This is a genomic window from Candidatus Ozemobacteraceae bacterium, assembly GCA_035373905.1.
Lineage (GTDB): Bacteria > Muiribacteriota > Ozemobacteria > Ozemobacterales > Ozemobacteraceae > MWAR01.
In genome coordinates, this window is the sequence record DAOSOK010000014.1 from 57,672 (window position 1) to 115,342 (window position 57,671).

Annotated in this window: 50 protein-coding genes (1 of these 50 only partly in view); 39 read left to right on the plus strand and 11 right to left on the minus strand. The window is 62.6% G+C overall.

What is annotated here, in order from left to right; translation table 11 throughout:
* Positions 1-574 precede the first annotated feature (574 nt).
* The 8 genes from PLU72_08615 to PLU72_08650 are packed head-to-tail and all read left to right on the plus strand — an operon-like array spanning position 575 to position 8,324.
* Positions 575-1,417 (plus strand): NHL repeat-containing protein, encoded by an 843-nt coding sequence (locus tag PLU72_08615; protein HOT28241.1) that lies wholly within the window; start codon positions 575-577, stop codon positions 1,415-1,417.
* Positions 1,418-1,473: 56 nt separating this feature from the next.
* Positions 1,474-2,457, plus strand: a complete 984-nt coding sequence (locus PLU72_08620) for a tetratricopeptide repeat protein (protein ID HOT28242.1) — start codon at positions 1,474-1,476, stop codon at positions 2,455-2,457.
* On the plus strand, positions 2,454-2,738 hold the full coding sequence (locus PLU72_08625; GenBank protein ID HOT28243.1) for a hypothetical protein: 285 nt from the start codon (positions 2,454-2,456) through the stop codon (positions 2,736-2,738). Before PLU72_08620 ends, PLU72_08625 begins: the two co-directional genes overlap by 4 nt.
* Positions 2,735-4,441, plus strand: a complete 1,707-nt coding sequence (locus PLU72_08630) for a radical SAM protein (protein HOT28244.1) — start codon at positions 2,735-2,737, stop codon at positions 4,439-4,441. Before PLU72_08625 ends, PLU72_08630 begins: the two co-directional genes overlap by 4 nt.
* Entirely contained in the window at positions 4,438-5,103 is a 666-nt protein-coding gene (locus PLU72_08635) for a TIGR03936 family radical SAM-associated protein (GenBank protein HOT28245.1), read from the plus strand. Before PLU72_08630 ends, PLU72_08635 begins: the two co-directional genes overlap by 4 nt.
* A 42-nt stretch (positions 5,104-5,145) precedes the next feature.
* Complete coding sequence (locus PLU72_08640; GenBank protein HOT28246.1) at positions 5,146-6,801, plus strand: Rne/Rng family ribonuclease; 1,656 nt, start codon at positions 5,146-5,148, stop codon at positions 6,799-6,801.
* A 21-nt stretch (positions 6,802-6,822) separates the two neighbouring features.
* The gene (locus PLU72_08645) at positions 6,823-7,518 is read left to right on the plus strand and encodes a hypothetical protein (GenBank protein ID HOT28247.1); all 696 of its coding nucleotides are present in this window, start codon (positions 6,823-6,825) and stop codon (positions 7,516-7,518) included.
* Positions 7,461-8,324, plus strand: a complete 864-nt coding sequence (locus PLU72_08650; protein HOT28248.1) for a hypothetical protein — start codon at positions 7,461-7,463, stop codon at positions 8,322-8,324. The genes PLU72_08645 and PLU72_08650 overlap by 58 nt, the downstream gene beginning before the upstream one ends.
* Before the next feature lie 57 nt (positions 8,325-8,381).
* Here the strand turns inward: PLU72_08650 and PLU72_08655 are convergent, their stop codons facing one another.
* The 4 genes from PLU72_08655 to PLU72_08670 form a co-directional block, all read right to left on the minus strand.
* Positions 8,382-9,416 (minus strand): sigma-70 family RNA polymerase sigma factor, encoded by a 1,035-nt coding sequence (locus tag PLU72_08655; protein HOT28249.1) that lies wholly within the window; start codon positions 9,414-9,416, stop codon positions 8,382-8,384.
* Positions 9,409-10,386, minus strand: coding sequence for an acetyl-CoA carboxylase carboxyltransferase subunit alpha (locus PLU72_08660; protein HOT28250.1), 978 nt, complete (start codon positions 10,384-10,386; stop codon positions 9,409-9,411). The genes PLU72_08655 and PLU72_08660 overlap by 8 nt, the downstream gene beginning before the upstream one ends.
* Positions 10,376-11,227: an acetyl-CoA carboxylase, carboxyltransferase subunit beta gene (gene accD, locus PLU72_08665; GenBank protein ID HOT28251.1), complete on the minus strand. Its 852-nt coding sequence runs from the start codon at positions 11,225-11,227 to the stop codon at positions 10,376-10,378. The genes PLU72_08660 and accD overlap by 11 nt, the downstream gene beginning before the upstream one ends.
* A 145-nt stretch (positions 11,228-11,372) precedes the next feature.
* Entirely contained in the window at positions 11,373-12,401 is a 1,029-nt protein-coding gene (locus PLU72_08670; protein HOT28252.1) for a fibronectin type III domain-containing protein, read from the minus strand.
* A 411-nt stretch (positions 12,402-12,812) separates the two neighbouring features.
* Here PLU72_08670 and lspA point away from each other — a divergent pair, with 411 nt between their 5' ends.
* The 12 genes from lspA to PLU72_08730 all read left to right on the plus strand — a co-directional run bounded on the left by lspA (position 12,813) and on the right by PLU72_08730 (position 30,688).
* Positions 12,813-13,424 (plus strand): signal peptidase II, encoded by a 612-nt coding sequence (gene lspA / locus PLU72_08675; protein HOT28253.1) that lies wholly within the window; start codon positions 12,813-12,815, stop codon positions 13,422-13,424.
* 5 nt (positions 13,425-13,429) lie between these two features.
* On the plus strand, positions 13,430-14,275 hold the full coding sequence (locus PLU72_08680) for a prolipoprotein diacylglyceryl transferase (protein HOT28254.1): 846 nt from the start codon (positions 13,430-13,432) through the stop codon (positions 14,273-14,275).
* A gap of 10 nt (positions 14,276-14,285) precedes the next feature.
* The gene (gene lgt, locus PLU72_08685) at positions 14,286-15,077 is read left to right on the plus strand and encodes a prolipoprotein diacylglyceryl transferase (protein HOT28255.1); all 792 of its coding nucleotides are present in this window, start codon (positions 14,286-14,288) and stop codon (positions 15,075-15,077) included.
* Positions 15,074-16,000 carry an RluA family pseudouridine synthase gene (locus PLU72_08690; GenBank protein HOT28256.1) on the plus strand — a complete coding sequence of 309 codons (927 nt, stop codon included), beginning with the start codon at positions 15,074-15,076 and terminating at the stop codon, positions 15,998-16,000. Before lgt ends, PLU72_08690 begins: the two co-directional genes overlap by 4 nt.
* 77 nt (positions 16,001-16,077) lie before the next feature.
* On the plus strand, positions 16,078-16,476 hold the full coding sequence (locus PLU72_08695) for a hypothetical protein (GenBank protein ID HOT28257.1): 399 nt from the start codon (positions 16,078-16,080) through the stop codon (positions 16,474-16,476).
* Between the two features lie 30 nt (positions 16,477-16,506).
* Entirely contained in the window at positions 16,507-17,148 is a 642-nt protein-coding gene (locus PLU72_08700) for a HAMP domain-containing protein (GenBank protein HOT28258.1), read from the plus strand.
* A gap of 67 nt (positions 17,149-17,215) precedes the next feature.
* Positions 17,216-18,229, plus strand: coding sequence for a hypothetical protein (locus PLU72_08705; GenBank protein ID HOT28259.1), 1,014 nt, complete (start codon positions 17,216-17,218; stop codon positions 18,227-18,229).
* Positions 18,230-18,325: 96 nt separating this feature from the next.
* Entirely contained in the window at positions 18,326-19,336 is a 1,011-nt protein-coding gene (locus tag PLU72_08710) for an NAD-binding protein (GenBank protein HOT28260.1), read from the plus strand.
* Positions 19,337-19,563: 227 nt separating this feature from the next.
* A complete protein-coding gene (locus PLU72_08715) occupies positions 19,564-24,996 on the plus strand; it encodes a hypothetical protein (GenBank protein HOT28261.1) in 5,433 nt (1,810 codons plus the stop codon).
* Positions 24,993-25,706, plus strand: coding sequence for a M50 family metallopeptidase (locus PLU72_08720; protein HOT28262.1), 714 nt, complete (start codon positions 24,993-24,995; stop codon positions 25,704-25,706). The genes PLU72_08715 and PLU72_08720 overlap by 4 nt, the downstream gene beginning before the upstream one ends.
* Positions 25,707-25,767: 61 nt before the next feature.
* Positions 25,768-27,291, plus strand: coding sequence for a FecR domain-containing protein (locus PLU72_08725; protein ID HOT28263.1), 1,524 nt, complete (start codon positions 25,768-25,770; stop codon positions 27,289-27,291).
* A gap of 10 nt (positions 27,292-27,301) precedes the next feature.
* Positions 27,302-30,688 (plus strand): adenylate/guanylate cyclase domain-containing protein, encoded by a 3,387-nt coding sequence (locus PLU72_08730; GenBank protein ID HOT28264.1) that lies wholly within the window; start codon positions 27,302-27,304, stop codon positions 30,686-30,688.
* A 10-nt stretch (positions 30,689-30,698) separates the two neighbouring features.
* On the opposite strand, the gene PLU72_08735 is transcribed toward PLU72_08730, so the two are convergent.
* Complete coding sequence (locus PLU72_08735) at positions 30,699-31,793, minus strand: type II secretion system F family protein (GenBank protein HOT28265.1); 1,095 nt, start codon at positions 31,791-31,793, stop codon at positions 30,699-30,701.
* 302 nt (positions 31,794-32,095) lie between these two features.
* Here PLU72_08735 and PLU72_08740 point away from each other — a divergent pair, with 302 nt between their 5' ends.
* A complete protein-coding gene (locus PLU72_08740) occupies positions 32,096-33,736 on the plus strand; it encodes an adenylate/guanylate cyclase domain-containing protein (protein ID HOT28266.1) in 1,641 nt (546 codons plus the stop codon).
* 19 nt (positions 33,737-33,755) lie between these two features.
* Complete coding sequence (locus PLU72_08745; GenBank protein ID HOT28267.1) at positions 33,756-34,058, plus strand: GIY-YIG nuclease family protein; 303 nt, start codon at positions 33,756-33,758, stop codon at positions 34,056-34,058.
* On the opposite strand, the gene PLU72_08750 is transcribed toward PLU72_08745, so the two are convergent.
* The 6 genes from PLU72_08750 to PLU72_08775 form a co-directional block, all read right to left on the minus strand.
* Positions 34,027-35,781: a SpoIIE family protein phosphatase gene (locus tag PLU72_08750; protein ID HOT28268.1), complete on the minus strand. Its 1,755-nt coding sequence runs from the start codon at positions 35,779-35,781 to the stop codon at positions 34,027-34,029. The two genes, PLU72_08745 and PLU72_08750, sit on opposite strands and share 32 nt — an antisense overlap.
* Positions 35,782-36,059: 278 nt before the next feature.
* Positions 36,060-36,824: a sugar phosphate isomerase/epimerase gene (locus PLU72_08755; GenBank protein ID HOT28269.1), complete on the minus strand. Its 765-nt coding sequence runs from the start codon at positions 36,822-36,824 to the stop codon at positions 36,060-36,062.
* Between the two features lies 1 nt (position 36,825).
* Positions 36,826-37,545, minus strand: coding sequence for an NAD-dependent protein deacylase (cobB, locus tag PLU72_08760; GenBank protein ID HOT28270.1), 720 nt, complete (start codon positions 37,543-37,545; stop codon positions 36,826-36,828).
* Positions 37,546-37,554: 9 nt separating this feature from the next.
* The gene (locus PLU72_08765) at positions 37,555-40,155 is read right to left on the minus strand and encodes an acyl-CoA reductase (GenBank protein ID HOT28271.1); all 2,601 of its coding nucleotides are present in this window, start codon (positions 40,153-40,155) and stop codon (positions 37,555-37,557) included.
* 10 nt (positions 40,156-40,165) lie between these two features.
* The gene (locus PLU72_08770; protein ID HOT28272.1) at positions 40,166-41,293 is read right to left on the minus strand and encodes an acyl-protein synthetase; all 1,128 of its coding nucleotides are present in this window, start codon (positions 41,291-41,293) and stop codon (positions 40,166-40,168) included.
* Positions 41,286-42,476: a hypothetical protein gene (locus PLU72_08775; GenBank protein ID HOT28273.1), complete on the minus strand. Its 1,191-nt coding sequence runs from the start codon at positions 42,474-42,476 to the stop codon at positions 41,286-41,288. The genes PLU72_08770 and PLU72_08775 overlap by 8 nt, the downstream gene beginning before the upstream one ends.
* A gap of 187 nt (positions 42,477-42,663) precedes the next feature.
* Between PLU72_08775 and PLU72_08780 the strand changes: the two genes are divergently transcribed.
* The 17 genes from PLU72_08780 to PLU72_08860 form a co-directional block, all read left to right on the plus strand.
* Positions 42,664-43,680, plus strand: coding sequence for a tyrosine recombinase (locus tag PLU72_08780; GenBank protein ID HOT28274.1), 1,017 nt, complete (start codon positions 42,664-42,666; stop codon positions 43,678-43,680).
* Positions 43,677-44,225, plus strand: coding sequence for an ATP-dependent protease subunit HslV (gene hslV / locus PLU72_08785; GenBank protein ID HOT28275.1), 549 nt, complete (start codon positions 43,677-43,679; stop codon positions 44,223-44,225). Before PLU72_08780 ends, hslV begins: the two co-directional genes overlap by 4 nt.
* Positions 44,222-45,643, plus strand: a complete 1,422-nt coding sequence (gene hslU / locus PLU72_08790) for an ATP-dependent protease ATPase subunit HslU (protein ID HOT28276.1) — start codon at positions 44,222-44,224, stop codon at positions 45,641-45,643. The genes hslV and hslU overlap by 4 nt, the downstream gene beginning before the upstream one ends.
* Positions 45,644-45,658: 15 nt before the next feature.
* A complete protein-coding gene (flgB, locus tag PLU72_08795; GenBank protein HOT28277.1) occupies positions 45,659-46,081 on the plus strand; it encodes a flagellar basal body rod protein FlgB in 423 nt (140 codons plus the stop codon).
* Complete coding sequence (flgC, locus tag PLU72_08800; protein HOT28278.1) at positions 46,081-46,527, plus strand: flagellar basal body rod protein FlgC; 447 nt, start codon at positions 46,081-46,083, stop codon at positions 46,525-46,527. The genes flgB and flgC overlap by 1 nt, the downstream gene beginning before the upstream one ends.
* A gap of 14 nt (positions 46,528-46,541) precedes the next feature.
* Positions 46,542-46,838, plus strand: coding sequence for a flagellar hook-basal body complex protein FliE (fliE, locus tag PLU72_08805; GenBank protein HOT28279.1), 297 nt, complete (start codon positions 46,542-46,544; stop codon positions 46,836-46,838).
* A gap of 142 nt (positions 46,839-46,980) precedes the next feature.
* Positions 46,981-48,885, plus strand: coding sequence for a flagellar basal-body MS-ring/collar protein FliF (fliF, locus tag PLU72_08810; protein HOT28280.1), 1,905 nt, complete (start codon positions 46,981-46,983; stop codon positions 48,883-48,885).
* Between the two features lie 6 nt (positions 48,886-48,891).
* Entirely contained in the window at positions 48,892-49,953 is a 1,062-nt protein-coding gene (gene fliG, locus PLU72_08815) for a flagellar motor switch protein FliG (protein ID HOT28281.1), read from the plus strand.
* On the plus strand, positions 49,946-50,410 hold the full coding sequence (locus PLU72_08820; GenBank protein ID HOT28282.1) for a FliG C-terminal domain-containing protein: 465 nt from the start codon (positions 49,946-49,948) through the stop codon (positions 50,408-50,410). Before fliG ends, PLU72_08820 begins: the two co-directional genes overlap by 8 nt.
* Positions 50,410-51,516 carry a FliH/SctL family protein gene (locus PLU72_08825; protein HOT28283.1) on the plus strand — a complete coding sequence of 369 codons (1,107 nt, stop codon included), beginning with the start codon at positions 50,410-50,412 and terminating at the stop codon, positions 51,514-51,516. The genes PLU72_08820 and PLU72_08825 overlap by 1 nt, the downstream gene beginning before the upstream one ends.
* A 6-nt stretch (positions 51,517-51,522) precedes the next feature.
* A complete protein-coding gene (locus PLU72_08830; protein ID HOT28284.1) occupies positions 51,523-52,827 on the plus strand; it encodes a FliI/YscN family ATPase in 1,305 nt (434 codons plus the stop codon).
* Positions 52,828-52,851: 24 nt separating this feature from the next.
* Complete coding sequence (locus PLU72_08835) at positions 52,852-53,340, plus strand: flagellar FliJ family protein (GenBank protein HOT28285.1); 489 nt, start codon at positions 52,852-52,854, stop codon at positions 53,338-53,340.
* Between the two features lies 1 nt (position 53,341).
* A complete protein-coding gene (locus PLU72_08840; GenBank protein HOT28286.1) occupies positions 53,342-53,980 on the plus strand; it encodes a lytic transglycosylase domain-containing protein in 639 nt (212 codons plus the stop codon).
* A gap of 7 nt (positions 53,981-53,987) precedes the next feature.
* Positions 53,988-54,947, plus strand: a complete 960-nt coding sequence (locus tag PLU72_08845; GenBank protein HOT28287.1) for a hypothetical protein — start codon at positions 53,988-53,990, stop codon at positions 54,945-54,947.
* 139 nt (positions 54,948-55,086) lie between these two features.
* Positions 55,087-55,740, plus strand: coding sequence for a Uma2 family endonuclease (locus PLU72_08850; GenBank protein HOT28288.1), 654 nt, complete (start codon positions 55,087-55,089; stop codon positions 55,738-55,740).
* A 32-nt stretch (positions 55,741-55,772) separates the two neighbouring features.
* Positions 55,773-56,402: a Uma2 family endonuclease gene (locus PLU72_08855; GenBank protein HOT28289.1), complete on the plus strand. Its 630-nt coding sequence runs from the start codon at positions 55,773-55,775 to the stop codon at positions 56,400-56,402.
* A 5-nt stretch (positions 56,403-56,407) separates the two neighbouring features.
* On the plus strand, positions 56,408-57,671 hold part of the coding region annotated (locus PLU72_08860) for an NAD(+) synthase (GenBank protein HOT28290.1) (this coding region is incomplete at its 3' end). 80 nt of the annotated region lie beyond the right edge of the window; 1,264 of 1,344 annotated nt are visible.

The window sequence follows — 57,671 nt, forward strand, 5'->3', positions numbered from 1 at the left end:
CGATAAACTCCTACTCGATTCTGGTTGCTTCTTGCTGCAGAATCAAGGAGTTACCCGTTTTCCGAGGAGAGATACGAACAAGGGACGCAATATGAACATAGCCACGAAAGGCCGGGCAAAGGCGGCTACAATTTTCCGATCATGCATTCTGTGGGCAGGCGTCCTTTTCATGCTCGGCGCCGCCCCGCCCCCTGTTTTTTGTATAGAGACGTCTGCAAAGACCGCAACAAATGCGGCGGCGACGGGAACGGCGGCCACGTCCGGCGCGAAGCAACCGGAAACAGCTTCTCGACAAGAAGCATCGCTAACCATCGATGTTGCGACAACCACGACCAGATTCATCTTTCACGTTCCCCGAGCCGGTTGCGTATCGATTCAAAGCCGATCGAAGACGAAAAGGCAAAACGACCGACTTTGGGGGCCGTTCTGGTGCGAGCCGGGGCGATACGTTGCAACTCTTCCCACGGATCTCGTATCGGGGCGGAAGGGAATCCTCGAAGTCTTTTCGGTTTCCCTCGCGCCGACCTTGGTCATCGGACGCTCGGGGAAAGGGGAACGTCAATTCATCAGGCCGATGGGTCTGGGGTGGGATGCGACGTCCAGAGAACTCTACATTGCGGACACAGGAAATGACCGCATCGTTCGGCTCAGCTCCGACGGGAGGTTCGTTTCCCAGTATGGCGGGTTCGGCGTTGCGTTCGGCGACTCTTCGGAAGAGCGGGAAGACAGTCTTGACGAGCCTTGGGACGTCGCCCCGGGCGGGTTTTCGAATTTTTACGTCAGCGACCAGAACAACAATCGGATCTGTGAGTTCGACGCCTACAAAAACTACCGGGGGACGACCTACCCTCGCGAAGGGGATCGTGCCTCCCGGTTAAATAAACCGCGAGGCATCATGGTCGACGGCGAGAACAACATCTGGCTGGTCGACAGCAGAGAAGACCGCGTGTTGAAGCTCACCCCCTCAGGCAACAAACTGTTCGAACTGGGCGGCTTCGGCTGGAGTTCCCAGAAATTCAAGGAACCGACCCAAGTCGCCGTCGACGACACCGGCCGCATCTTCGTCTGTGACCGGGGAAACGCCCGCATCGGCGTGTTCGACCGCCTCGGTTCTTACCTGAACGACATCAGGACCGGCCTGAAAAGTCCGACGGGAGTCGCCGTCGATCCCGACGGCCTCGTCCACGTCTGCGACGAGCGAACGAACGAAGTGCGCGTGTTTCTTCCCGGCGGGAAACTGTTGAGCAGTCTTCCGGGCGTATCGGAAACCGATCGTTTCCGGTATCCGGCGGATCTGGTCGCGATCTCGGACGTCGTCTACGTTCTCGACTCCGGGAACAATCGAATCGTCGTCCTAGAGCGGCGTAAAGACCGGCAGGAAACGCCTTGGCAGGTCGGCATCCCCATGATACAATGAGTCTTCCGACCGACACGGCCGGAGGGTTCCTACACTCAGAGTTCAGGGGGCACACGTTGATTCGTTCGATATTCCGGCTCGGGCTGAGCGCCGCTCTGGCCGTCGGTCTCACCTTTTCCCTCGGCGGCTGCAAAAAAGGCAACCGGCAGGAGAAGCAGCGCTTCAAACTGCACATGACCGACGAAGTCAAAAACACTCCCTTGTCGCAGCTTCTTCCGAAGACCAATGTCAAGACCGGCAAACGCATCGCGGAAGTCGATGATAAGGTCAAAAACGATTACATGTACGGCACTCTCGCCGGGCAGTATGGAAAGTATCCGACGGCGGTCACGTATCTCAAGGCCGCCCTGGCCCGCGAGCCGAAACTCGTCGACGCGCATCACAACCTGGGACTCGCCTATTACAAGATGGGCCGGGTCGACGATGCGATAAGGGAATGGGCCCAAACCCTGCGCCTCGACCCTACGTATGACGAGACGTATTACAACATCGCGATTTTCCTGCTCGACAACGGACGCAAGGCCGATGCCCAAACGGCCCTCACCAGGTGCATTCAGGCGAACCAGTTTCACCTGAAAGCCCGTTTCGCTCTCGGCAAGCTCGCCCAGCAGGAGGGCAAAAACCAGGAAGCGATCAGGCATTTCCGCGCCTACCAGATGCGCGACCGCGGCGATCTCAAGGTTCACCTGGCCCTCGGCGAACTGTATCTGCTCGAAAACCAGGTCGATGCCTCGCTCAAGGAGTTCGAATCCGCCGCACGTATCGACGACAAGAACCCCACCGTCCACTACCAGCTCGGCGTCGCCTACCATCGGCGCGGCCAGCTCGATCAGGCCATCTTCCAGTACAAGCGCACGACCGAACTCGCTCCCGACCACGTTCATGCCTACATCAACCTGGGCGACGTCTACAGTTACCGCAAGGAGTATGCTTCGGCTCTGGCCGCCTACAACGCGGCGCTCGGCATCGATTCGACCAACGTCTACGCGCAGAAGAAGGCGGCCCAGGTGGAAAAGAAGCTCCTGGAAAAGGACCAGTGATCCACGCCAAAGCCCGGACAGGCATGATCGGGCCGCGCCCCCCCGGTGGTGAGCCCGACGCCGTCGATGCCGTGAAGCGGGAGATTCTCAAGGATCGTCTTGCGTTGTCGGACGTCGAGGCGATCGACCTGTTGAACCGTCTCAAGGCCGACGCCGCGAAACAGCTGGGCGTCCCTCCTTCCACCATCGAGATCGATTTCGAGTTTTACGGACGCGAACTCGATTTCACCATCACCGCCAACATGCAGAATCTTCCACCGACCAGGAGCACCAGATCATGACCACCGGCATTCCCGGCATCACCCATTGGGACCTCCTGAGCGTCGAGAAGCCGTCGCGCTACATCGGCGGCGAGATGAACCAGGCGCCCGGCAAGCCCGGCGCGGCGCTGCGGGCATGCCTCGCGTTTCCGGACGTCTACGAACTCGGCATGTCGAATATCGCGATCAAAATATTATATGAAATATTGAATGAGATCCCCGACATAGCCTGCGAGCGCGTTTTTTCGCCCTGGGTCGATTTCGAAGACCTCCTGCGGCGGAAAGGACTTCCGCTGTATTCCCTCGAGACGAAACGGCCGCTTTCCGAGTTCGACGTGCTGGGAATCACCCTGCCGTATGAGATGACGTTTACGAACGTCGTCAACCTTCTCGAGCTCGGGGGCATACCGGTCGACCGACGCGACCGCACCGACGGAACGTTCGTCATCGCGGGCGGTCCCTCGGCCTCGAACCCCCTGCCGGTCGCCGATTTCTTCGATGCGATCCTGATCGGCGACGGCGAGGAGGCGCTCCCGGAACTCTGCGAGCTGATCAAGCAGTCGAAGAACCAGCACGTGGTCCGGCCGAAGGTGCTCGCAGCAATCTCCGAACTCGAGGGCTTCTGGGTCCCGGCGTTTCCGAAACCGGTGAAGCGCCGAGTCTTCAAGGGATTCGGCGCGTCGCGACCGCCGCTGACGCCGGTGGTTCCGCACATCGAGGCGATTCACAGCCGGGCGCCCCTCGAGATCTTCCGGGGCTGCATCCAGGGCTGCCGGTTCTGCAACGCCGGCTTCTTCTACCGGCCGAAGCGGGAACGGCCGGCTTCCGCCCTGATCGATTGCGGGCGGAGTCTTCTGGCCAACACCGGCAACGAGTCGCTGGGCCTCGTGTCGCTTTCGACGTCCGATTACACGGCACTGTCCGAGCTGATCACGGGGCTGGATAAGCAGCGCATGTTTCCCGACCAGACACTCTCGGTGCCGTCCCTTCGCATGAACGACAAGACGCTCGCCCTGCTCGAGACCGTTCCCGAACTGAAGAAGGGCGGCCTCACCTTCGCGCCCGAGGCAGGAAGCCAGCGCCTGCGCGACATCATCAGCAAAAACATCACGGAAGAGGACATTCTCAAGGTCGTGGCCGCCACCCGAGAGTCCTGCTACCGGGTGATGAAGCTGTATTTCATGATGGGCCTCCCGTTCGAAACCGACGACGACCTCACCGCGATCGCGGAGCTGGTCGAAAAAATCGAAAACACGGCACGACGCGAGAAAATCAAAAAGGACATCAACATCAGCCTTTCCGGCTTCGTCCCGAAGCCGTTCACGCCGTTTCAGTGGGCGGGCCAGAACGACACGGAGACGCTGGATGCGAAGCGCCGGCATATCTGCAATGCGATGAAGAAGAGCCGTGCGCGCCTCTCGTGGCGGGACTCGTATCTCTGCCAGCTCGAAGGCGTTCTCGCGCGCGGGGACGAGCGGATCGGCGCGCTTCTGAAAGCCGCCCGGAAGCGCGGCTGCCGGTTTGACGGCTGGAGCGAGCATTTCCGCGCCGACGCATGGCGCGAGGCGTTCGCCGAGACCGGCATCGATCCCTCATCGTATACCCGCGAGCGACCGCTCTCCGAAATGCTGCCGTGGGAGTTCGTCGATTTCCGCACCCCGCGCGAGTATTTCGTGCGCGAGTACCGCGAGGCGGCCGGCCTCGCCGGAGTGCAACTGCCATGACCCAGAACAACCCGCTTCCGGAATACCGGTACCGTATCCATTACCGTCGCCACGGAAACTCGATCTACCTCGCCCATCTCGACGTCATGGAATCACTGCTGCGCGCACTGCGCAGGTCCGGGCTGCCGTATGCCCTTTCACAGGGCTGTCATGCGCGGCCCAAGAGCAGTTTCGGCCCTCCCCTCCCCCTCGGCCACGCCAGCAGGTGCGAGTTTTTCGACATGTATCTGCGCGAGGCGGTCGATCCCAGGGCGGTTGCGGCAGCCTTCGCAGGCCTGCTGCCGGACGGCATGGCGGTCACCCGTGCCGAGCCGGTCGCAATGAACGCCCCGATGCTGTCGGGGGATCACAAGGTCCGCTACCGTTTTCCGTTCGCCGCCGACGGAGCCGACATCATGGCGCGCGTCCGCGGATTTCTCTCCGATCCCGCCACGCCGATCGTCATCAGGCGCGGCAGGGAAGAACAGCGCTACGTCATCGGCACGGCGCTCCTGGCCATTCGCGAGGAGTCGGAAGACGGCGTTCCCGCTCTCGTCGCGGAATTTTCTCAGGGCGGCAAGGGGCAGCCGTCCGTTTCGAAGATCGTCACCGCGCTCGTCGAGCATCTCGGCGATGCGCGGGAAGCGCTGCTCGGCGTGGAGCGCATCTGCTTCATCGAATGACCGGGCGGCCGCAACCACTTTTTCTATTTCAAGGAGTATTGATTGTCCAAGCGAATTCTCATAAACAGCGGACCGTATGAAACGAGAGCCGCGCTGCTCGAAGACGGTCACGTCGTCGAGGTGTTCCACGAGATCCCCGATTCCGAAAAGATCGTAGGGTGCATTTTCAAGGGACGGGTTTCAAACATCCTTCCCGGCACCCAGTCGGCGTTCGTCGACATCGGCATCCAGAAGGATGCGTATCTCGCCCTCTCGGGCGTCGACACGGGCGGCGACGACGACGATCTGCAGGATGTGTTCCGCGCCCCGATCCAGCAACTCCTCAAGGTGGGGCAGGAGGTCATCCTGCAGATCCTGAAGGAGCCCACCGGGGCGAAAGGGCCCCGTTCGACGATGAACCTCTCGTTCCCCGGGCGGTATCTGGTGCTGACCCCGACCGTCGACCACATCGGCATTTCGCGACGCATCGGCCCGGACAGCGAGCGGGAGCGCATTCGGGCGATCGCGAAGAAGATCTGTCCCAAAGGAATGGGCATCATTTTCCGCACGGCGGCCGAAGGCCTCGAAGAGCGGGAACTCGCCGCCGATCTGAAGCTCCTGCTCCGTCTCTGGGAGCAGGTCGAACGGAAGATCAAGTCGTCTCCCCCGAAGACACTGCTCCATCGCGACATTCCCCTGCCGCTCAAGATCGTGCGCGAGTATTTCAACGACGACGTCGACCGATGCATCATCGACTCGGAGGACGCCTACCGCAACATCCTCGACATGTGCGACTTCCTCTCTCCGCTCCAGCGGGCGGGACTCGAAATGTACAAAGGCACCGCACCGATCTTCGAGGCTTACGGCATCGACCGCGAGATCGAGAACGCGCTCCAGCCGAAAATCGTGATGGAATCGGGCGCATCGCTAATCATCGAGCGCACCGAGGCGCTTTCCACGATCGACGTCAACTCGGGGCGTTTCGCCGGGGGCATCGACCTCGAGGAGACGGCGTTCAAGGTCAATCTCGAGGCGGCAAAGGAGATCGCGCGTCAGATCCGCCTCCGCAACCTGGCCGGGATGATCGTGATCGATTTCATCGACATGAGCGATGCCAAGCACCGCGCGAAGGTTCTCAAGGCGTTCCGCGAGGCCATGCGCAACGACCGGAACCGGCCGCACATCCTCGACTTCTCCGAACTGGGCCTCGTGCAGATGACCCGCCGGCGCACCTCACACACGCTCGAGGAGATCCTGAAAAGCCCCTGCCCCTGTTGCGGCGGGCGGCGGATGACCCTTTCGCTGACGACGCTGGTGAACCGCATCCGCACGAAGGTGCTGGAGGAGGCGGCTCGGTTCGAAACCCCGACGATCACCGTCAGGGCGCATCAGCAGGTGATCGACGCCCTGCGCGGCCCGGGCGAGTCCCGGCTGAAGGAGCTCGAGCAGCGGTGCGGCCGCAAGCTCGTGCTTCAGGCAACCTACGGTCTCGATCTCGAGACCTTCACCGTCGATACCGGTGCCGGCCGTGGCGGCGGGGAAGAGAAGCGAGACAGGCCGGCCGCGAAGGAGGCCGATGCCCGAGGCTCTGAACCGGGACCGTCGCGCCCGCGGCTGGACCAGAAGCCATCCGACGTCGGCAATGAGACCGCCAGGCGGGGCAGACGCCAGCGAGGGAGCCGCAGCGGAAGGCGAAAAGCCACTCCGGCGCAAGGATGAGGAAGCGAGGTTGACGTCGTGATGAAGAGGATCTGTGTCGTCCTAGGGCTTCTCTGCGTTTTCGCCGGGCCGGCGCCGGCCGTTCCGATCGAATACAAGCTGAAAGCGGGGTCGACCTACACCTACGAGGTCGTCCAACGCTCCACCGGCGAAGCAAGGTCGAACGATATCCGGACGTCACATCCCGCGGAGCGGACGTCGAAGCTGGAAATCACCGTCCTGGCATTCCGCGACGGCGTCTACGTGCTGGAAATCTCCTGCGGCGATCGCCGGCTGCGCCGTTATATGCGACCGAACGGGGCGATCATCGCCTCGCCGGGGGAAGCCGGTCCGATGCTGCCGCTGTTCGCGACGTTCGCCGACGGCGACTGGCAGACGGGCAAACCCCAGACCACGACGGCAACGGTCACGGTCGGCAGGGAAAGCGTCCCGGCCCGCTGGACCACGACCCTGGGCGGTCTCGACGGGTCGAAAAAGAAGGCGACGATCGCCATCGCCGGCGACGTGACGCTCCCAACCGACCGGGTGACGAGGCGGGCGCTGTCGGTCAAAGGCTCGATGGTCATGAATCTCGAAACCGGATGTCCGGAGAAGGCGGACTGGACCGTCTCCTACGAACTGGCATTCGCCAACAAGGAGATCGCGGTAACGCGGGAGCTGTGGACGATCCGCGAATCAACCTCGACATCCTGCAGGCTGACGGGGGTGAAACCATGAAAGGGGCGGCTCTCGGCTCATTTCTATTTCTCGCAGTATTCTTAGGCAGCTGTATCGCCGCTCCCGCGCTGGCGCAGCAGGCGCCGGCCTCTCCCGAGGCGCCGTTCACCGCATGGCTGATGAACAACGAGGCCCGCACCATGGCGATCCTCGCCGGCGACCGTCTGGTGGCGGAACGGTTGTCGCACCCCCTGGGCTTTCTCGGCGCCCCCTCCCTGCCCCCGTTCCGGGCGGAACTCGACCTCTGGAACATCCATCTGCAGTTTTACCGGTTCCTTCCCGAGGCGGTCGAGGTCGCGCGGCTCGCGCGGCGGTTCGGAAGCGGCGAATTCGCGAAAGTGTTCGAGCGGGCGTTTCCCGGGAACTGGGTCACCATGCCGATGATCGGTGTTCCCACCTTCAACGTGCGCGAACTGTCGCTTCCTCTCAATACGAGCTTCCGGGAAAGCGTGCTTGCCTGCATGGGCATCGACAAGAACCGCGACGCCGACCTCACCGAACGACTCAAGCGAAGCCAGGGCGGCATCAGCCCGGACGACCGGCGGTTGCTCGGCCAGTATCTCGAGACGTTTCTCGCCCTGTATCCGAACAACCGTTCCGTCCGGGCCATCGACGGGTTCCTCAAACACGGCATGAAGAAGAGCACCGCCCAGAGCGTCGCTTCCGCCCTTGGCCTCAACAACGCATCTGCGGCGGCCGAGGTCCTCGACTTCGAGGAAGCGGCCGGGAACGTTCCCGACACGGGCACGGCTTCGGCCGCGGAAGCGGGGACGCTGCCCGACGACGCCTTCGACATTCTGAAATGACGGCGCGAGCCGTCCGATCAGCCGCCGTCGGCGGCAACGGCGCCGGCAGGTTTTATATCAGCGGTTATAATAGTCCTTGAGATGGGCGCCGGCGGTCCTGAGTTTTTTCAGGGCCTTCTCCTCGATCTGGCGGACGCGCTCGCGCGTGATGTCCATGATGCGGCCGATCTCTTCCAGGGAGCGCGGAACGCCCGTATCGATGCCGAACCGCAGCTGGATGACCCGACGCTCCCGGTCGGAGAGGGAGCTGAGAACGTTTTCGATCTGTTCCTTGAGGAGAGTGTCGACGACGGCTTCTTCGGGACTCGCGGCGTCCGTGTCGGGAATGAAGTTTTCGAGAGTGCTGTCTTCCTTGTTGCTGACCGTCAACCCGAGCGAAACGGGCTCCTGGGTCTGCCTGATGACTTCCTCGATTTTCTCGATCGGCAGGCCGCTGCACTTCGAGATTTCCTCGATGGTCGGCTCCCGGCCGTGTTCCTGGGAAAACGTGCGGGTGGTCTTGCGGACCTTGTTCACGATCTCCATGATATAGACGGGAATTCTGATGACGCGCGACTGTTCGGCGAGTGCGCGGGTGATGGCCTGTCGGATCCACCAGGTGGAGTAGGTCGAGAATTTGTAGCCGAGCTCGTAGTTGAATTTTTCGACGGACCGCAGCAGACCGAGATTGCCTTCCTGGATCAGATCGAGGAACAGCAGGCCGCGATTCGTGTATTTTTTGGCGATGCTGACGACGAGCCGCAGGTTGGCTTCGACGAGCGCCTGTTTCGCCTCGGGATCGCCCGCCTTCGCGCGGGCGGCGAAATCGAGTTCCTCCTCCCGGGTTGCGAGCGAGAGTTTGCTGAGACGCTGGAGATAGAGTTTGACCGAGTCGTCAAAAATGGACTGCCGCTCTTCCTCTTCGTCGACATCGGGCTCGTTGACGTCTTCGGGCGGCGGAGGCAGTTCCTCGGCGTCCTCCTCTTCGGGTTTTGAAGGAACGGGAAGCTCGACCGGCGTTTCCTGAGCGACGCCGCGCCGGCCGCGTTTCTTCGGTTCGGCGTCGGTCTTGCCGGGGATCTCGGCGGGCTGTCGTTTTTTCTTCTCAGGCATCGATGGCGTCCTGTGCGACACGGAATTGTCCCATGGCCCTGAACTTGGCGTACCGCTTCTCGATCAGCTCGGCGGGCGACATCTTCAAGAGCCGCGGAAGATGCTCGTCGATGGCGCGGCGGATGGCCTCAGCCGTGACCTGCGGTTCGCGGTGCGCTCCTCCCAGGGGTTCGGGGAGTATGCCGTCTATTATACCCAATTCGAGAAGATTTTCAGACCGAATTTTCAGGGCGGCGGCGGCATCCTTCGCCTTCGCCGCGTCCTTCCAGAGAATCGCGGCGCACCCTTCGGCCGAAATGACCGAGTAGATAGCGTATTCGAGCATGAACACGCGGTCGCCGACCCCGAGCGCGAGCGCCCCGCCGCTTCCGCCCTCGCCGATGACGAAGCAGAGGATGGGCACCGAAATCTGGGACATTTCGGCGAGATTCCGGGCGATCGCCTCGCTCTGGCCGCGTTCTTCGGCGCCGATGCCGGGGAACGCGCCGGGCGTGTCGATGAGGACGACGACCGGCAGGTTGAACCGCTGGGCGAACTTCATCAGCCGCAATGCCTTGCGATATCCCTCGGGATGCGGCATGCCGAAGTTGCGATGCAGGTTCTCGTCGGTGTCATGGCCTTTCTGGTGGCCGATCAGCACGACGCGATGGCCGCCGATGAGGGCCGGACCTCCGACGATCGCCGGATCGTCGCCGAACAGGCGGTCGCCGTGCATCTCGACGAATTCGTCGCCGCAGAGCAGTTTCGCGTAATCGAGCGTCGAAGGCCTGTCGATGTGGCGGGCGACCTGCGTCACCTGCCACGGTTCGAGGCCCTTGAAAATTTCGGCCCGAACGGAACGGATCTTGTCGGCAATCGCATTGATTTCCTTCGAAAGGTCGATATGCCCGCCAACGGAGGTTTCCTGCAGTTCGATGAGCTGTTTTTCGAGTTCGAGGATCGGCCGTTCGAATTCCAGGTCACGCGCCATGCTGCACCTCCGCGGGGCCGAGAACGATGTTGAGGAAACGGGAAATCGTCTGTTTCAAGGTCCGCCTGTGGACGACCATATCCACCATCCCATGAGCGAGGAGAAATTCCGCACGCTGGAATCCATCGGGCAGCTTCTGGCGGATCGTCTGTTCGATGACGCGCGGGCCGGCAAAGCCGATCAGGGCGCCCGGCTCGGCGATGTTGATGTCGCCGAGGCTCGCGAAGCTCGCGGAAACGCCGCCCGTCGTCGGGTCGGTGAGGATGGAAATGTAGGGAACGTTCGCCGCGTTCATGCGTGCGACGGCCGCGGAGGTTTTCGCCATCTGCATCAGCGAGAAGATCCCTTCCTGCATGCGGGCCCCGCCCGAGGCCGAGACGACGATCGCGGGAATCCGCGTCTGCGCGGCCCTTTCGAGAAGTCTGGTAATCTTCTCGCCGACCACCGATCCCATGCTTCCGCCCATGAATTCGAAATCCATGACGCCGAGGAGGACGGGACGGCCGTCGAGACGGCCTTCGCCGATCGTGACGGCGTCGAATGAGTCGGTTTTCTTGAAGGCCTTTTTCAGGCGCTCCGGATAGGGGGCGGTATCGACGAACGACAGGGGGTCGACGGATTCGACCTCGCGATCGGTCTCGACGAACGAGGAACCGTCCGTCAGGAGGGCGATGCGGTCCCAGATCGGCATGCGCAGGTGTTGATCGCACTTCGAACAGATGTACAGGGCGCGCGCGAGATCTTTGGTGATGAGAACCGCGCCGCATGAAGGGCATTTTTCCCACAGTTCGGAGGGAACCTCCGACTTTCGCGGGCCAATCAGCCTCTCGAGGAAATTCATCCTCTGCTCTTTCGTTCTGACGTGCGTTCAGGCGTCATGAGCAGAGGTTATAACAGATTTTCCCGGCCATTTCAACCTGCGGGCGGGAGGAATGCGGAACGGCCGGCAGAACCACCTCTGCCGGCCGTCGCGGTTTCCCTGCAGGTCAGGGTTTCTTGAGGGTGAATGTCACTTCCTTCGATGTGTATTCGACATTTTCCGCATCCTTCGCGATCACGTAGACGGTGTAATCCATTTTCGTATACGAGAAGTTTGGTTCGACCGAGAAGGTCGTGGCGGGCGTCGAGAACTTGATCGGGGTTTCCTGGGAGGTGATATTGCCCATGGTATATTTTCGATAGAGGGTGCAGGTGGAAGCCGTTTTGGTCGTCCAGCTGATCTTGGCGGTGAATTCCTTGATGTCTTCGACCTTGATCTCGCCGAAAAACTCCTGGGAGGGCGAGCCGGTCGTCGTGCCCGTCGTGGTGGTCGTGGTCGTCGTCGCCGCGAGCGTCGTAAAGTTCAGCGTTGCCATGGATGCCGTGCTGGTCACGTTCCGGTTCTTGTCGGTCGCGATGATCTCGTACGAGTAGGTCGTATTGGCGAGAAGCCCGTTCACCGTATACTTATGCGAGGTCACGTATTCCGTGCTGACGGGAAACTCGAGGCGGTCTCCCTCCTTGGTCCGGACGATCAGGCGGCTGATGCAGGGTTCGTCGGTGGTCCAGCGGATGGTGACGGAGTACGGGGTGGTGTTCGCGACGATCCCCTTCACGATGGGCGGCGTCTTGTCGTCGAAGCCGGGAAGCCCGTTCGTGCCGTGGCACAGATAACAGAGGCTGGTGTCGGCATAACTGTGGTCGGGAATGCGGCTCTGGTCGGTGTGGCAACCGAAGCAGTCCCCCTGCTGCCATCCGGGGTGGTAATTGTTCAGGAGGGGGGCGTTGGTATGGTCCGTGTTTTCCCCGTCGCCCGGAACGCTGACGATCGGCGAGTCGATCACGCCCACGCCGGTGGTCTGGCCGTTGGTCGGCAGGGAGGTCGAGGTGCCCGACTGCTGGTAGGCGCCGAGAGGGTTGCCGGTGGAACCGCTCTCGTTCGTACTGTCGGAACACCCCAGGGACGTTATTGCAGCCGCCAGGACGAAAACGAAGAACGTGACGGAGCGTATAGGCAGCGTCTTGAATAGCTTCATGCGGGGCAGGACCTCCCATGCAGAGATCTTGAAATAGTTTGTCCTTCGGTGTATCGGCACGTCATGGCGAGTTCCTGAGACGAGAATTTCGCCTTTCCGCGGCAGCCGTTTCCGATGCCATTCTCTTGAAAGAGGCCTGTTTCTCGTTCCCGGTTCGTGTCGAAGGTTTGAAATACGAGCGGCTCTCGCCCCTTGGGCAGGCTCTGGATACGTTTCGCGAGGCCGGGGAAACGGCTGGCCGTCACCTTGCGGGACCCACCGGCAGACGTTTACGGGCCATTTTCACCATCACAGCGATCCGGCCCGGATCGTCCGGAAATATTTTTCTCGAAAAACTCATTCGGGATTCGACGCCGCGTGCCGAAAGCAGAAATGGCATCATACTACCTTCACGCCGGGGATGACCGAGCCATGAAGAAAATCACCGATTTCGCCCTGTGGAGCATTGCAACGGCGGGCACCGCCCTGCTGGTTGCCCTCGTGTATCCGCTGTTCCTCCTGAAGAATATCACGTATTATCTCCGGGCCCCGTCCGTTCTTCTGTACGCCGCCATTTTTTTTGTGCTCGACCGCGTCACCAAACTCGCCATCCTCGCCAATACCGGCGAACTGCCGATCCCGGTGATCAAGCAGTTCTTCACGCTCACGTTCGTGAAGAATCCCGGCGTCGCGTTCGGCTGGTTCCCCGACTGGAAGCTGCCGCCGATTCTGATGGCCCTCGTGATGGTCATCATCATCACCTATTACAGCTTCCAGCTGCCTGCAAAGGAGCGTCTCACGCGCTGGTCGCTCGCCCTGCTGGTCGGCGGGGCGCTGGGCAATCTTTACGACAGGGTGATCTACGGCTACGTCGTGGACTTTTTCCTGTTTCATCTCTGGAAATTTGATTTCCCGGTCTTCAACGTAGCCGACATCGCGATCGACCTAGGGGTCTTCCTCCTGTTCGTGGATATTTTCATGCTGAGTCAGGACGAACAGCAGAGCGAGGTGGAAGAGGCGGATCCGGCACCGCTCATGGCCTGAGCGACATGAAACCGATCCTCCTCGCCACGCCCTGGTTCAATGTCTACAGCTACGGGCTGTTTCTCGCGATCGGCTATACGATCGCCACCTTCTGGATCATCCGCGAAGCCGTCAGGAACGGCATGCCCGGTGAAACCATCTTCGACATGCTCCTGCTCCAGCTCGTCGTCGGCGTCTTCGGTGCGCGCCTGCTCTACGTATCCGAATACGGCGTCGGAACCGGCCCCGGAGCCGGATTTTTCGCGTTCGAGCGGGGAGGGTTGACCTTTTACGGAGCGGTCATCAGCAGTTTCGCGTTCGACATCCTGTATCTGAAATGGCTCCGCCTGCCGTTCTGGCGGGTGATGGACGCGGTCGGGTTCGGTCTGCCGCTCGGCATCGCGATCGCCCGCCTCGGCTGTTTCTTCAACGGGTGCTGTCACGGGATCGAGACCGGCCAGCCCTGGGGGGTCGTCTTCCCCCGGGTCGGCTACACCCCCGTACATCCCACCCAGATCTACGAATCCATCGCCTGTCTCGGGCTGTTCGTCACCCTTCAGCTGCTGCGGCGAAGGCGGCGGGCATACGGGGAAGTCATTCTCGCCACTCTCGGCGGATACGGCATCCTCCGGTTCTTCATCGAGTTCTGGCGGGGCGACAACCCGATCTTCGCCTTCCACATGACGCTGTCGCAGGTGCTCGGCATCGTCATCGCCCTTTGCGCCGCGGCCGGGATCGCCCTTTTGCGGCAGAGAACGGACATGCTCATCATCCCGTCGGGCGCGGCCGTCGAGATCACCTCGAAGTCCTCCCCCACCGGCGAGATCGAGCCGAAACAGTCGGACTCCTCCGGGAACGCTCCCCGAGAGTGAATGCGTGAGCATGTTCGGCTTCCAGATCCATCCCTACGGCATTCTCCTCGCGCTGGCGTTCGCCGGAGGCATCGGGCTGGCGCTTTTCCACGGCAGACGACTCGGCATCACCCCGGAACGTATCATTGACCTCGCGATCGTGTTCATGTTCTCCGCGATGTTCGGCTCGAGAGTGCTGTATATCATCCTCTATCCGCAACAGTTCGAGAGCGTCTGGGCCTGGTTCGCGCTCACCCGCGGGGGACTCGTCTTCTACGGGGGGTTTCTCGCGACCGCGCCGGCGGTGATCCTGTTCGGCCTCCATCACCGCATCAGCCTGAGAATCCTCGGCGACCTCATCGCCCCGTGCCTGGCCATCGGCCACACCGTTGGCCGGATCGGCTGTTTCGTCAACGGGTGCTGCTACGGCGCGCCGACCGAGCTGCCCTGGGGCTGCAGGTTCGCAACCGCCGGCGACACGCTGGCGAGGCATCCGACGCAGCTGTACGAGGCTGCGTTTCTTTGTACGGCGCTGGTCACGACGCATCTTCTGCTGACGAAGCGGGCGACAACGGGAAAGCCGGCCGCTGGTTTCATCTGGGGAGGATACATGACGTCGTACGGCCTGTTCCGATTCATGATAGAATTTCTTCGCGACGATGATCGGGGCGGCTTCTTCACCCCGCTGCATCTGTCGATATCCCAGCTGGTCGGTCTCGGCGCCGTGGCGGCAGGTCTCATCTGGCTCTTCATCTGCTCGCGTCGGGCACCGCCGGCCTCGCCGGCCGGTTTTTCCGGCACGAATGGAGCGATCACGACATGACCCCGATTCTCGAATTCACCCTCGCCCCCGAAGCGAAAGGCGAACGGCTCGACGCGGCGCTGGCCGGCAGGACGGGCAACCTTTCCCGCACGGCCCTCCAGGAGTTGATCAAAAGCGGGGCCGTCACGGTCGACGGCAGAGCGGCGAAGCCCAGCCAGAAAATGAAAGGCGGCGAGTCCATCCGCGTGGAACTGCCGGAAGAGTCGGCGCCCGAGACGATCGCGGCCACGCCGCTTCGATTTCCGATCGTGTTCGAGGATGAGCATCTCGTCGTCGTCGACAAACCAGCCGGCCTCGTCGTTCACCCCGGCGCGGGCCACGAGTCGGAAAGCGTCGTTTCCGGCCTTCTGAGCCGCATGTCGCTGAGCCCCGTCGGCGCTCCGTTGCGCCCCGGCGTGGTTCATCGCCTCGACAAGGCCACGAGCGGGCTGATGGTGCTCGCGAAAAACGAAAAGACGCACCGCAAGCTCACGAAGGCGTTCGCCGGCAGAACCGTGACCAAGGAATATCTGGCGCTGGTCCAAGGTCGCATCAAGGACGAGCGGGGCCGGATCGAGGTCGCCATCGAGCGCGACAGGCTCCACCGCAAGCGCATGAAGGCCACCTACGGCGAGCGCGGCCGGATGGCGGTCAGCTCGTTCGAGGTCGTCGAACGGATGCGCGGGGCAACCCTCGTGCGCGTCCGGATCGAAACGGGGCGAACCCATCAGATCCGCGTTCATATGGCGTTTCTCGGGCATCCCCTTCTCGGTGACGTGTTATATGGCGGCCGCCGGTTCGAGGGGAAAGCCATCCATTACCTTCACAGTGCGAAACTTTCGATGTCACACCCGGTCACGGGAAAGCACCTGACCTGGGAGCAGCCGGTTCCCCCGGCGTTCGCGGCGATCATCACCCATCTTCGCGGCGCACCGGGAACCTGAAGACGGCGTTGACAGGGGCCGGCAGCCGTGGTACGTTTGCACGTTCCCGCACTATCGGGATGAGGAGGACTCCAGCATTGCACCAGACGACAGGCGGCATCCCCCTGCCGGATCCGCGCCGGGGAAGCCTCGGGCTGTATGCCATGGCCATGGCGCTCGTCACGCTGTTTCTCGTGCTCGCCTTTTTTTTCCCCCAGTTTTTCCGCATGAAATCCGGGATCTACCGCATTTCATGCAAGGAGATCCGCCGCAAAATCGAAGTGGCGGTCACCAACTACGATTCCAACAACACCCGGAGCATCGTCCAGGCGGGCAAGGCGATCGACATCGATCATTTGAAGGCGACCGGCTTTCTGAGCGAGGTCCAGACCTGCCCCGAAAAGGGGAAGTTCTTTTTCGGACCCCAGGGCGAAGTGCTCTGCACGATTCACCGGCCGACCGCGAAACAACCGGCCGACATCGACACGGGCTCCTGACCGGACCCGGCCGCACACGACGGAGGATCAATGAGCAAGCATCGAAGGCGCACGTATCTGATCAAGTCCGGCCTGCAGCTCCGCTACATGGGAATCATCGTTTCGACGATGCTGCTGGTGGCATTCGGCGTCGGCTGGATCATCTATTACACCTCGTGGAACCGCATCATCACGACGCCCGACCTGACGATCGACAGGCTGGCCGAGATTTTCGACGGGGTCAACCGGGCCCTGCTTCAGTGGGTGGCCGTGTTCGCCGTCGCCATCGCGACGCTCTCGGTGTTCGTCTCGCACAAGATCGCCGGACCGGTCTACCGGCTCGAACGCTCGGCCAAGGCCATCGCCTCTGGCGACCTGACGCAGAGTGTCAAGCTGCGGCACGGCGACGAACTGGCCGACCTGCAGGACGCATTCAACACGATGAGCGAGTCGTTGCGAAAGATGGTCGCGAAAGACCGCGAAGTGATCTCGCGGCTCGTGACGGCAGGCAACCGGCTCAACGAGCAACTGCAGAAGAAAAAGCACGACACCGAGTCGATCGAAGCCGTCGCCCGCGATCTGTACGGCGTTATTGAGGAACTCCGCCAGGTGACCGCCGGCTTCAAGATCGACCGCGACCTCCCGATCGAGGGCGGCTCGAACGACGCCGCCGCGCCGAACGGCACGGCCTGACCCGGGCCAAGGCTCCGCGTCTCAGGATTTCGGCGATTCCTGCCGATATTTCGGCTGGAAGGAGCCTATGACGTCACATCGCATTTCATCACTCACGCGGTATTTCATCGCCGTCTGCTCCATCTGCGTCGCTCTTATGCTGATGGGTGCGACCACGAAGGCGACGTCGCCGTCCCCGAAAAAGAAGGCGAAGACGTCATCGTCGCACGTCGCAAAGAAAAAGAAAACCCGGGTCGGCGACGAGCATGCTCCCGCGAAAGATCCGCCCCGAAGGCATCAGAACACGATCTTTCCCGGCCGGCCCTGGTATGAGAGCATGTTCGGGGACAACATCCTGAGGATCGCCGTCTTCTGGGGATGGGACCACCCCCGGGAAGCGGTCGAAGCGACGTTTCCGGCGTTCGAGACGCTCAACGGCAAACATGTGTATTACCGCGGTCGCAAGGCCCGCATCGAGATCGGCGTCATCACCCAAGTGTCGCCGAACCCGAAGGCCCTCTTCAAGTCCGCGCTCGAAGACCCGAGCGTCGACGTGATCATCTACAGCGGCCACGCGCGGTACGGCGGCGGGATGGCCTTTTCCGACCGGGACGACATCTTCCGGAGCGGCAACGGGGAGATGATCGAGGACAGGCATACCAAGCCGTATAAATACTTCAAGGCCTCGAGCGAGGATCTGGACGACACCCTGTTTCCGAACTCGTATCGGATCATCATGCTCAACTGCTGCGACTCCGAGGCGCATTTCCGTGAAAGCTGGACGCGCAGAATCCGCGAGACGGGCGGGGTCGCCGACCTGGTCCTCGTCGAATACCCGGTCTTCAACCTGTACGACAATCGGCGCGTTCTCAACCTGATCCAGGATCTGCTGTCGTTCGCCGACTGGAAGACGATCAAGCAACATTACGATTCCGAGATTCACAAGCGGCGCAACTCTCTCGTCGTGGAGCCGGTCTTCGTGCCTGAGGAAGAGGTCCGCCAGGAACCCCAGGAAGAGGACGAGGCGGAATGGTCGGGCGAGGAAGCGACATGCGATCTTCCTGGCGTGAAGCCCGTTTCCGAGGTTGCCGCCCGGCCCTGATCGTTCTTCCGCATTACCTTCGCGATCCTGCGGCCTCGCCCCGCACACATCCCTGTTGCACGCATGCGGGTTCGGCGGTACACTTGGTTCCGCCATATGGAGCACAAACGGTTTTTCACCACGCTCGTGCTGTTCGTTCTTCTGCTGGGGTGCGGCACGCTCGGGTACAGGGTCATCGAAGGGCCGCAATGGACGGCCCTCGACGGTCTGTTCATGACGGTCATCACCCTCGCGACGGTCGGCTACGGCGAAGTTCATCCGCTGAGCCCGGCGGGGCGGCTCTTCACGATCCTGCTTCTCATCACGGGCGCCGGCCTGATGGCGTACACCGTCACGGCGCTCGGTCAGTTCGTCGTGGAAGGCAAGTTACGGGAAATCTGGGGGAAACGGCGCATGAAAGATCGCATCAACGGTCTCAAGCATCATTTTATCGTCTGCGGAGCCGGCAACACCGGTCTCGCCGTCGTTCACAACCTGCTGGGGAAGCAGACGCCGATCGTCGTGATCGACTCGAACCCCAAGGTGGTCGAGGAGCTCATCGAGGAGCAGATTCCCGCCATCGAAGGGGATGCGACGGCCGACGAGACGCTGATCGAAGGCGGACTGAAGCGCGCGGCCGGTCTCGTGACGGCTCTGCCGCACGACGCCGACAACGTCTTCGTGACGCTGACGGCGAAGGGAATCAACCCCGACGTTTTCGTCGTCTCCACCGCCGGCCAGCTCGAATCCGCGCCGAAACTGAAGCGCGCCGGCGCGAACTACGTCGTGACTCCTGCCATCATCGCCGGAGCGCGCATGGCCGCCGTGCTGATGCGGCCATCCGTCGTCGATTTCGTCGATGCCACCATGGCCGGCGACGACCAGGGGCTCCAGATGGAGGAGTTCAGGATCAAGGACGGCTCGTTTCTTGCGCAGAAGGCCCTCAAGGATTCGGATATCCGGAAACGTTCCGGCGCCATCATCGTTTCCGTGCGGCGAGGCGAGAAAACGATCATCAACCCTGAGCCCGGATACGTGTTCGATGCCGGCGACATCCTCGTCGCGCTCGGAACGTCGGAACAGGTCATGCGTATCGGCGAACTGGCGACGATTCCCGAGAAAGTCTGACGCCGGCGATCGTCGACCGCCCGGGAGCCGGCTGATCAGGCCGGAAAAACGACGGTGAACGGCGCTCCCGTTCCCGGATGAGATGTTGCATGCGCATCGGTTCGGGGGTACACTCGAGGGGTATCGCCGACGCATGAAAAGACGGGCTCTGCGGCGCCCGGCCGTGTCGGAAGGACGTGAAAAATCAGCGAACGGGGGCGACCCCGCCGTTCGTCACAGGAGGGTGGATGATGAGGATTCCGGTACCCGGCGCCCGTCGTTTGTACACCAGGCATTGTATATCGTATATTTTATTCATTGCGGTCCTCGTCGCGGTTTTCCTGCCGGCCGTTCAGGCTCAGACCGCCGGAACCCCGCAGGAGACGGTCCGCACCGTGCGGACCCTGATGCCATACAAGGATCTCGGGGAAATGCTCGAGAACCGGGCCGCGAAGTATCTGATCGTGCCGGTGACGGAGTATGAGAAGATGCGCTCCGCCAAGGAAGCCTGGCTCGCGTCGGCGACCGCGCCCATCACGGAAGTCCCTCCCCGGCTGCTGAAGTTCGCCTCGGCGCGGATCGAGGGGAGACTCGAAGGCTCGTTCGCCGATCTGAACGTCGAGTTCGTGCTGGAGAGTTTTTCCGACGAGTGGCATGACGTGCAGCTCCTGCGCGGGCCGCTGGCCATCGCCTCAGCGACGATCGACGGGCAGCCGGTCAGCCTGACCCCGAAATGGGAAACGGCGGACGAGCGGATCCTGCGGTTCGGCAGGAACACGAAGGGGCTGGTCGACGTCGGCTTCAGGCACTCGCCGCTCGCCGGCGAGGTGCTGAAACAGGAGCACTGGACCACGACGACGTATTCGCTTCCCATCAAGGGGGTCGGCCGGCACAGATGTGCGCTGCAGGTGCGGGTTCCGATCGAAAAGGTCGACGACCTGTCGCGCCTCGAATTCTCGATGCCGCGGATTCCGCTGACCTTCGTCCGGGTCGCTGTCCCCGACACGATCGTCGCGGTCGAAGAGTCGAGCATGCGCGATTACGCCGTCGAAGCCGACCTGTCGCGCCCCGAGCGCGGCTGTTACGTCACGGGCTGGCTCGGCGCGGAAGCCGACGTCAGGCTCCAGTGGCGCAGCAGGCTGGCACGGCAGGCCGACGAGACGGTTCCCGACGTCATCCCCGTCCAGGAACCGACGCCGGAGCCTGCATCGGCGACGGTCGCCGTCGAGCCGAAAAAGCCGGCGAAGCAGCCCGCACGGCCTCTCATCTACGCGCGCACCGAAACGCTGATCACCCTCGGCGAAACGGCCCTGCAGGGGCGGATCGACGTCGAATACTCGATCACCAAGGCCCCCGCCTCCAGCTTCACGCTGATCCTGCCCGAAACCGTCAACGTGCTGGGCGTGACGGCCGATCGTCCGCAGAACTACCAGATCCTCCGCGATGGCGGCCAGAAGCGCCTCGTCATCGACTTCATGACGGGCCGCGAAGACTCGTGCACGCTGAGCGTCGCGTTCGAGTCGCGGATCGACGAGACCACCGGCGAGATCGAGATTCCCGAAGTATATCCCGCCGGCGTCGAGCGCGAGATGGGCTCGCTCGCCGTCCAGGCGCTCACCTCGGTCGAAGTCCAGCCGGCCGGGGTCACCGGGAGCCAGGTCTACCCCCTGGCCCCGCAGCAGCTTCCCGAGAGCCTTCGCCTGAAGACGAGCCGGCCGATCCTCCTCGCCTACCGGCTCGCCGCGAGGCCCGCCGGGCTCACCATGTCGGTCAAGCGCTTCGCCGACACGCCCCAGCAGACCGTCGTCGCCGACACGATGGACGTGAAGACGACGTTCACGACGAACAAGAGCAGCCAGACGCTGCTGACGCTGCGCATTCGGAATAATAACAAGCAGTATATGACCCTCCAGCTCGCCAGCGGGGCGAAAGTGCTGAGCACCTTCCGGAACTCCGAGGCGATCGAGATCGTCGAGGGGCGCAGCACCAGCAAGGTGCAGGTGCCCCTGGTGATGAGCCGGACGCTCGGACGGCCCGAGCAGATCGACCTGCGTCTGCTGATCCAGGACTCGGTGCCCGCGATGTCGACGATGGGCCGGCTCTCCTTCGAACCGCCGCTCGTCGACATCCCCGTATCGCATTTTTCCTGGACGCTTCACGCGCCGGTCCAGTATGCCCTGTACGATTTCAAGGGCACGGTCCAGCCGCCCGTCAGCCTGCGCGAACCGTTCCTGTTCCGCGGGTTCCTGCGGATCTTCGATCTGGGCTGGATGGTCCTCACCGATCCGGCCGCCGCCTTCCTCGGCGGCTTCGCCCTGCTCATCCTGTTGGCGTTCATCTCGCGGGAACTTCTGTTCCGGCTCGCCGGCGGCCTCTGGCAGGTCGTCTGTTCCATCTTCGGCTGGATCTTCGGGGGTTCCGGCTTCAGGCTCGTCGAGCTGATGATCGTCATCATGATCATCGGCATCCTGGCGGCCCTGGCCATTCCGAACTTCCGCAAGGCCCGCGAGCAGGCGCGCGACAAGGCATGCTACGCCAACCAGCGCGTTCTCCTGGGAGCGGTCGAGATGTATAACATGGACAATAAAACGCTCATGACCTCGCTCGACATCCCGCTGCTCACGAAGGGCAGCTATCTCAAGGGCGGGATCGGCAAGCCAGATTCCCGCTGTTCGTATGACAGCGCCGGCAATCTGACGAGTGGCGGCAAGATCTACTGCCGGTTCCACGGGCCCGTCGAAGGCGACCTGAGCGATATCGAAGGCCAAGGCAGGGAACAAGAGTACGCGCGCGGCGTATCGTTTTCGCATGGCGCGAACGAAAAGAAATCCCGGTTGGCCGCCTCGGAAATCGCCCGGGATGAGTATGAAAGCATGAAGGCCGCGGGCCCCGGCGTGAGTGCGCCGTTCGCCGGAGCGAAGGGCACCGCGAATCTGCCGATCGACACGAAGTTCGTCATCACGCCGAACTTCTACCTGCTCGAGCGCGATCTCGTCCTCGCCGAGGCATCCGGTCCGGCGCTCGTGGCCGATGCGACCTGCCCGCGCGTCTCGACCTCCTACATGCGCTGGGAAATCCTGCTCGCGATGAAGATCGCCGGCTTCGTCCTCGGCCTGTTCGCGGGCCTGTATTTCATCGCGGGCGCCTGGAACGCCTCGTGGCACAAACTGGCTGCCGCGGCGGCGCTGCTCGCCCTGGTCTCCGCCTGGGACGCCATGTTCCAGGTCGTCGGCGACTGGGCGAATCTCGGCCTGTGGCTGACCCTCGCCGGCGGCGTTTTCTGGAAGCTCGGCATGGCGGCGAGCCGCAGACTGAACGCCCCCGAAGAGCCTCCGGCCGGCGGCCTGAGCGCGTCGGGCATGACGCTCACCGTCCTGGCGCTCACAATCGGCCTTTCCGGCGTTTTTACGCCCGCCACCGTGCAGGCGGCACAGATCACCCAGCCCTGGACGCATGAAGTGCGCGTCCTGGTCCCCTTCACCGACCTGTCGAAAGTCGTCGAGACGTCGGACCAGGTAGTCATCCTTCCCGAAAGCGATTACCGGTATCTTCTCGACCTCGGCATGCCGACGGCGACGGCCCCCGTGCGGGCGCCGTTCGACCATCTTCTGCGGTCGGCGCTGTATCGCGGAAGAATCGAGGAAAAGGGCGTCCGGTTCACCGGCGTCTTCGATCTGGAAATCTTCAACCCCGGCTGGAAGACGATTCCCCTGGTGTCGAAGCAGGTCGTTCCCTCCAGAGCCGTGATCGACGGGGAACCCACGGCCCTGGATCTGCTGGAATCGACGGCGGACGGGAATGCCGGCTACGGCATCACGACGAATGCGACCGGACCCCACCGGGTCGAGATCGACTTTTTCGTGACCGTCAAATCGAGCGAGTTCGGCGCGCGGGCGTTCGAGCTTCCGATGATGCCCAGCGCGATCACGAGTCTCGAGGTCCAGACGCCCGACACCGACGCCGAAGCCTGGATAGACCCGGGCGTCCTGCTTCCCGCGGCATCCGGGACGAGCGGCACCCTGTTCCGGGCCCAGGTGCCACCGGCACGCCAGGTGAAGTTCGAGATCTACCGGCGGCTCGGCACGCCTGCCAGGGAAGAGAAACTCCCGATTCCCCAGCCGGAGACCGAACTGACGGCGTCGGCGCCTGTCGCCGAGCCGGCCACGGCACCGCAGGCGATCGTCGAGGAAACGCGCATCACGGTCCGCGAACACGACCTGCTGTTTTTCGAAGAGGGCTTCGTCAAAGGCCGCAACGTCTATACGCTCGACGTGACCGGCCAGAACGGCATCGCCACCTTCACATTCCTCGTTCCGCCCCAGGTCAGGATCCTGAAGGTCGAGGACCGGAGCGTCGATGACTGGAAGGTCGAGGAGGCGTCAGGGGACACGACGATGAACCGGCTGAACATCGCCTTCACCTCGCAGATGCGGGGCCGGTTCAGCTTTGCCGTCGAGTTCGAGGAAGTCGCGCAGAACCTCCAGGAAAAACCGTACAAGGTGCCAGAGCTGGTTCCGATGGGCATCGACAGGCTGTTCGGCCTTCTCGGCATCGCCTGCCTGCCCACTCTGGCGCTGTCGGTCGAAGAGACGCCGAAGGGCTACGGCACCATCGACGTCTCTGCGTTCATGGCCGAGCACTCGGGGCAGGCTCCCGAGAAAATGCCGTTCGCGTTCAACTTCACCAGCCACGTGCAGAACTCGCTGACGCTGACGGTGAGCCGGCCCCGAAGCATCGAGCAGCGGTCGGCCACGATCGACACCGCCGAGGCGATGTCGGTGCTGAACGAGGAGGGCTGGCTGCTCACCCGGGTGATCTACGAGGTGAAGAACAACTCCGAGCAGTTCCTGAAAGTTCAGCTGCCCTCGATCTCGAGCCGGACGGCGGAGCTGTGGAGCAGCGAAGTCGGCGGGATGGCCGTGAAAGCCGGGTTCGACAAGGAGCACGGGGTGTTCACGATCCCGATCATCCGGTCGGCGATGGTGGACAGGCAGGCCCAGTCCTTCCCCGTCGAGCTGATCTACGCATCGAAACTCGATGCGGCCCTGGCGCCGGTCACGAAGGTGAAACTGGAGCTGCCGCGGGTCCATCTCGCGGTCAGCGAGCTGAGCTGGACGCTGTACATGCCCGAGGGATACGAACTGATGCGCGGCGAGGGCAACGTCGACCGGCTGCTGGAAAAGCCGAACCAGCCGATGCTCAACGGGGAAAAGACCTTCTCCGGCATCAACGCGGACGTTCTCGCCCCTCCCCGGGCTTCCGGTTCGGGCGGTGGCGAGGAGCGGGTGTTCGGCATCATGGGACTGCTTCCGGTGAAGTTCCGGATTCCGACGACCAACTGGTCGATCGGGTTCATCATGCAGCAGATCGAGCCGACCCGCGATCCGCCGTACATCAGCGGTACGCTGGTAACGCCGCGACGCGGCGCAGGAAGGCTGCTGGGCTGGACGATGATGCTGCTGGGAGGCATCGCCGGCGTGATGCTGTTGATGCTGCTGAGCGGAAAACGGCCGATGATGGCCCTCGTCGTGCTGGCCACCTTCGCCGCGATCGTTGCGGCGGCCGTGATGATGAAGCTGTATCAGGCCGATCACGCGTTCAAGATCGGTTTCCTGATCACGTTCATCACGGGCGGCCTGTATGCCGTCTTCCAGTGGCGACCGGAGGAGACGAAACCGTGAACGGGCCCGGCCTCGACCTGACGCAGGCGCCGCTCCCCGCCGGATCGGATCCGGCGGGGCGGCTCCCCCTGGCAGGCATGGGGATTCCCGTCGTCCTGTTCGTGTTGTCGCTGGTGTTCTGGGACAGCATCCTGGTGTTCCCGTTCAAGATCCTGACGGTGTTCTTCCACGAGCTTTCCCACGGTCTCGCGGCCGTCGTGACCGGCGGTTCGATCGAGGGCATCTCGCTTTCGACGGACCAGAGCGGCTTCTGCATCACGCGCGGCGGCAGCCGGTGGCTGGTCCTGACAGCCGGGTATCTGGGCAGTCTGCTGTGGGGCGCGGCGCTTCTCCTGGCGGCGGCCCGCACCCGCCACGACCGGGCGATCACGCAGTTCCTCGGCGCTGGCATGCTCATTATCACGGCGCTCTACGTGCGGAGCCTGTTCGGTTTCCTGTTCTGCGCCGCGTTCGGAGGCGCCCTTCTCTATCTCGGGAAGAACGGCAGCGAACTTTTCTGCGACCAGTTTCTCCGGTATCTGGGACTGACCTCGTGCTATTATGTACTTATCGATATTAAATCAGACCTCATAGACAGGACGATCCCGATCTCGGACGCGTACAGACTGGCCGAGATGTGGCACCTTCCGCCCATGCTCGTCGGCATCGGCTGGCTCGGACTGGCGCTGTTCATCTCATGGAAAACGATCAAGGCGGCCCGGACGGTTTGACAGGCGCCCCGGCGCGCATTAAGATGCGGACCTGCACGGGATTCGTGCATGAGGAGGAGTTATGATCCTGAAGGGAAACATCCGCGCCTGGCTCGCCGCCGGCGCGTTCGTCTGCGGGACGGCCCATGCCGCCGTCGATCTGACGACGTCGGAGCTGATCAAGGTTTCGGGCAAGGTCGAAGTGAAGAAGGGGCAGGAAGCCCCGTTCAAGCCCGTTCCGGCCAATCTCAAACTGGCCGGCGCGCTCAAGCGGCTCGACGGCGGCGACAAGGTCAAGACGGGCTCCGAAAGCAGCGCCGAGCTGTCCCTGAAGAACACCTGCGTGCTCGCGGTGAAGGAGGGCAGCCTGTTCGAGGTGCCGATGACGCTGGACCAGGCGGCCCTGACGAAGCTGAACGCGCAGCAGGGCTCGTTCCTGTTCAAGGTCGTCTCGGGAAGCGATTTCAAAGTGCAGACGGCCGACGTGATCGCGGGGGTCAAAGGCACGCTGTTCGAGGTCGAGATCCATGACAACATCGCCCCCCTCCTGATGACACCGGGTCTGGAAATCGGCGTCGAAGGCGCGGGCGGGACGGTTGTGAACGTGTTCGAGGGCGATGTCGAGCTGACGCACGCAATCACTGGCAAGACCCGCAGAGTGAAGGCCGGCAGCCGCCTCGCCGCGTTCGGCAGGAGCATCATGGGCCTCGATGGCTCGCTAGCCGAAGGGTTCGGCCAGGTGACCGAGTTCAAGCCGCTTCAGCGGCTTCAGGAACGATTCGGTGCTCTGGGCATGCGGCTGGGGTCTGTCCCATCGACGTTCCAGGGCATCTCCGGTGTCAACACCGAAGGGGCGGTGATGCCCGTCCGGCTCGGCCGCGCCCGCGACCGGCTGAATTCTCTCACGGAAGGCTTTTCGGGGCCGATCCTGCAGAAACTCGGCCGTTTCCGCGGCATGCGTCAGGCGTTCGCGAACCGCGTGAGTCAGGCGCAGGAACTCAAGCAGGCGGTGCAGGACCTCAAGGGCGCGGCATTCGAGCCGAAAATCGACGAAGGGAAATACCCCGTGCTGTCCGATCCGCTCATCGTTCCCGAAAACGGCTTGTCCGAAGCCCATCTTGGCGAAGGTCAGTTCATCGCGGCAAGCCCCGCCGAGGGCTGCCAGGTGGTGAAACTGCGCCCCGAACGAGGCGGAATGATGCTCGAGGAGGGGGTCGGCACGTTCCGGCTGAAGAATCCCGTCGAGCATCTCGATGCGCTGGTCGCGGTGAAGGCCGAGGGCGACCGCCTTCAGCATTTCATCCAGGTACATGACGGGAAACTGCTCGCCAGACTCCCGGGTGAAGCCGAGCCCGTTTCCGTCACGCCGTCCGCACCGATCGCGGCCGAGTTCGATCCGGCCGCCGGAACCGCGCGGAGAATCGAATGGCGGGACCCGGGCTTCGCGCAGAACGTCGCCGAATACCGCCTCGAAGTCGAGACCGACATCGAAGCGCAGAAGGCCGAGCACGAGTCGAAGGTGAACGAGAAACGCGGAGACGCGTTGCAGAAAATCATCGAAAAAGCGCCGAAGAAGATAAAACTGCCGAAATTCCGATTCAGATGATGCACCTGTCATGACGTCCCTCGGAAGGACGGGGCCCGGCAGGCCCTGGGTGCTGACCGCGACGGTCCTGCTGGCGCTCGTCGCGCTGGCTCCGGGGCCGCGGCACCTGGTGACCGTTCTCGAGAACCGGGTCGGCGATCTGTTGTTCGTCTTCTTCCGGCCGCCCGTGACCGCCCCGCCCGTCGCCGTCGTCGCGAAGGACCAGCTGTTCGTCAGCCAGTTCGGGCGCGAGCCGGATCGCACCGACATGGCGCGGACGCTCGGGGAGATCGCCCGCTCGGGGGGGCGGGTCGCGGTACTGGACTACATCTACGACCTGCCCCGGGGCGCGGAGGAGGATGCGCGGCTTGCGGCCGCCATCGCCAGCTTTCCCGCCGTCGTCACGGCGCGACATTTCGTCAGCCGCCAGGGTTACAGCGGCGCCGAAGCCATCCAGATATCGGACGCGGCGGCGGAGCGGCCGCCGGAGCCGCTTCCCCTGTGCGAGGCGGTCACCGGCGGAGCCGCCGACGAGGGACTGATCAACCAGCGCCCCGACCCGGACGGGGTCGTCCGCGTCATGCCCCTCGCCTTCCTTCCCGCCGAAGCACGTTCGTTCTTTCCGACGCTCGGTTTTGCGGCATGGATCCAGTCCGAGCTGCAATCGGCCTCGATCGCCATCGATCTTCCGGACATGCTTCCCGATCCCCTGACGGCATCGGACGCGGCCCGCGAAATATTCCGGAACGCCTGGAACTCGGCGCCGCATCCCTGGCCGGGGTTCGGGCATACGGGGCTCGACGAGATCGTCCGGCGACGCGAAGCGCGGATGATCGGGAAATATATATGCAATTTTATATATACACGCGATTCTTTCAAGGTGTCATCCGCCTCTTGTCCGGCCTGGAAGCACCTCGCTGAAACGATCGACCTGTGCGGATTGCCGCCCCGCACCTGGCTGCGTTTCCCGGGAGGCAGGCCTCCGTTGGTGGGGTCTGACCTCGTTCCAGGCCTGCGAATCCCGTTTTCCAGGGCCGGGGGTGGTCTCAAGGGAGACGGCGTTCCCAAACTTTCCATGGGCGTCATGCTTTCGAAGGCATCGACCGACACGCTCGGAAAGGTCGAGATCGAGCCGGCGATGCCGCCGTTCGAGGTGATCTGGTCTGATGCCGGCACGTCGACAATTTCGGGCTCGGCCATCGACCCGGACGGTTCGCCCCTGGCCGGCATCGCCGTTTTGGCGCTCCAGACGGACGGAGCCGCCTGGGCTTCGGGGACGACCGGGCTCGACGGCCGGTTCGCCCTCGACCGGCTTCCGCACGGCAGATATTTCATCACGCTGTCCCGGCGGGAGGAAGGCGTATCGACCGTTCTTTCTCCCGCCGAGACGATCGGACTTTCGACCGCGCTGGTCGATCTGCCGGCCGCACGGTTTCCTCCCTCGAACAGCCGCGCGGTCGGAACGCTCGTTCCCGCCTCCCAGCCCCTGACGCTCGTCATCGACGGAGATCCGGTCTGGGTGGGCATCACCGATGAAGCGGGCAGACTGCCGCTCCGCACGGTGCCGGCGGATATGCAGCCCGTTCCCGTCGAGGGAGACAGCCAGCTCGCCTGGGCAGTAGCCACCGAGCCCATCGTGCTTGCCAGCGACGGTCCCTGCACCGGCCAGAAGATCGCCGTGTTCGAGGCGAACCCGTTCTGGAACGCTCGGTTCACGGCCTTCTTCGAACTCCCTGCCGGTGCGGCTTCGTTCACGGCGTCGCATGTGCCGCCGGCGCTCGGGGCACGGCTGATGCTGATGAGCGAGTCCGACCAGGAGGAACAGCCGAAGAGCGTCGACGTCGACCTGTTCCTCGATTCGGCGGCCGTGATCGCCAGTATGCCTCCGGTCACGAAAACGCTTCGCCAGGCCGGCGTCGTCGATATTTCCGGAGCTGCAGAACGGATCCGGGGAGAGTTCTGGCTCGTCGGGAAGGACGGCGCCTGGCATTCTTCCCGTGTTGGGAAGAACTCGCTCAGGTTGCCTGCGGGCGAGTATCTGCTGCTCGCCCGCGACGAGACCGGACGGCCGGGGCGGGCGGACAGGCTGGCGACGACGGTTTCCGGCCGGACCCTGTTCCTGGGAACATCCCTCCGGGAAGACCAGGACTTCGTCACGACGCCGATCAACTTTCTCGATACCGAGTTCAGACAACTGCCGGGCGTCCATCTGCACGCGAACCTGTGTTCGGCCCTTGCCCGAGGCGAATTTCTGCGCCCCTCCCCCTTCCATCACGACGCTCATCCGCACGCATGGCCACTGCTGACGCTGCTGCTGCTTTTCCCCTTCCTTGCGGCGGGCGACCTGCTGTTCGCACGGGGTCGCGGCGGCACGGCGGCAGGCACGCTCGTGGCTGTGATTGCCTGCTGGATCCTCGCCGCGATCCGGCTGTTCCAGGCGAATATCCTGCTTCCGATCTTTTTTCCCGTTTCGCTCACCGCCGTCTTCGGGGTGGTGCGCGGAGCCCAGGCCTACCTGGTCGCGCGGAGCCGCGAGCGCGAGACGCGGGCCACGTTCGGCCGCTTCATCGCCGCGCCGATGGTGGAGGAGATCCTGCGGCACCCCGACGCCGTCAGGCCCGGCGGCGTGAAGAAGGAGCTGACGATCATGTTCACCGACCTAGCGGGCTTCACCTCGATTTCGGAGGTGATGACGCCGGAAGAGCTGACGAAGCTGATGAACGAATACCTGGGCGAGATGACGCGCGTGCTGTTCGAGCACGGCGGCACGCTCGACAAATACATCGGCGATGCGATCATGGGGTTCTGGAACCACCCCGCCGAGCAGCCGGACCACGCGCTCCGGGCCGCCCGCTGCGCCATCGAGATGCAGCGGCGGCTCGCCGTTCTCCGCGCCCAGTGGCTCGAGCGAGGTCTCCCCCGGGTCGAAATGCGCGCGGGCATCAACACGTCGGAGTGCATGGTAGGTTTTATAGGCAGTGATATTCAAATGAACTTTACCTGCCTCGGCGACGGCGTCAACCTCGCTTCACGGCTCGAAGGGGCGAACAAGGCGTATCGCACCCTGATGATGGTCTCGGAGACCACCCATGCCAGGCTCGCGGGCTGTGGCATCCGGATGCGGTTACTCGACTTCCTGGCCGTCAAGGGCAAGGCCCAGCCGGTCAAGACCTACGAACTGATCGGCATCTCCGGCGAAGACGATGCGCTGTGGAACGACCTCCTGCCCGTCTACGAGGAAGGCATGCGGCTGTATCTCGCGCAGGACTGGGACGGCGCCGAGGCGGCGTTCCGCCGGGTGCTCGCCCTCAGGCCCGACGACGGCCCCGCATCGGTGTATCTCGAGCGGTGCGCTCATTTCCGCGATGAGCCGCCTCCTGCCGACTGGGACGGGAGATACATTCTTAAAACGAAGTAGGAAAACCGGCTCAGATGCCCAACAACTGGATGAAGGGGCTGAATCCGGCATTGATCGCCGCGATGAGAAGCCCGATCTGCACCACCACGATGCCGACGGTGAAAAGCGTGCCGGCCGTCTCGCTCTCGAACCCGACCTGCGCCTCGTAGGTCCCGGCAAGCCAGGCGACCGTTTCCGGAAGCGTTCCGAGGTCCTCCGCGGCGGCGATGGCTCCGATAGCACGCTCCGGGAGCAGTCCGCTGACCGCGAACGCCTGCGAAAGCGAGCCGCCGTTCCTCAGGATCTCGCGGGAGGAACGGAACACGTGCTGCACGTCCGATCTGTCCGCGAACTCGGCGATGACCGCCACGGCCGCGAGGGGCGGCTTCCCGGTTTCGAGGATGAAGGCGAGGAGGCGCAGGCATCGTGCCGCGAGGCGGTTTTGCAGCATGCCGCCGATCCACGGAAGCCGGCGGAGAGCTTCCCGGCCGAGCCTGATGAAGCCGACACCGCCGCGGTTCAGCCAGACGGCATACCAGGCGACGAGAAGACCGGCGAGCGGATAGAACAGCGGCTCGCAGAGCCAGCCGGTGATGCTTTCCAGAAATTTCGGGATGACCGTCGTTTCAGGCGGTTCCTGCCACGGATAGGATTGTGCCTGCGAACCGTGCCAGGCCAGCAGGAACAGGATGCACCAGAAGGCAGCGAAAAGCCGCGGGGAGGTGAAGATCCAGCTGTCGAACGACGAGCGCCAGGCCTGCTGGAGCCGATACATGCGAAGCAGGAGGGCAACCGCGAGATCGAGGCGGCCCGTCGTCTCACCGATGAAGACGGCGGCATAGACGAGCCTCGGACAGCCGCGAAGACTCCTGTCGAGCGCGATCGAAAGTGGAATACCGAAAGATATATATTTAGACAGCCGTGTGACCAGCCCTTTCCTGGCGCCATCCTCGAGATGCAGCACGGCGATTTCCAGGGCCCTTCGCAGGGGCACACCCGATTCGACGGTCATGTCGATCTGCCACAGCACGTCCAGCAACTCGCCGTCGTCGACATGAAGCGGAGCGGAAAGACCCTGGCGGACAAGGCGGTGCGAACCATTCTCCGACACATCGTATGCGTGCATAAGCCCCTCCCTGCGTCGGAAGGGCGCATCTTTCATGCCGCACACCAGCGAACCAGCAGAAACCGGCTTTCACTCGGCTTTTGCGGGGGCCGCCGCGGTCAGGCGCATGTCTGCTCGTGTGCGGAAATCCGCTCATGCGGACGGAACCTTCATCCTTGTCGACGGAGACGATCATATATAATCATTGATTTATTGCACACCACGGGCGCGGCGGGGCATCACCGGGGTTGCCCCGCGGGAACTTGAGAAACGCGACGGATTCGGGTAAGGTGGTGATACTCCAGGAAGAGAGAGGTTCATCGATGTCTCAATCGCTTCAGACCGCCGTTCAATCCGACATGGAAACGGAGCTTCGCCGGCTCAGGCTCCGGGTGAAACTTTCGGGCGAGATCGACGCCATCATCGAAACGTGCCTGCGGGAGAAGAAGAACCTCGAAACGACGATGAACCAGGTCTATGCCTACCTCGACGCGGTCCTGAAGCCGGCGGCGATGTTTCTTCAGACCCAGAACGAGGAATTGATCTACACGATCTATTCGCACGGAATCTCCCCGGAAGAACTCGAGAACTCGTTTTCGGATCTTCTGAGCGTCGGATCGAGAACGACGCTGCGGCGCGACGACAACGACTGGTTCGTGATGCCCCTCGACATGGCCGGCGAAAAGATCGGCACGTTCGGGTTCGCGTTTCCAGCAGGGCACGGTCACGCCGACGAAGAGGTGTTCGAGTGGCTCGAGGCCGCAGCGGAAGAGCTTGACAACTATTTTTTCGGCATCCAGGAAAGCCGGTACAAGCACATGACGATCATGGAGATTCAGCGTTGCATGAAGTCACGGCGGCTGAACGACGCAATCGACATGGCCGTCAGCATCCTCAGCGACATGGTCCCGATCGAAGACCTCGTTCTGCTGTATATCGACGAGGATCTCGACGGCCGGAAGATCGTCCAGTATGCGATATATCGCAATTACAATAAAATTTTCGACTCTTCCGACAACCCGATGCCCGAGCTCGAGAAGCTGATCAGGGCAGGCATCGACGTCGTCGTTCCCGGCAACAGAGACATCGCGGCGGTCTTCCCGGCTGCCGGAACCAGCGAAACGGTGCTTCTCGACGGTCTCGTCGTCGAGACCCTCGTCGGGAAAATGATCATCAGGCCGCCGGTGGGCTGCGGCCTCTCCGTCACCAGCCGGGAGATCGTGCAGGTCTTCGCCGAGACGCTTCGCCAGCGTCTGGTTGATTTCAACCGAGAAAAGAATGTGCTCCGACAGTTCTTTTCGCCTGAAGTCACGCGCCGCCTCCTCCGGATCGAGGATTACAAGGAACGATATCTGTCACCGCGCAAGGCAGATATCGGCATTCTGTTCGCCGACATCAGCGGTTTCACGAAAATGAGCGAGCAGGTACTCAAGGATCCGCAGCGCATCGCACGATTCATCGACACCTGGTCGAAGGCCGTCGTCGAGAGGGTGTTTCCCCTCAACGGCGCTCTCGACAAGATCGTCGGCGATTGCGTCATCATCCTGTTCGGGCCGCCGTTCTACGACACCCCGGCCGCTGTGGTTGCAAGAAACGTCGTCCAGGCGGCAATCACGATCAGGACATTCACCGACGAGTTCCTCGCCTCACCCGAGAACGCCGACATCCAGCGGTCGCCGTTCTACGAGGATTTCGGCGTCGCGATCGGCATCAATTACTGTTCGGCCGACGTTGGCCTGATCGGGCCGAACCAGGACATGACGGCGTTCAGCAGCGGCATGAACAACACCGCCCGCCTACAGGGTCTTGCGAAGCATGGCGAGATTCTGCTGACACCCTCAGTGAAAGAGCAAATCGAAGGGAGCGGTATCTGCCCCTGGAGTTTCAGCGGCCCGAACTCGGCGCCGGTCAAGAACGTGAAGGAACCGCTCGTCTATTTCAAACTTGAAAACGGAAACGTCTGAAGCGGCCTGGCACGTGTACATGCTTGTCTGCCGGGACGGCAGCATCTACACGGGCGTCACCACCGACGTCGACCGGCGCGTGCGCCAGCATAACGAGGGCACCGGGGCCCGCTACACCCGCTCGCGCCGGCCGGTATGGCTCGCGTTCACCGAGCCGTGCGGCGGACGGGGCGACGCCCTTCGCCGCGAACTGGCGCTGAAAGCCCTGACGCACGATGAAAAACGGCTGATGATTCTGGCCGCGGAGGCGCCCCCCCGCCACGTCGGAAAACAACCGTTCCCGCGGACGCTCAAGGTTCGAGGCGGACGACCAGACAGGTGAAATCGTCTTCCAGACCGCGCGTTCCGACGAAACGCTGAACCGCGTCGCGAATTGCGGCGACGAGTTCACTTGCCGACAGCAGGGCGCCCAGGCGGACCGCGTCCTTGATCCGTTCGAGGCCGAACATCTCTCCATCCAGGTTCCGGGCCTCGGTCACGCCGTCCGACAGAAAAACGATGATGTCGCCCCTCCGCATCGGGACGGTGGTGCAGGAATAATCGAGAACATCGCCGATGCCCAGCGGGGGGCGAGTGGAGTCGATCGTAAAGAACCGGCTTTCCGCCTGTCTGTACACAAGGACGGGAGGATGGCCGCAGTTCACGATCTGAAGAGTTTTCTGGTGCATGTTCAATCGCGCGAACACGAGGGTGACGAACGCGTAGAGATTCGCGAGCCGGGCCGCCAGTTCCCCATGCACCATGCCTAACAGGGCCTCGGGCTCAGGCAGACGCCGTCCCTCCCAAGCCAGAAGTCTCGAAAGCGAGCGCAGGAATGCGATGCGCGCGGCGGCGCCGATCAGCGCGGCGGGGGTTCCCTTTCCCATGACGTCGCCTATGACGAGATCGTAGACATGTTCACGGATCGGGAAAAAGTCGTAAAAATCCCCGTCAACCTCCATCGAGGGGATGGAGACGACGTCCATGGCGATTGAAGGCGGACAGACAGGAAGTCTGCCGAACAGCAGGTTCTGCTGGATCTCGGCGGCGATGGCGGCCTCCTGGGCCCGGGCCTTCTCGAGCGCCTCGCGTGCCTGGCGGAGAGAGACCTCGGCCTCTTTGCGCTCGGTGATGATCTGCGCGACGAGCATGCCGGCCATGACGGCGGAGTTGCCGGTTCGGACCGGCACGAGCCGCATCTCGATCACCTCCCCGGCGTATGACATTTCCTCGACGACCGTTTCGCCCGCCAGGGTGCGCCTGCAGAACCCTTCGATGGCTTCCGCGACGTCGCCGGGGAAGACCTCTTTCACGGTTCTTCCCTCGAGGCGCTCGGGAGTCAGGCCCCAACGCGCGCCCGCCTCGCCCTCTGCGACGAGGAACCGCGTTTCACGGTCGAACAACAGCACCATGCCGTTCGGATAATGGCTCGCCAGCAGGCGGTATCTGAGTTCGCTGCGTCGGCGAATCTGCTCGTTGCGCTGCCTGACGATCTCCTGGCGGAACACCGTGCCCCCGATTTCGAGAAGCTGGCGCTCCCAGACGGTCCAGCGTTTGAGGGCGTTGCGTTCGGAAAAGCCGAGCACGGCCCTCATCCGGCCGTCGAGCCGGAGGGGCCACAGGAGGTAGCCGCGAAGCACTTTCGGCGGCCCTTCGAGGACGGCCGCCACAGCTTCCGAGTTTCGCTCGAGCCGCTCGAGCAGCGCGGGATGCTTCTGAAGCGCCGGCAGGTGGTTCCATTCGGGAAAGGCGCCGACGTCCTGCGAACTCACGAGAACGTCGTGAAACTCGGTCAGATGCTCATCCATGAGCCAGAGAAAGGCGGAATCGACGCCGATGAAGCTGGCGATGCGTCTGAGCGCGGCCCTGATGCGGGCCCGGAAGTTGAGCATGCGGGAGGCCAGGAGCTCGTCCGAAAGCTGGTCGAGCAGGGCGACGAGCGATTCGAGATATTCGAACGAGACGTCTTCGGGAATGGGCATGTACACAGGATCGACTGTCTTCCGGTTTTCCTGGGAATTCAGTTCCTGTTCATCCAGAACGTGGATTCTGTTCCGGGTTTCCATGCCTCCTCACCTCTGCCTTCCCCATTGTATCTAGCAAGTTTCGTACGAGAAGCCTTCCCGGGGCGTACCCCGGGAAAGGGAATCAGTGAACCCCCGTTCTTGATTCCTGCCTGCATTAGCCAATGATCGGTCTCGCACGCCATCCCGCCCGTTCTGAGCCTGCCGAATAACGAGGGGTTCTCGCCCCCTTCGCCAGGGTAGGGCGAGCGAGAGGGATCATCGTTTCAGGGAAAAACAGGACAACACCGGGGATATTTTCCCTCCGGGTCTGCGATGACTCAGGCGGACTGCCAGCGTTTCAGGAAAAGTTCGCGAGCCAGCGTGATGTAGGCGCGTTCCTGAACGAAAATTTCGAGTGTGATGGTTCCGTCGTAGACTTTTTTCAGACCGGGAACGAAGGTATCCCAGTCGATGCGGCCGGTTCCGGGAGGCAGGTGCTGGTCCTTGCTTCCGTCGTTGTCGTGAAGATGCACATGGACGAGGCGGTTCGCAAAGGCCTGGGCGAATTCGAGGGGGTTGCGCCGGTTCAGGTTGAAATGGCCGACGTCGAGATGGAACCCGAGGTCGGGATGATCGTTCATGAGTTTTTCGAGATTTTCGCGCGTTTCGTGGGGAGAGCCGACCGGCTCGTACATCAATCCCACGCCGAACTCCCGTGCCGCCGCCTCGACCTCGTGCAGCGACTCGCTCTGCCAGGCGAGTCCTTCCTCGGCCGTGAACATCGATGTCGGCCAACTCGCATGGATCGTCACCCAGGGCATGCCGATCCGGCCGAACACCTCGAGGTAGGTCCTGGCGGTGTCGATGGCGGCCCTCCGCATTTCGCGCATGGCCGAGCCGATCGGCAGATACCAGGCAAGATGACCGACACACCCGAGCCCGTGTGCATCCAGGGCCGAACGCACGGTGGCCGCGTCGACGCGCTCGGCTGTGCCCTTGTCCGGTTCCAAAAAGAGGTCGACGAAATCGAAGCCGGCCGACGCGATCCATTCTATTTCTTCGACGATATCACGCCTCGGATGCGTGGGATACCCGAGTTTCATGTCAGTCAGCTCCCGTTCTCAGAAGTTTGTCGACCCACGCCGGCACGACCTCGGTCGCGGGGCCGTACGTCGCGTCGGCGAACCGCGAAGCGCCGACCGACGGCTCGAGGTTCAGCTCGATCGTGCGCGTGCCGCCGTTCGAACGGGCGCGTTCGACAAAGCCGGCCGCCGGGTAGACGTTTCCCGACGTGCCGATCGCCGCGAACAGGTCGCAACGATCTATAGCATCAAATATCTCATCCAAGCGAAGCGGAGTTTCGCCGAACCAGACAATGTGCGGCCGCACCCCGCCCTTTCCGGCGCAGTGCGGACAGGCCGTCTCTGGCGAGATCTCGCCGGTCTCTTTCCATATGCGCCCGCACCGCTCGCACCGCACCTTGAGAAGTTCTCCGTGCATGTGGATCAGTCGGGTCGAACCGGCTCGCTCGTGCAGGTCGTCGATGTTCTGCGTCACGACGAGCAACCGGTCGCCCAACTCCCGCTCGAGTCTGGCAAGCGCATGATGGGCGGCGTTCGGCTGCACGGAACTCAACTGCATGCGCTGCTCGTTGTAGAACCGGTGAACCTTGACGGGGTTGCGCAGATACCCTTCGGGCGTCGCCACGTCTTCGATCCGGTACCGTTCCCAGACGCCGCCGGCGTCGCGGAAGGTGTCGAGGCCCGATTCTTTCGAGATGCCGGCCCCGGTGAGAACAACGATCCGGTGTGTACGTTCGATCATGAAGGTACGTCATCCCTGTCGCTCGTCGATGACGGTTTTGATTTTGCCGGTGCGGATGCTTCGAGGCAGTCCGCCCGGCGGCAACCACTCGATCTCGACGTTCAGCCAGCCGTCTTTGATGGCCTTGGCAAGCTTGTAGGAGCCATGCCCGAGGCCATCGAGAACCTGAGCGTCGGGAAGCGGCCGCCCGGCTTCCAGGCGAAGCACCAGCAAATCGCGGCTGTTCCTCGTACGGGCGACGATCTGGAAGTTCTGGCTCACCGCAAGGGTCGCTAGGCCGGCGGCAACGTCGCCGGGAAGCAGGTTGATACCGCCGATCACGAGCAGATCGTCGCATCGCCCCAGCAGTTCGAAGGTCCTGCCGGAGAAGCCGCAGGCGCACTCGTCCATCTCGACCCAGCGTCCGAGGTCGCCCGTCTTGTATCGCACAACCGGCATCAGCAGACGAGTCAGGTTGGTCGAGACGATCTCGCCCGGCTCGCCGTCGCTTCGCACGGCGCCGGTTTCCGGATTGACGATCTCGACGAACTGGTATCCCTCCAGTACATGGTGCAGGGAGCCCCCGAGATGCATGCACTGGTAGCCGATCGGGCCGGTGTCTACGCAGGCATACCCCGCGGAACGAACGAACTCGCACCCGAGCGTGCGACGCAGGAACTCTACCGTCGGCGCCCGCAGATGTTCACCGCCGTAGAGAATTTTCCTGATCCGCACGTTCGAACCGCTCCGCTCGACCTCCTCGGCCAGCTTGATGATCACGGACGGCAGGCCGACGAGCGCGTTGGCGTTGAACGCCTGCAGAAACTTGATCATCATGTCGAAACTGGTCGCGCCCCCGATCGGCATGTTCAGGCAACCGATGTTCTCGAGCGCCCGACCAGCGACGTTGAAGCTGGTCCAGAGGTTGCCGGCGAGAAAGATATTCCCGACGACGTCTTCGGGCTCGAGCCCCGCGGTGGAATAGATAAATCCCAATACATCAGTTGCTATTTTATATTCCTCGTTGGAATACAGCGCGAATTTCGGCTGGCCGGTCGTTCCGCCGGACGCGTAGACGTAGGCGTCGGCCATCGGCCCGGTCAGGATGTCGTTCGAGAGGGGCGGCGAGTGGCGGTAGAACGTGTCGCGATCCAGCAGAGGAAGCGCACGGAGGCGTTCCGCCGGCGACCGATGCTTTTTTTCCGCCGCGGTGACGAGGGGCCCGTAAAAGGGAGATCGGCGCAGGGCATCGAGAAGGTTGCTGATGATGCGCCCCGGCTCGTTCCGGTGTTCCCGGTCGATCCATTCGACGAGTTGGGAAAGCAGGAACGCACCTTCGTGCGGGGCGCCCGCCTTTCCCTCGCTCATGCCGCCGAACTCGGTGATGCGCTTGGCGCCGGCGGCCGGCAGTCGTTCCTCGAGTGTCTCCCGGCAGGCCGGGCCGACCGCGAGGCCGACGGTCTGGAGATACGCGCCGATCGGGCGGATTTCCTCCATCAGGCGGTCGACCGACGGTACGAGTTTGAAGAACAGCGTCCGGTTCAGGCAGGACACCTTGAACGCGGGGTCCTCCTCATAGACGAGCGTCCAGTCGAACGCATCTGGGCAGATCAGCTTCGCCCGCCCTTTCACTTCGGCCATCAGGGCCAGCTCGCGCACCTTGCGGATCTCGACCTTCTCGTCGAAACCGATCGGCCCGATCGGCAGTTCTTTCGAAACCCGTTGCAATTCGGCGCTCAGCCGCTCCATCAGGACGAATACCGACTTTGGCGAGTCTCCGATGGTATAGACCAGGTGAGGCGACGAGCAGGCCTGCTGATCCCAGGCGCAGAGATCGAGCGCGAGGCCGCGCACGACCTCGTCCGGCAGACCGGCTTCAAGCGTTTCGGCGTCGGCGACGGCAAACGAGTAGCGGGGCCCGTTTTCGATCAGTCTCGTTCCGCTGCCGATGCGCTTGCGCACCGAGGCAAGCGCATCGCGACCGCCCCAGAAGACGACCGTCAGATCGGCCGACAGAAGCGATCCTTCGACCGTTTCGTCTCCGCCTTTCCAGGATACGATTGCCTGGTTCGGCCAGACGAGGCCGTCTGGATCGCTTTCGCGCAGGCTTTGCATGAACAGGCGCGGGAACACGGGATCGACGTGCGACATCTTCAGGATGTTCGCGTTCTTCGTGAGAATGCCCGCCAGCAGGCTGTCGACAGCGCCCACGAAGACGTTTCCGGCGGCGAGATGGACCACGACGCCGCGGGGGATGGCCCGAAGATCGTATCCGAGGTCGTTCCGGGCAACCCAGCCATCCATGACGGCCAGTTCGCCGATCTCACCGAACAAGCGAGCCTCGGTCGCATCGTGCCGGCACAGTTCGGCGACGACGTCGAGTCCTTTTTCGACCATCTCGGGGCTGAAGCCGATCAGGCCGGGAAGTTCCCTCTGAGCGGTCTTGCGAAGCGGGTGTTCCGGGTCCGCCCAGACGGCTGCCACACGGTCGAGAACCTCGATGACCTCGTGGATCGGGACCGAAGCTGCAGCCGAGGCGCGTTCCCGTCCGGCGGCGATCAACGAAGGGATCTTCTCCCCGTTCAGTGAAGCGTCGGCAACCTCGGCACCAAATATAGTCGTAGATATCATATTCATCGACTCACTGTTTCAGAAGATCGAGTGCGGAGATGGCGCATCCCTTGTGTTTCGCCACGCCCGCGCGGCCGAGGATTTCCAGCGTTTTTCCGGAGCGGCCGCAGGGGCAGCCGCCGGCCAGGCGAGCCCGGTCCGTCGTCAGAAGCGAGATCGAGGGATAGCTCGAAAGATACGGCGTCATCAGATGCAGCAGGCCAGGCTCTCCGTCGGGAAGCGGCTTCAGCGTTTCCGGATCGACGACCTGCGCCCGGGCGAACACCGGGACATGCAGGCGGCCGCACTCGCAGTCGACGTAAGGAATGCCGTGCTCGACCATGCCGAAACTGTCGCGAATGTTCCGCTCGGGCATTCCGAGAATCGCCGACACGCGTTTTTTGAACAGGTCTTTCGTCACTTCGCGGTCTTTGTGAATCTTCCAGCCGCCGCCGGTGATGACGAACGCGCGCTCGCCGAGCGTCAGCCGCTTGCCGCGCGATTCGAGTTCGTCGCAGACCTGCCAGAGGTAGGCGGGAAACCCGAGAATGCGAACCGGCCGGCCGCGTCCGGCGAACGTCAGAAGTCGACGCACCGTCATGCCGAGATCGAACTCGAACGCTCCGGTCGCCTCGCTCCAGCGGATCGCGTAGAACACCGATCCGCGCCGCGTGAGACCGGTCAGGATCTTGTCGGAAAACGCCGTTCCCACGTTCTTTGCGATGCGCGGGTCGTAGGTGAAGCAGAGATAATCCGCGGTTTCTTCCCTGTTCACGAGGCCGAGCGAACCGAAGATGGCATCGACGACGCGCAGAATCCGGTCGTAGGAGCGTTTGTCGAGCACGATCGCGCTGCGCTGGCCGCCGGTTCCCGAGGAGGTCAGCTCGATCTTTATTTTCGAATCGGGAATCGAGATCAGCCGGTGTTCCTTGAAGATCGTCACAAGCAACGGCGGAATATCCTCTGGAACGGGCGACGCGTCTTCCGTCAGTCCTTTCGCCTGGAGAAATCCGGCGAATTCGGGGCATCTCGCTCGGTGCCAGGCGAGCGTTTCACGCATGGCATCGACGAACAGCGCATCGGTTGCACGACAGTGGGCAAACGCATCGGAAAGATCGAACAGCCTGCCACAGGCCTCAAACGGTGGTTTCTCAGCCAAGTCGCCACTCCTCGTCGAAATCGGGCTGGCAGCGCACCAGCATTTCATACCAGCATTTCATGAACGCGTCGAGAAATCGCCGATTCGTATCGACCAGGTGGAGGTCCATAAAGTCGAGACTCTCGAACGATCGCGAAAAGACGATGTAATCCTCACGGCAGCCGTCATCGGCCATGCGCATCGCAGGGAAATACGCGCAGGGCAGAAACTTGGCGTCGATCGCGTTGCGCTGATACTCGGGGTTGAACGCGCTGACGAGCATCTCGATGTATCGCATGCCGAACTGAGCCGCCGCTTCGCAGAACCACATGATGACGCGGCGCCGATCCTCGTTCCGGATGCGGTACGCCACGATCGTGCCGTTCCCGTCGGTCTCGTTGAAATCGACGAAGATTTCGGCGTGCTTGTCTTCGGAGACGAACAGCAGGTTCGGCGTGATGAACGGGAAAAAGACCTTGTCCATCATGTCGTGGTCCTGGTAGAGGTCGAAAAGCTGGAGGATACGCTTCTCGTCGCGCTCGACGCAAAACCGGATCTGGTCGCCCATGCGCCGCGGATCGGCTTTGTCAAGTTCGATGATTTCGGGCTCTTCAGTGATTCCGAGCACGTCCATCGCGATACGGTAGAACTCGACGACCTCGGGAATCAGCTTCGGGTAAGGACGGCGAAGGGCGAGCGAGTTTTTCCGGAAGAAGACCTCGAGACCATGCGTCTCGAACGACTCGACCTTCCTGACGTTCGGGAAAATGCCCATCGGATTGAAATCGAGATGTTCGAGGACGACCTGCGGGGCCACGCTGACCGTTCGGGTCGTCGCGTAGATCACGTCGCAGGTGCGGGTGCGGACGGTCAGCCTCGCGATGCCCTGCTGGACCATGAACCGCATGACGTCCTGGCCGCGGAACTCGCCGAGAACGACGGCGGCATAACACTTGCCGAACTTGTTGACGGGGTCGATCGCGAAGATGACTGAGCCGATGATCCGCCCCTCGCATGTGGCGATCGTCCAGAAATAGTTCGGATCGTCGGCCTTCTTCGCGATCAGTTCGGGTTCCTGGACTTCCCGCAGCGTATACTTGCCTTTGTATACTTTATGATATAGTTGGATGATTCCTTCGGCATCCGCCGGGGTGGCCGACTTGAACTCGACGATCCTGCCATCCTGCAATGATATCTGCTGCATTCGCTTCCGGATGTCCTCGCTTTGCGTAACGGCGTATGATCGCTGCAAATCTTCTCTTCAGTATAAATCTCCTGGTTCATCGAGTCAATTTCTCACCCCGGTGGAGCTTTGTTCTTCAATCTGTCCTGAATCTGTCCTGGATCTGCGTCATCTGTGATATCCCCGTATTTTTCCCCCACCCTAGCGCATGCACGGAAAAATATTTTTACGGTGCCCCTTGTGGAACCCCGGTCGTGTTTGTTATGCTTTTCCATCCCCGGTTCATACCCTCGCGAAAGAGGCGGAAACGTTCTTGCAGAGCCTGATTGATAGCTTTCTGGCCCACTGTGAAAAGGAGCGGTCGATGTCAGCGCACACGGTGCGCGCATACGCCGCCGATCTTCACCTCTTCCTCGATTGGATGCGTCGCATGGCGCCGCCGGCAGAGCCTGCCCGCGCCGAAAAACTCACCGCATCCGAGATCCGCTCGTTCTGGGCACAACGGCGACAGGCGGGTGTGTGCGGCAACAGCGTGAGGCGTGCACAATCGGCTCTCAGAGGCCTTTTTGCGTTTGCAATCCGCAGAGGAGTCATCCGCGAGAACCCCATGGACACGGTGGATCCGGCCCGCGGCGGCAGGCCGCTCCCCCGGATTCTTTCCGAGGAGGAAGCCGAACGGCTGATGACCTCGAACGACTCGTCGCTGTCGGGGCTTCGGGACAGGGCTCTTCTCGAACTTCTCTACGGAAGCGGACTTCGGGCATCAGAAGTCGTTTCGCTCACGAGGCAGTCCCTCGATTGTCGGGCCGGGCTCCTGCGGGTGACGGGGAAAGGGTCGAAAGAGCGCATCGTTCCTCTCACGCCGGCCGCCATAAACGCCGTCGGCGAGTATCTCCGACGCCGGGATGCCGAACAGCCTGATGCACGGAACGAGCCGGCCCTTTTCCTGAATCTGCAGGGCACCCCCCTCCGGGTGCGCAGCGTTGCCCGCATTCTGGAAAAGCATATCCGGGCCATTGCTCTCGCGCGTCACATCAGCCCTCATGATCTTCGTCACTCGTTCGCGACGCATTTGCTGAACGGCGGCGCCGACCTCCGCGCCGTGCAGGATATGCTCGGCCATGCAAGCCTTTCCACGACGCAGATTTACACGCACCTAAGCCGCGACCGGCTCCAGAAGATTTACACAGCCACCCATCCCCGCTCCGGAGGAGAAACGTCATGATCGGGACCGACGGATTCAAGGCGACCACCATCCTGGCCGTCATCCGCGACGGCCGCCTCGCCATGGGGGCGGATGGCCAGGTCACGCACGGCGACCAGATCGTCAAGCACGGAGCCCGCAAGCTCCGCAGGCTTTCCGGCGACCGCGCCCTCGGCGGCTTTGCGGGGCACACGGCCGACGCGCTGACCCTGTTCGAACGGTTCGAATCGAAACTCGAGGCGGTTCCCGGCAGCCTCAAGCGAGCCGCGGTCGACCTTGCGAAGGAGTGGCGGACGGACCGTGCCCTGCGCCGGCTCGATGCGATGCTCCTGGTCGGGGACGCGGCACAGATCCTGCTTCTGTCAGGCCAGGGCGACGTCGTCGAGCCCGACGAGCCGGTCGCGGCAATCGGCTCCGGTGCCCCGGCGGCGCTCGCGGCAGCCCGTGCCCTGCTCAGGCACACGACGCTCGGCGCGGCCGAGATCGTGAAACACGCGATGCAGATCGCTTCGGAACAGTGCATTTATACGAACGACAGAATCACCGTGGAGATACTCGCGCGATGACCGACAACGCAATGCACCGATCCACGGCACCGGCCCGGGAACTTCTTCCCCAGGATATCGTCGCCGAACTCGACCGGTATATCGTCGGCCAGCAGAAGGCCAAACGCGCCGTCGCGATCGCCTGGCGGAACCGCTTTCGCCGCAGCCTCGTCAAAGGGCCGCTGTATGACGACATCCGCCCGAAAAATATCCTGATGATCGGCCCCACCGGCGTCGGCAAGACCGAGATCGCCCGCAGGCTGACCCAGATCGCGAACGTCCCGTTCCTCAAGGTCGAGGCCACAAAGTTCACCGAAGTGGGCTACGTCGGCCGCGACGTCGACTCGATCATCCGCGACCTCGTCGAAACCGGGCTTCGCATCGTCCGGGCGCGCCGCATGGCCGAGCTCGCTCCCCAGGTCCAGGCGCGCGTGCGCGAGCGGCTGCTCGACCTGCTTCTGCCGAGAAAGCACCCGCTGAGCGGGTTCGAACGGGGCTCAACAAAACACCACGAAATGCCGATGGACCGTATAGAGCCTGATTCCCACGACACGATCCGCGACCACCTGGCCGCCAAGCTCGACGCGGGACAGCTCGATGAACAGACTGTCGAAATCGAGGTGACCGAGAACGTGACACCGACCGTCGAAGTCATTTCCCACAGTGGGGTCGAGGAAATGGGCTTCAACCTTCAGGGAATCCAGTCCATGCTCGGGACCATCCTCCCCGGTCGGCGCGGCCGGCGGCGTGTCACGGTCCGAGAGGCGCGCGAGCAGCTGACGAACGAAGAGACGGCCCGGCTGGTCGATTCCGAAGAGAGCCAGCGCGAGGCCGTGAAGCTCGTGGAATCGCACGGCGTCGTCTTCCTCGACGAGATCGACAAGATCGCCGCCTCCTACGTCAGCAAGAGCGGCCCCGACGTCTCCCGCGAAGGCGTGCAGCGCGACCTGCTGCCCCTCGTCGAGGGCACGACGGTCATGACGAAGCACGGCCCGGTGAACACCGACCACATCCTGTTCATTGCGGCCGGCGCGTTCACGGTCACCAAGCCGTCCGACCTGATTCCCGAGCTCCAGGGGCGATTCCCGGTTCGGGTCGAGCTCGACAAGCTCACCGCCGCCGACTTCGAGCGCATTCTCACCGAGCCGACAAACGCCCTGACTCGCCAGTATGCGGCGCTTCTCGCCGCTGACGGCGTCGACCTGGTCTTCACGCCCGAAGCCATCGAGCGCATCGCCTCGTTCGCCGTCATGGTGAACACGATGCAGGAAAACATCGGCGCGCGTCGCCTGCACACGGTGATCGAGCGGCTCCTCGACGAGGTCAGCTTCGACGCCCCCAAGGCCGCGCAGGGCCGGTATGAAGTCACTCCCGAGCTGGTCGACCGCGTTCTGGGTCCGTTCCTCAAGGACCAAGACCTCGCCCGGTTCATTCTCTGACAGGAGGCATCACGCATGTTCCGCGATCTGACCGAAACCTCCACCCTCAATCTTCTCGCGAAGGGCCTCGGAACGGCCGCCCTGCGCCACAAGGTCATTTCGAACAACATCGCGAACGTGAACACGCCCGGCTTCAAACGCCAGGTCGTCAGCTTCGAGGACGAGATGGCGAAAGTGTTCGACGGACGCCCCGAACTCGCCGGGAAGCGCACCGACGACAGGCATATTCCCATAGATAACATCAACTATATGGATGTGACGCCATCCGTCGCGACCGATCGCGTGCATGTCATGCGCAACGACCGGAACAACGTCGACATCGACGTCGAGATGGCCGATCTTTCCAAGAACACGATGCTGTATCAGATCGAATCGACGCGGCTCGCGGCGATGTTCTCGGATCTGAACGACATCATCACGAGAGGAGGTAGAGCCTGATGGGTCTCTTCGGCGCCATCGACACATCCGCTTCCGGCCTGACCGCGGAGCGTCTCCGGATGGACGTGATCTCGAACAACATCGCGAACGTGAACACGACGCGCACCGAGGACGGCGGTCCGTTCCGGCGCCAGTTGTGCATCTTCCAGTCGCGCAGCCACGAGCACCGGTGGCCGTTTACGGCCGCCACCGAGCGCGGCAAATCGCCGGTCGGCACGGGCGTCAGGGTCGCGGGCGTGATGTCCGACCAGTCGCCCTTCAAGCTCGTCTACGACCCGAACCACCCCGACGCGGACAAAGACGGCTACGTCCGGTTCCCCAACATCAACATTGTGCATGAGATGGTCGACATGATCACATGCACGCGGGCCTACGAAGCCAACGTCACGAGCATCAACGCGGCGAAGGACATCGTGAACTCGGCGCTTGGCATCGGAAGACGATGAGGTAGATGACGGAGATGCGCATCGAATCAATTACCCCGTTCGAAACAGGCAAACCCAGCGCCGCGTCCCGCATCGACGCGAAGGAGCAGTGGCAGATGTTCGCCGACAAGCTTCAGACGGCGATCACCGAGGTCGACGACCTCGAGAAGGCATCGCAGAAGCTCACGCAGGACGCCGTCCTGGGCCGCGTCGAAAACCTCCACGACGTCATGATCGCGGCGGAAAAGGCCCGCACCGCCATGAACCTGACGCTCGAGGTCCGCAACAAGGCGCTTGAAGCCTACAAGGAAATCATGCGCATGCAGTTCTGATGAGGCATGAACACTCGTTCTGCATACACGGTCTTTTCATCATCGAGCTTGAAACCCCGGCCTTCCATGACCTGAAACATCAGGCAGGATACGTTGGGCGCCCGCGGAAGGCGGGCAACACGGAGTAGGGAGTAAGGCAAACATGACCGAGTTCTTGCGGCAACTCTGGGAGCCCATCGCGAAGCTTCCCCGGGCCCAGCAGATCATGCTGGCCGGTATCGTCATACTTGTATTCGCCGGTATTATAACGGCCACGATGTGGGGTTCACAGAAGGACTTCACGCCGCTCTTTGAAGAACAGCTGAAACTCGAGGACGCCGGCAAGGTCGTTGCGAAGCTGAAGGAACTGAACATCGAGTACAAGCTCGGCGCCACGAGCTCGGACATCCAGGTCCCGCTCACCGACAAGAGCTACATTCTTCTCCAGCTCGCCCAGGAGAAGACCCTGCCCCAAGCCCGCGCCGGCTGGTCGAAGCTGATCGACGACCGGTCGATGTTCGCCGGCACGACGAAGGACGAGTTCGAGCTCAACTTCGTCCGCGGCCTCCAGGACGAGCTGGAAAGCTCGCTGATGCGTTACGACGCCGTCGAGAGCGCGGAGGTCCACATCACCAAGCCGAAGAAAGAAGTCTTCAAGGAGGACCAGAAGGAGCCGACGGCCGCCGTCTTCCTCAAGCTCCGGCCGAACAAGGACCTCGACCGAGACAAGGTCCGCGCCATTCGAGAGTGGCTGTCCTCAGCTGTCGAGGGACTCAAGCCCGAGAATATCCGCATCACCGACACCGAGGCGCACGACCTGACCCGCCTCCTCGACGAGGACGAAGACATGACCCTCGACAAGGTCAAGTCGGCCCAGCTCAAGCACACGATCGAAGTCGAGAAACGCCTCGAAAAGAAGCTTCGCAGCCAACTCGAAGAGGCGTTCGGCAGCGGCAAGGCGTCCGTGCGCGTCACCGCCACGATGGACTTCGACCAGAAGGAAGCGCTCGCGGAAGTGCTGATTCCTCCAGTCGAAGGCGCGACGATGGGCGTCATTGTTTCCCAGAAAATCGAGAACGAAGCCTACGAAGGCAAGGACCTCACGAAAGACGGCGAGCCCGGCGTGAATTCGAACCTGCCGCCCGGCGCGCCGGCCTACCCTTCGACCGAGGGCACCACCGCCAACAAATACCAGCGGAACGCGGCGATCCAGAACGTCGATTACACGAGATCGAAGGAAAAGTTCGTCAAGGAACAGGGCACCATCAAGCGCCTCTCGGTCTCGATCATTCTCGACGGCAACTCGGAGAAGGTGCCGCCAAGTCTCGAGGAACAGATCAGGAGCGTCGCCCAGGCCTCGGTCGGCTTCGACAAGAAGCGCGGCGACCTGCTCACCCTCATGGTGTATCCGTTCAACAACGACATGGCCGAGAAAGCCCGCCGCGACATGGTGGAGCGGCAGCATCAGGAGCGAACGATGTTCATGATTGTCATTGGACTGTTGATGGCCATTCCCGTCATGCTCGGAATGGTGTATATTTTCGTCCGGATGTCGCGGGCACGGGCGATGGTCAAGGAGCAGGAAGCGCTCGTGGAAGCGACCCGGGCGAAGGAACAGCTGCGGCAAGCCGAAGAGATGCGCAAGCAGAAGATTCGGGAGCAGCAGGAGATGGAGTGGGAGCGCCGCTTCCAGGACATCAACAACTTCTTCCCGGAGATCAAGGAGCTCGAGGAAAAGCGGCGCAAGGTGCAGGATCTGCGGCAGAAGGCCTACTCCTATGCGCGCGAACAGGACGTCATGCCGCCTGACTTCGACGAGATGACGCCCGAAGAGCAGTATCTGTTCCGCGAGGCGTTCAAGCGCAAGGCGGACGGCACGCTCGACGACGGCCTCGCCCGCATCGAGGCCCTCATCGGCGAGCGGGAACGGGCCCACCAGGCCGAGATGGACAAGCTCGCCCAGGAGGCCAACGTGCGCGCCAAGCTCGAAGACCGCGTGCGGCAGCTCGTGGAAAGCAAACCGGAGGATGCGGTGCAGGTTCTCCGCATCTGGCTCGAGGAGGAATAACGCTCCGTGGCAAAGGGTCTCGAAAAACTTCTTGCAGGCTCGAGGGAAGTCGACGGCGACGAACTCGGGCCGCAGCTTTCGGGAAAAGCGAAAGCCGCGATTCTGCTCATTTTCCTCGGGCCCGAGGCCAGCGGAAAGATGTTCCAGTCCCTGACGGACCCGGAGATCGAGGCGCTGACGATCGAGATCGCCAAGCAGCGCAAGATCTCGACCGAAGCGAAACTGCTGGTGCTCGGCGAGTTCGAGCACCTGATGATGGCGCGCGAATTCTACGCCGAGGGCGGCCTCGACTACGCGAAGCAGCTGCTCGAGAAGGCCGTCGGCCCGAGCAAGGCGCTCGAGGTGCTCTCGCGCATGGGCACGTCGCTTCAGGTGCGGCCGTTCGAAGCGGCCCGCAGCGCCGACCCGACCCAGCTGGCGACGCTGATCCAGACCGAACACCCGCAGCTGATCGCCCTCATCATGTCGTATCTCCAGCCGGAAAAGGCGGCGATGATTCTCCAGTCGCTGCCGGCCGACATCCAGACCGAGATCGTGAAGCGGCTCGCCCTGATGGACCGGACCAGCCCCGACATTACGCGCGAGGTCGAGAACTTCCTCGAGAAAAAGCTGTCGTCGCTCATCGGCCAGGACTTCGCGAGCGCGGGCGGCCTCGATTCGCTGGTCAACGTGCTCAACCAGGTCGACCGCGCCACCGAGAAGACGATCATCGAGACCATGGAAGTGCAGGAGCCGAGCCTCGCCGAAGAGATCAAGAAGCGCCTGTTCGTGTTCGAGGACGTGGTGCTGATCGACGATCGCGGCATCCAGCGCCTCATGAAGGAAGTCGATCCGAAGGATCTCTCGGTCGCCCTCAAGGGCGTCACCGACGAGGTGAAGGAGAAGTTCTACAAAAACATGTCGAAGCGCGCCGCCGAAATGCTCAAGGAAGAAATGGCCTACATGGGGCCGGTGCGCATCCGCGACGTCGACCAGGCGCAACAGCGCATCGTCGGCGTCGTCAAGACTCTCGAAGGCAAGGGCGAAATCGTCATATCGCGCCCGGGCGAGGAGGAACTGATTGGCTGAGCGATTCACGGACCCCTGGGCCCAGGGCCGGAAGGGCATAGACATACTGGCCGATATACTTCAGCACACCGATCCGGCGACCGTCGCGAACATCATGAAGAACCTGCAGCCCGAACTGCCGCAGATCGTGAGCGAACTGCGCCGGCGCCTGCTGGTGTTCGAGGACATCGCCCACGTCGATCCGCGCGGCGTGCAGAAGCTGCTCAAGCGCATCACGATGCGCGACCTCGCCCTCGCGCTGAAGGGGGCGCCCGACAGCGTGCTGCAGAATCTGGGCACCAACATGTCGCAGCATCTCATCCAGGATCTGCGCGACGAGATCACCGCGATCGGCCCCCGGCCGGCCGCCGAGATCGAAGCGGCGCGGGCTCGCATCCTCGGCATCGTCCGCGACCTGATCAACCAGCGTGAGCTGTATATCGAGCGGCCGGGCCAGCCGTCACGGACGGTTCTCTGATGGCCAAGATCTTCAAGTCGTTCCAGGTCAGGATCGACCCGTCGACCAAAACCGCGGTTCCGACGGTGTGGCCGCCGCGCCCGCCCGGACCGCCGCCCGGCATGGACGAGGAAGAGGAAGACTCGACCTTCCACGCCATTCCCCCCGAGTCGCTCGGGAAGACCGCGAAGCCGATCGTTCCGCAGGCGCCGGGAGAGCATCCGCCGGAGAGCCACGAAGGCGCCCAAGGCGGCAGGTCGCCCGTTCCCCCCGAGGCGGCAGGCTCCGAAGGCCTGTCGGCAGAGGCGGCGGCGGCGCGCGCCGGATCGGCGAAATCGGCCGCTTCCCGCAAGTCGCTCGAGCTCGCGGCGCTCGAACAGCGCCTGCGCGACTGGGAGCAGCAGCTCACCCAGCGCGAAAGCCTCCTTCGCCAGGAGGAAGAAGCGTTGCACCGCGAGTCACTTGCCCGCCGCCAGGCGCTCGAGCAGGAATCGGCCCGCATTCTCGAGATGGCGAAGAAAACATCCGAATCAAACCTCGCCGCGGCGCGCGCCGAGGCCGAGTCGATCCGCAAGAGCGCGGCCGTCGAGATCGAGACGGTGAAGCAGAAAGCCTATAAAGAAGGCTACGCGCTCGGCGAGGAGAAAGGCATATCGGCAGGCGAAAAAGCCGGGCGCGAGGAGATCAGTCTCGACTGGCAGAACCTGATGCAGGAAACCGAGATGCTGATCTCCGAGCTGAAGACGAGCCGCATGGCGATGCTCAAGTCTTCCGAAGAGGAGATGGTGCGACTCGTGATCGCGTTCGCCCGGAAAGTCTGCAAGGTCGAGCCGGTCGTGCAGCCCGAGATCATTCTCTCGAACCTCGACGCGGCCATCAACAAGATCGCCGAAGCCGACAAGCTCGTGCTGCGCATCAACATGAAGGACAAAACGATGACCGAGGCGCACAAGGTCGAGCTGATGCGGCGCCTTTCCACCGTCAGCGATCTGCGCGTCGTCGAGGACGGCTCGCTGCAGCCGGGCGGCGTGAAGATCGAGACGAACAGCGGCACGATCGACGCCACGATCGAAAGCCAGGCGCAGGAACTCGAAAACGCGCTGATGCGTTTCCTCAAACAGGAGTAGCGCCGCGTGAGCTTCCGGTTTGAAGAATACGAGCGGATCATCGATTCGGCTGACACGGTGCGCGTCAACGGCCGCGTCAACCAGGTCGTCGGACTGCTCATCGAGGCGTCGGGGCCCCAGGCGGCCGTCGGCGATCTCGTGCATGTGCTCACCGGTCTCGGACCGATGCCCTGCGAAGTCGTCGGATTCAGGCGCGGAGCGGTGCTTCTGATGCCGCTCATCAGCACCACAGGCATCAGGCAGGGAAGCGAAGTCGTCCCGGCCGGCCTTCCGCTGTCAGCGCCGGCAGGCCAAGGCCTTCTGGGCCGTCTCGTCGACGGGCTCGGCGAACCGCTCGATGACAAGCCGCTGCCGGCGGGGCTGGTGAAGGTTCCCATCGTCCGCGATCCACCCAGCCCCTTCTCGCGGCGACGCATTCTCGAGCCTCTCGAGACCGGCGTTCGGGTGCTCGACGGCCTGTTCACGATCGGCAAGGGGCAACGTCTGGGCATTTTCTCGGGCTCGGGCGTCGGCAAGAGCACGCTGATGGGCATGATCGCCCGCAACTCGAAGGCCGACGTCAACGTCATCGGCCTGGTCGGGGAACGAGGCCGCGAAGTGCGCGAATTCATCGAAAAGGATCTCGGCGAGGATGGGCTTCGCCGCTCCGTCGTCGTCGTCGCCACGTCCGACCGGCCGGCCCTTGTGCGCGTCAAGGCGGCCTTCACGGCCACCGCCATCGCCGAGTATTTCCGTGACCAAGGCATGGACGTCATGCTGATGATGGACTCGGTCACCCGCTTCGCCCTCGCCCAGCGCGAGATCGGCCTCGCCGTCGGCGAACCTCCCACGACGCGCGGCTACACGCCGTCGGTCTTCTCGCTGCTTCCCAAGCTGATGGAACGCGCTGGCACGGCCCGTACCGGCTCGATCACGGCGATCTACACGGTGCTGGTCGAAGGCGGCGACATGGACGAACCGGTCGCCGACGCGGTGCGCGGTATTCTCGACGGACACCTCGTGCTGAGCCGCGAGCTGGCCCAACAGAACATTTTTCCGGCGGTTGATATATTGGCAAGTATTTCTCGCCTGATGCCGGACATCGCGCCGAAGCGCCAGTTCGAGGCCGCAGGGAAGGCGAAAGACACGTATTCGACCTACATGCAGTCGGCTGACCTGATCGGCATCGGCGCCTACAAGGCCGGCTCGAATCCGAAGATCGACACGGCGATCGCGAAACTGCCGAAGATCCAGGAATTCATCAAGCAGGGCATCCGCGAGCAGACCACGTACGACGAGGCGGTCAAGTCGCTCGAAGCGCTCATGGCGTGATGATGCGGCGGACGGTCGGCTGACATGGCGTTCAGATTTCGGTTCCAGCAGTTGCTAAACATCGCGATCCACGACGAGGACGCGGTGAAAGCAAGACTGGCCGTCAAGGACGGCCAGATCGCGGAGGCCGAGGCGCAGATACAGAAATACATCGATGAATATAATATTGGGCTCGAGGCAAAGGCGATCGACCTTCTTGCAGGCAGAATGGATCAGGTCCGGATGTATCCGCTGTTTCTCGCGCGCCTCGCGAACGCCCGGTCGTTTTACGAGGAGGAGCGCGACCGCCTCATGGAGCAGCGGGCGAAGATCGTCGTCGAACTGAACGAAAAGCGCCGGGTCCGCAAAACCTACGAGCGAATCCTCGAGCGCGACCGCAAGCGGTATGTCACGCGAGAGCAGAAGCTCGAGCAGAAGCGACTCGACGATTTCGCCTCGCGGCTTGGCCGGTTGAAATCAGGCGAGGAGGCGAACGAACCTGCCGTGCCGGCCAATCCGGGACAGGAGGGATAAAATGCTCGAAAACATGCGAAAGGTGCTCGAACGCATTGACGAGCTGAACGGCTCGTTCCGCGGGATGTCCCGCCGCCCGGCCCGGCGCGAGTCAGGCGACTTCGCCGCGGCTCTGAACGAGGCAAAACAGACGGGACTCGCGGCGAAGCCGCCCGCACCGGCGAAAGCCCCCGTCCCCCTGGCGACCGTTCCACTGCCGGCCCCGGCGAAGAACACGCGGGCCGTCGACCCCGAACAGTATCTCGGCCTGGTCGAAAAATATGCGGCAAAATATGGAATTGACCCGGCGCTCGTCAGACAAGTCATCGCCGTCGAATCCGGGTATGACGAGCGGAGCGTCAGCGACAAGGGCGCGATCGGCCTGATGCAGCTCATGCCCGAAACCGCCCGCGAGCTGGGGGTCACCAACCCGTTCGACCCCGAAGAGAATATTTCCGGCGGCACCAGGTATCTGGCCCAGCTGCTGAAACAGAACGGCGGCAACCTTCGGCTGGCGCTCGCCTCCTACAATGCCGGCCCGGGCGCCGTGCGCCAGTTCGGCGGCGTTCCGCCGTTCCCGGAGACCAGGTCGTTCGTCCGCAAGGTGCTGTCCGGCTACGAAAAGGCCGGCGGCGCCGGCGAAGACACGATAACGGAGTAACGCACGCATGGCAGATCCGAAAGTCCCCGCCCAGCCGGCCCGTCAACAGCCCGCCGCCGCCCCCGGACAGCGTCCTCAGAAGCAGGAAAAACCGGCAGACGGCGCCGAGAAAACGATCGCAGCCGCTGATGCCCCGGAGAACGATCCGCAGCCGGGCCCCGTCTCCAGACTATATCGAGTGATATCGAATCTTGCGTTCCTCGTCCTTCTCGGACTGTTCCTCGGCATGGTCGGCATGACGGCCCTCGCGCTCGACTTCCTGGATCTGCTCCAGTGGCGGTACCGCGTTCCCGAGGAATGGCGCGCGAAATGGCCGATCGCGGCGTATTACGACTTCGTCAGGCTTCACCAGCTTCCCGAGGAACAACGGTATCAGGAGCTTCTGCAGCGAGAAAAACAGCGCTACGACGAGATCATCGGGTCGGGCAGCGTCGACCTCAAGCGCCGCTCCGAGTCGCTTGAAGCCTCGTATCGCGAACTGGTGCGCTCTCAGGAGGAACTCTTCCGCAAGCGCCAGGAGGAACTGCGCATACAGCAGGAGGAGCTTCTGAAGGAGCGCAGGGCGCTCGACGACCAGAAAGCCGACCTCGCGACCCGCAAGGAGTCGGTCGACCTCATCTCGCGCCAGCTCGCCTCCGAAGCGGCGAGTCTCGAGGCCAGCATGATCAGGTTCATGGAAGACGAAAACCGCCTCAGGCCCGTCCAGGACATCGCCGCGGCGATGGAGCCCGCCGCCATGGCCCGCATCCTCGACGAAGTCTCCGACAACGCCCTGGTCTTCCAGATTCTCAAGGGCATCACACCCGCCCAGTCGGCCGCCATCCTGGCAGCAATGGATCCTGAGAAGGTCGGCAAGATCATGAAAATCTCGCAGAATCCCCCGGCCCTGCCCGCCGGCAACGACCGCAGCTACCTTCCCAAAAGCCTCCAGAATCTCGTCGCCACCTCCCAGGCCAACCTCCGCTGATCATCGGAAATTCCCAAATTGTCTGTAGGGGCGGGTTTGAAACCCGCCCCTTCATCACATCGGGATGCCAAAATGGGAAATGCCATTGTTTTGTGCGTGTGGTGCAGAGAATCTTCCTCTGCTATAGTATCTGGAGAATGTGGAGGCTGGTATGAGCGATCCAAAAGAAATCCCGACGAAAACATATACATATGCAGACTACTGCACGTGGACTGACGATAAACGATTCGAATTGATTGACGGTATTCCCTACGACATGACGCCGGCGCCGGGAACCCTCCATCAGACCTTGGTTGGTAAACTGTATCGTTTCCTGGATGAATTTTTCGAAGGAAAACGGTGTAAAGCATTCGTTGCTCCGGTCGACGTGCGTCTGCCCAAGGGAGACGAATCCGACGACGAGGTAAATACCGTCGTTCAGCCCGATGTGATCGTCGTCTGCGACGAAACGAAAATAGACGCCAAAGGATGCAGGAAAGCCCCCGACCTCGTCATCGAAGTGCTCTCCTTCTCGACCGCCTCGCGCGACCAAATTAAAAAGCGTGCATTATACGAACGTCACGGTGTCAAAGAATACTGGATCGTGCATCCCGACGATCGTCTGGTCTACATGTATCGGCGGTTACCCGACGGCCGTTTCGGTCCTGCCGACATCGTCGCGGCCGAAACCGAAAGCGGCACCCCGGTGACCCTCTCGACGCCGCTGTTTCCTGACCTCGCTATCGACCTGGGCCGTGTATTTCCGCCGCTCCCGCCCCGCGTCATTCGTGAAGGCCCGCCTCGCTATCTTTGATGAGTTCCTCTCCGGTGAAAGGACCATATCGCATGTCGGTACCCCGACAACATCCGAAAAAAGAAGGCTACACCTACGGCGATTATCTTACATGGTCTGATGACAAACGCTGGGAGATTATCGATGGCAACGTCTTCGACATGACCCCGGCTCCCACCACGCACCACCAGGAAATCTCCGGCAACCTGTTCGGCCTGCTCTGGGCTTTTTTGCATGGGAAGCCCTGCAAGGTTTTTCATGCACCGTTCGACGTGAGGCTTCCGAAAGGCAACGAAATCGATGAAAACGTGAAGACGGTTGTCCAGCCTGATATCATCATCGTCTGCGATGAGAAAAAGATAGATGAGCGGGGAATGCGCGGCGCACCGGATATTGCCATCGAAATTCTGTCTCCATCCACCGCTTCGCGGGACCACATTCTCAAGCGCAGACTGTATGAACATCACGGGGTGAAAGAATACTGGTTGATCGATCCGACCAACCGAATCTTCCACGTCTACCGGGCCAGCGCCTCAGGAACATTCGATAGGTTCGAGCCCCTCGATGACCAGGCCACCCTCGAGACCCCGCTCCTGCCGGGTCTGAGTATCCGACTGGCAGAAGTTTTCCCGAAATTGCCGCCAAGGGTCGTTCGGGAGGGCCCGAAAAAATACCAGGTATGAAGCACATGAAGCGCTTACCGTTTGACTCGCCCTATGCTCACGGATTCATTCGTGGTGCCGTGGCCGTGCCCGTCGTCCACCTGGCCGACCCTGCCGCGAATCTCGCTGAAACGCTCGTTCTCGCCCGACAGGCCCACGACGAGTGCGCGGCTGTCGTCACGTTTCCCGAGCTCGGGCTGACCGGGTACAGTTGCGAAGACCTGTTTCACCAGGCTGCACTGATCGATGCTGCTGAAGATGCCGTTGCCGGTGTGCGAAACGCCTCCCGCGGGCTGATGCCGGTGCTGGTCGTCGGAGCGCCGGTGAGGGCAGACGGCCGGTTGTTCAATGCCGCGATCGTCATCCATGACGGCCGGATTCTGGGCGTCGTTCCGAAAAGCTACCTGCCCAATTATAGAGAATTCTATGAAAAGCGCCAGTTCAGCGCCGCCCGGCACGCCATTCACGATGAAATCGATCTGTGCGGCGATCGTGTGCCGTTCGGCACCGATCTGCTGTTCGAGGCTCGCGCGACGGGGGACGGGCGCCTGACCGGCTCGACGTTCACCCTTGCGGTGGAAATCTGCGAAGATCTCTGGTCCCCCGTTCCGCCGGGCACCTTTGCCGCCCTCGCGGGTGCGACCGTCATCGCAAACCTTTCGGCCAGCAACGCGACGATCGGGAAGGGCGAATACCGAAAGCTCCTCGCGGCCTCCCAGACCGGCCGCTGTCTTTCCGCATATCTCTACGCAGCCGCCGGCCCCGGTGAATCGACCACCGACCTTGCCTGGGACGGCCACGGCATGATCTGGGAAAACGGCCGTCTTCTCGCCGAAACCCGGCGGTTTTCCAGGGGCGGCGATATCGTTCTGGCAGACATCGACATCGAACGCCTACTGCTCGAACGCCAGCGCGTGACGACTTTCGCCGACACGGCCTCCGATCACAAAGACCGCCTCCGGATGCGCCGCGTCGGCTTCCCATTCGCCGTTCCCCAGCAACCGGTTCCATTGCGGCGCGACATCGAGCGCTTCCCTTTCGTGCCAGGCAACCCCGCCGACCGCGACCGACGCTGCGAAGAGGCCTATGCCATCCAGGTGCAGGGGCTCGAACAGCGACTCCGCAGTTCCGGCATCGGAAAGCTCGTCATCGGCATATCTGGCGGCCTTGACTCGACTCAGGCCCTCATTGTTGCCGCCCGAACCATGGACAGGCTCGGCCTGCCGAGAAAGAATATTTTAGCCTATACCATGCCCGGCTACGCCACAAGCGACCGAACCCTGGCAAATG

Excerpts from the sequence above, each read along its gene's own strand:
- PLU72_08835 (HOT28285.1), top strand. The coding sequence starts at position 52,852 with ATGGCGTTCAGATTTCGGTTCCAGCAGTTGCTAAACATCGCGATCCAC.
- PLU72_08755 (HOT28269.1), bottom strand. The coding sequence starts at position 36,824 with ATGAAACTCGGGTATCCCACGCATCCGAGGCGTGATATCGTCGAAGAA.
- PLU72_08670 (HOT28252.1), bottom strand. The coding sequence starts at position 12,401 with ATGAAGCTATTCAAGACGCTGCCTATACGCTCCGTCACGTTCTTCGTT.
- fliF (HOT28280.1), top strand. The coding sequence starts at position 46,981 with ATGACCGAGTTCTTGCGGCAACTCTGGGAGCCCATCGCGAAGCTTCCC.
- hslU (HOT28276.1), top strand. The coding sequence starts at position 44,222 with ATGACCGACAACGCAATGCACCGATCCACGGCACCGGCCCGGGAACTT.
- PLU72_08765 (HOT28271.1), bottom strand. The coding sequence starts at position 40,155 with ATGATATCTACGACTATATTTGGTGCCGAGGTTGCCGACGCTTCACTG.
- PLU72_08710 (HOT28260.1), top strand. The coding sequence starts at position 18,326 with ATGGAGCACAAACGGTTTTTCACCACGCTCGTGCTGTTCGTTCTTCTG.
- PLU72_08705 (HOT28259.1), top strand. The coding sequence starts at position 17,216 with ATGACGTCACATCGCATTTCATCACTCACGCGGTATTTCATCGCCGTC.
- PLU72_08630 (HOT28244.1), top strand. The coding sequence starts at position 2,735 with ATGACCACCGGCATTCCCGGCATCACCCATTGGGACCTCCTGAGCGTC.
- PLU72_08775 (HOT28273.1), bottom strand. The coding sequence starts at position 42,476 with ATGCAGCAGATATCATTGCAGGATGGCAGGATCGTCGAGTTCAAGTCG.
- PLU72_08690 (HOT28256.1), top strand. The coding sequence starts at position 15,074 with ATGACCCCGATTCTCGAATTCACCCTCGCCCCCGAAGCGAAAGGCGAA.
- PLU72_08680 (HOT28254.1), top strand. The coding sequence starts at position 13,430 with ATGAAACCGATCCTCCTCGCCACGCCCTGGTTCAATGTCTACAGCTAC.
- PLU72_08725 (HOT28263.1), top strand. The coding sequence starts at position 25,768 with ATGATCCTGAAGGGAAACATCCGCGCCTGGCTCGCCGCCGGCGCGTTC.
- fliE (HOT28279.1), top strand. The coding sequence starts at position 46,542 with ATGCGCATCGAATCAATTACCCCGTTCGAAACAGGCAAACCCAGCGCC.
- flgB (HOT28277.1), top strand. The coding sequence starts at position 45,659 with ATGTTCCGCGATCTGACCGAAACCTCCACCCTCAATCTTCTCGCGAAG.
- PLU72_08645 (HOT28247.1), top strand. The coding sequence starts at position 6,823 with ATGAAGAGGATCTGTGTCGTCCTAGGGCTTCTCTGCGTTTTCGCCGGG.
- PLU72_08655 (HOT28249.1), bottom strand. The coding sequence starts at position 9,416 with ATGCCTGAGAAGAAAAAACGACAGCCCGCCGAGATCCCCGGCAAGACC.
- PLU72_08740 (HOT28266.1), top strand. The coding sequence starts at position 32,096 with ATGTCTCAATCGCTTCAGACCGCCGTTCAATCCGACATGGAAACGGAG.
- PLU72_08745 (HOT28267.1), top strand. The coding sequence starts at position 33,756 with ATGCTTGTCTGCCGGGACGGCAGCATCTACACGGGCGTCACCACCGAC.
- lspA (HOT28253.1), top strand. The coding sequence starts at position 12,813 with ATGAAGAAAATCACCGATTTCGCCCTGTGGAGCATTGCAACGGCGGGC.
- PLU72_08845 (HOT28287.1), top strand. The coding sequence starts at position 53,988 with ATGGCAGATCCGAAAGTCCCCGCCCAGCCGGCCCGTCAACAGCCCGCC.
- PLU72_08715 (HOT28261.1), top strand. The coding sequence starts at position 19,564 with ATGATGAGGATTCCGGTACCCGGCGCCCGTCGTTTGTACACCAGGCAT.
- PLU72_08730 (HOT28264.1), top strand. The coding sequence starts at position 27,302 with ATGACGTCCCTCGGAAGGACGGGGCCCGGCAGGCCCTGGGTGCTGACC.
- PLU72_08855 (HOT28289.1), top strand. The coding sequence starts at position 55,773 with ATGTCGGTACCCCGACAACATCCGAAAAAAGAAGGCTACACCTACGGC.
- lgt (HOT28255.1), top strand. The coding sequence starts at position 14,286 with ATGTTCGGCTTCCAGATCCATCCCTACGGCATTCTCCTCGCGCTGGCG.
- PLU72_08840 (HOT28286.1), top strand. The coding sequence starts at position 53,342 with ATGCTCGAAAACATGCGAAAGGTGCTCGAACGCATTGACGAGCTGAAC.
- PLU72_08780 (HOT28274.1), top strand. The coding sequence starts at position 42,664 with ATGCACGGAAAAATATTTTTACGGTGCCCCTTGTGGAACCCCGGTCGT.
- PLU72_08750 (HOT28268.1), bottom strand. The coding sequence starts at position 35,781 with ATGGAAACCCGGAACAGAATCCACGTTCTGGATGAACAGGAACTGAAT.
- cobB (HOT28270.1), bottom strand. The coding sequence starts at position 37,545 with ATGATCGAACGTACACACCGGATCGTTGTTCTCACCGGGGCCGGCATC.
- PLU72_08615 (HOT28241.1), top strand. The coding sequence starts at position 575 with ATGGGTCTGGGGTGGGATGCGACGTCCAGAGAACTCTACATTGCGGAC.
- flgC (HOT28278.1), top strand. The coding sequence starts at position 46,081 with ATGGGTCTCTTCGGCGCCATCGACACATCCGCTTCCGGCCTGACCGCG.
- PLU72_08825 (HOT28283.1), top strand. The coding sequence starts at position 50,410 with ATGGCCAAGATCTTCAAGTCGTTCCAGGTCAGGATCGACCCGTCGACC.
- PLU72_08635 (HOT28245.1), top strand. The coding sequence starts at position 4,438 with ATGACCCAGAACAACCCGCTTCCGGAATACCGGTACCGTATCCATTAC.
- accD (HOT28251.1), bottom strand. The coding sequence starts at position 11,227 with ATGAATTTCCTCGAGAGGCTGATTGGCCCGCGAAAGTCGGAGGTTCCC.
- PLU72_08700 (HOT28258.1), top strand. The coding sequence starts at position 16,507 with ATGAGCAAGCATCGAAGGCGCACGTATCTGATCAAGTCCGGCCTGCAG.
- PLU72_08735 (HOT28265.1), bottom strand. The coding sequence starts at position 31,793 with ATGCACGCATACGATGTGTCGGAGAATGGTTCGCACCGCCTTGTCCGC.
- hslV (HOT28275.1), top strand. The coding sequence starts at position 43,677 with ATGATCGGGACCGACGGATTCAAGGCGACCACCATCCTGGCCGTCATC.
- PLU72_08660 (HOT28250.1), bottom strand. The coding sequence starts at position 10,386 with ATGGCGCGTGACCTGGAATTCGAACGGCCGATCCTCGAACTCGAAAAA.